Annotated in this window: 52 protein-coding genes and 2 pseudogenes (2 of these 54 only partly in view); 24 read left to right on the top strand and 30 right to left on the bottom strand. The window is 56.1% G+C overall.

The annotated features are described in order from the left end of the window. Positions 1-445, bottom strand: a pseudogene (locus D5066_RS07505) (polysaccharide biosynthesis/export family protein) (it extends 554 nt beyond the left edge of the window). A gap of 486 nt (positions 446-931) precedes the next feature. Here D5066_RS07505 and D5066_RS07500 point away from each other — a divergent pair. Further along, positions 932-1,264 (top strand): RcnB family protein, encoded by a 333-nt coding sequence (locus D5066_RS07500; protein ID WP_008500887.1) that lies wholly within the window; start codon positions 932-934, stop codon positions 1,262-1,264. Beyond that, complete coding sequence (locus D5066_RS07495; protein WP_119915508.1) at positions 1,215-1,694, top strand: GNAT family N-acetyltransferase; 480 nt, start codon at positions 1,215-1,217, stop codon at positions 1,692-1,694. Before D5066_RS07500 ends, D5066_RS07495 begins: the two co-directional genes overlap by 50 nt. A 97-nt stretch (positions 1,695-1,791) precedes the next feature. Here the strand turns inward: D5066_RS07495 and apbC are convergent, their stop codons facing one another. Then, positions 1,792-2,901: an iron-sulfur cluster carrier protein ApbC gene (apbC, locus tag D5066_RS07490; RefSeq protein WP_080328635.1), complete on the bottom strand. Its 1,110-nt coding sequence runs from the start codon at positions 2,899-2,901 to the stop codon at positions 1,792-1,794. A gap of 137 nt (positions 2,902-3,038) precedes the next feature. Here apbC and metG point away from each other — a divergent pair, with 137 nt between their 5' ends. Then, positions 3,039-5,072, top strand: coding sequence for a methionine--tRNA ligase (metG, locus tag D5066_RS07485; RefSeq protein ID WP_119915507.1), 2,034 nt, complete (start codon positions 3,039-3,041; stop codon positions 5,070-5,072). Positions 5,073-5,166: 94 nt separating this feature from the next. On the opposite strand, the gene D5066_RS07480 is transcribed toward metG, so the two are convergent. Genes D5066_RS07480 through D5066_RS07470 form a run of 3 tightly spaced genes read right to left on the bottom strand, consistent with a single transcriptional unit; the run spans position 5,167 to position 8,082 of the window. Next, the gene (locus tag D5066_RS07480) at positions 5,167-5,637 is read right to left on the bottom strand and encodes a YehS family protein (protein ID WP_119915506.1); all 471 of its coding nucleotides are present in this window, start codon (positions 5,635-5,637) and stop codon (positions 5,167-5,169) included. A gap of 46 nt (positions 5,638-5,683) precedes the next feature. Continuing rightward, entirely contained in the window at positions 5,684-6,403 is a 720-nt protein-coding gene (gene btsR / locus D5066_RS07475) for a two-component system response regulator BtsR (protein ID WP_024908144.1), read from the bottom strand. After that, positions 6,397-8,082, bottom strand: a complete 1,686-nt coding sequence (locus D5066_RS07470; protein WP_119915505.1) for a sensor histidine kinase — start codon at positions 8,080-8,082, stop codon at positions 6,397-6,399. The genes btsR and D5066_RS07470 overlap by 7 nt, the downstream gene beginning before the upstream one ends. 217 nt (positions 8,083-8,299) lie before the next feature. Between D5066_RS07470 and mlrA the strand changes: the two are divergent. Both mlrA and D5066_RS07460 read left to right on the top strand, forming a co-directional pair. Next, positions 8,300-9,040, top strand: a pseudogene (gene mlrA, locus D5066_RS07465) (HTH-type transcriptional regulator MlrA). A gap of 69 nt (positions 9,041-9,109) precedes the next feature. Next, the gene (locus tag D5066_RS07460; RefSeq protein ID WP_008500895.1) at positions 9,110-9,223 is read left to right on the top strand and encodes a protein YohO; all 114 of its coding nucleotides are present in this window, start codon (positions 9,110-9,112) and stop codon (positions 9,221-9,223) included. Here the strand turns inward: D5066_RS07460 and D5066_RS07455 are convergent. The 5 genes from D5066_RS07455 to bglX form a co-directional block, all read right to left on the bottom strand. Next, positions 9,198-9,935, bottom strand: coding sequence for an ABC transporter permease (locus D5066_RS07455; RefSeq protein ID WP_119915504.1), 738 nt, complete (start codon positions 9,933-9,935; stop codon positions 9,198-9,200). The two genes, D5066_RS07460 and D5066_RS07455, sit on opposite strands and share 26 nt — an antisense overlap. Beyond that, entirely contained in the window at positions 9,919-10,869 is a 951-nt protein-coding gene (locus D5066_RS07450; protein ID WP_119915503.1) for an ABC transporter ATP-binding protein, read from the bottom strand. Before D5066_RS07450 ends, D5066_RS07455 begins: the two co-directional genes overlap by 17 nt. After that, positions 10,862-12,019: an ABC transporter permease gene (locus D5066_RS07445; RefSeq protein ID WP_119915502.1), complete on the bottom strand. Its 1,158-nt coding sequence runs from the start codon at positions 12,017-12,019 to the stop codon at positions 10,862-10,864. The genes D5066_RS07450 and D5066_RS07445 overlap by 8 nt, the downstream gene beginning before the upstream one ends. 12 nt (positions 12,020-12,031) lie before the next feature. Then, the gene (osmF, locus tag D5066_RS07440) at positions 12,032-12,949 is read right to left on the bottom strand and encodes a glycine betaine ABC transporter substrate-binding protein OsmF (RefSeq protein WP_119915501.1); all 918 of its coding nucleotides are present in this window, start codon (positions 12,947-12,949) and stop codon (positions 12,032-12,034) included. A 146-nt stretch (positions 12,950-13,095) separates the two neighbouring features. Further along, positions 13,096-15,393, bottom strand: a complete 2,298-nt coding sequence (bglX, locus tag D5066_RS07435) for a beta-glucosidase BglX (protein ID WP_119915500.1) — start codon at positions 15,391-15,393, stop codon at positions 13,096-13,098. Positions 15,394-15,582: 189 nt separating this feature from the next. On the opposite strand from bglX, the gene dld reads away from it, so the two are divergent. Both dld and D5066_RS07425 read left to right on the top strand, forming a co-directional pair. Further along, positions 15,583-17,331, top strand: coding sequence for a D-lactate dehydrogenase (gene dld / locus D5066_RS07430; RefSeq protein WP_119915499.1), 1,749 nt, complete (start codon positions 15,583-15,585; stop codon positions 17,329-17,331). 112 nt (positions 17,332-17,443) lie between these two features. Continuing rightward, the gene (locus D5066_RS07425; RefSeq protein ID WP_119915498.1) at positions 17,444-17,998 is read left to right on the top strand and encodes a GNAT family N-acetyltransferase; all 555 of its coding nucleotides are present in this window, start codon (positions 17,444-17,446) and stop codon (positions 17,996-17,998) included. A gap of 93 nt (positions 17,999-18,091) precedes the next feature. On the opposite strand, the gene pbpG is transcribed toward D5066_RS07425, so the two are convergent. After that, positions 18,092-19,015, bottom strand: coding sequence for a D-alanyl-D-alanine endopeptidase (gene pbpG / locus D5066_RS07420; protein WP_080328623.1), 924 nt, complete (start codon positions 19,013-19,015; stop codon positions 18,092-18,094). 167 nt (positions 19,016-19,182) lie between these two features. Then, positions 19,183-19,770: a Yip1 family protein gene (locus tag D5066_RS07415; protein ID WP_119915497.1), complete on the bottom strand. Its 588-nt coding sequence runs from the start codon at positions 19,768-19,770 to the stop codon at positions 19,183-19,185. 157 nt (positions 19,771-19,927) lie between these two features. Between D5066_RS07415 and D5066_RS07410 the strand changes: the two genes are divergently transcribed. Next, a complete protein-coding gene (locus D5066_RS07410) occupies positions 19,928-20,500 on the top strand; it encodes a DedA family protein (protein ID WP_119915496.1) in 573 nt (190 codons plus the stop codon). A gap of 54 nt (positions 20,501-20,554) precedes the next feature. Here D5066_RS07410 and D5066_RS07405 read toward each other — a convergent pair whose 3' ends face one another. From D5066_RS07405 to D5066_RS07390, 4 genes are all read right to left on the bottom strand, one after another. Then, entirely contained in the window at positions 20,555-21,319 is a 765-nt protein-coding gene (locus D5066_RS07405; protein WP_119915495.1) for an SDR family oxidoreductase, read from the bottom strand. Between the two features lie 50 nt (positions 21,320-21,369). Next, positions 21,370-22,788, bottom strand: a complete 1,419-nt coding sequence (mdtQ, locus tag D5066_RS07400) for a multidrug resistance outer membrane protein MdtQ (RefSeq protein WP_119915494.1) — start codon at positions 22,786-22,788, stop codon at positions 21,370-21,372. 152 nt (positions 22,789-22,940) lie between these two features. After that, positions 22,941-23,873 carry a tRNA dihydrouridine(16) synthase DusC gene (dusC, locus tag D5066_RS07395; RefSeq protein WP_119915493.1) on the bottom strand — a complete coding sequence of 311 codons (933 nt, stop codon included), beginning with the start codon at positions 23,871-23,873 and terminating at the stop codon, positions 22,941-22,943. 42 nt (positions 23,874-23,915) lie between these two features. Beyond that, positions 23,916-24,713, bottom strand: coding sequence for an AraC family transcriptional regulator (locus D5066_RS07390; RefSeq protein ID WP_119915492.1), 798 nt, complete (start codon positions 24,711-24,713; stop codon positions 23,916-23,918). 59 nt (positions 24,714-24,772) lie between these two features. On the opposite strand from D5066_RS07390, the gene D5066_RS07385 reads away from it, so the two are divergent. The 5 genes from D5066_RS07385 to sanA all read left to right on the top strand — a co-directional run bounded on the left by D5066_RS07385 (position 24,773) and on the right by sanA (position 28,617). Next, positions 24,773-25,489, top strand: a complete 717-nt coding sequence (locus D5066_RS07385; RefSeq protein ID WP_119915491.1) for a type 1 glutamine amidotransferase — start codon at positions 24,773-24,775, stop codon at positions 25,487-25,489. Positions 25,490-25,678: 189 nt separating this feature from the next. Then, positions 25,679-26,074: a CidA/LrgA family protein gene (locus D5066_RS07380; protein WP_049008205.1), complete on the top strand. Its 396-nt coding sequence runs from the start codon at positions 25,679-25,681 to the stop codon at positions 26,072-26,074. Beyond that, the gene (locus D5066_RS07375; protein WP_041909023.1) at positions 26,071-26,766 is read left to right on the top strand and encodes a CidB/LrgB family autolysis modulator; all 696 of its coding nucleotides are present in this window, start codon (positions 26,071-26,073) and stop codon (positions 26,764-26,766) included. The genes D5066_RS07380 and D5066_RS07375 overlap by 4 nt, the downstream gene beginning before the upstream one ends. A gap of 129 nt (positions 26,767-26,895) precedes the next feature. After that, positions 26,896-27,780, top strand: coding sequence for a cytidine deaminase (cdd, locus tag D5066_RS07370; RefSeq protein WP_119915490.1), 885 nt, complete (start codon positions 26,896-26,898; stop codon positions 27,778-27,780). Positions 27,781-27,906: 126 nt separating this feature from the next. After that, positions 27,907-28,617: an outer membrane permeability protein SanA gene (gene sanA, locus D5066_RS07365; RefSeq protein WP_080328614.1), complete on the top strand. Its 711-nt coding sequence runs from the start codon at positions 27,907-27,909 to the stop codon at positions 28,615-28,617. A gap of 123 nt (positions 28,618-28,740) precedes the next feature. Here the strand turns inward: sanA and mglC are convergent, their stop codons facing one another. The 7 genes from mglC to D5066_RS07325 all read right to left on the bottom strand — a co-directional run bounded on the left by mglC (position 28,741) and on the right by D5066_RS07325 (position 36,933). After that, the gene (gene mglC / locus D5066_RS07360) at positions 28,741-29,751 is read right to left on the bottom strand and encodes a galactose/methyl galactoside ABC transporter permease MglC (protein WP_013097952.1); all 1,011 of its coding nucleotides are present in this window, start codon (positions 29,749-29,751) and stop codon (positions 28,741-28,743) included. Positions 29,752-29,766: 15 nt separating this feature from the next. Then, the gene (gene mglA, locus D5066_RS07355) at positions 29,767-31,287 is read right to left on the bottom strand and encodes a galactose/methyl galactoside ABC transporter ATP-binding protein MglA (RefSeq protein ID WP_119915489.1); all 1,521 of its coding nucleotides are present in this window, start codon (positions 31,285-31,287) and stop codon (positions 29,767-29,769) included. A 79-nt stretch (positions 31,288-31,366) separates the two neighbouring features. Next, the gene (gene mglB, locus D5066_RS07350; RefSeq protein ID WP_008500923.1) at positions 31,367-32,365 is read right to left on the bottom strand and encodes a galactose/glucose ABC transporter substrate-binding protein MglB; all 999 of its coding nucleotides are present in this window, start codon (positions 32,363-32,365) and stop codon (positions 31,367-31,369) included. Positions 32,366-32,659: 294 nt separating this feature from the next. Beyond that, a complete protein-coding gene (galS, locus tag D5066_RS07345) occupies positions 32,660-33,682 on the bottom strand; it encodes an HTH-type transcriptional regulator GalS (protein ID WP_080328612.1) in 1,023 nt (340 codons plus the stop codon). Positions 33,683-33,837: 155 nt separating this feature from the next. Further along, positions 33,838-34,995, bottom strand: coding sequence for a DUF418 domain-containing protein YeiB (gene yeiB / locus D5066_RS07340; RefSeq protein WP_119915488.1), 1,158 nt, complete (start codon positions 34,993-34,995; stop codon positions 33,838-33,840). A gap of 18 nt (positions 34,996-35,013) precedes the next feature. Continuing rightward, positions 35,014-35,682, bottom strand: a complete 669-nt coding sequence (gene folE / locus D5066_RS07335; RefSeq protein WP_023330924.1) for a GTP cyclohydrolase I FolE — start codon at positions 35,680-35,682, stop codon at positions 35,014-35,016. A gap of 102 nt (positions 35,683-35,784) precedes the next feature. Continuing rightward, positions 35,785-36,933 (bottom strand): YbfB/YjiJ family MFS transporter, encoded by a 1,149-nt coding sequence (locus D5066_RS07325; protein WP_119915486.1) that lies wholly within the window; start codon positions 36,931-36,933, stop codon positions 35,785-35,787. Between the two features lie 138 nt (positions 36,934-37,071). Here D5066_RS07325 and fghA point away from each other — a divergent pair, with 138 nt between their 5' ends. Further along, positions 37,072-37,899 carry an S-formylglutathione hydrolase gene (fghA, locus tag D5066_RS07320; RefSeq protein WP_119915485.1) on the top strand — a complete coding sequence of 276 codons (828 nt, stop codon included), beginning with the start codon at positions 37,072-37,074 and terminating at the stop codon, positions 37,897-37,899. Positions 37,900-38,168: 269 nt separating this feature from the next. Beyond that, positions 38,169-40,154 (top strand): ligand-gated channel protein, encoded by a 1,986-nt coding sequence (locus tag D5066_RS07315; protein WP_080328608.1) that lies wholly within the window; start codon positions 38,169-38,171, stop codon positions 40,152-40,154. Between the two features lie 54 nt (positions 40,155-40,208). On the opposite strand, the gene D5066_RS07310 is transcribed toward D5066_RS07315, so the two are convergent. Together D5066_RS07310 and yieE are read right to left on the bottom strand one after the other, a co-directional pair. Continuing rightward, positions 40,209-41,678 carry an amino acid permease gene (locus D5066_RS07310; protein ID WP_061097614.1) on the bottom strand — a complete coding sequence of 490 codons (1,470 nt, stop codon included), beginning with the start codon at positions 41,676-41,678 and terminating at the stop codon, positions 40,209-40,211. Positions 41,679-41,862: 184 nt separating this feature from the next. Beyond that, on the bottom strand, positions 41,863-42,729 hold the full coding sequence (gene yieE, locus D5066_RS07305) for a DNA-binding transcriptional regulator YeiE (RefSeq protein ID WP_080328607.1): 867 nt from the start codon (positions 42,727-42,729) through the stop codon (positions 41,863-41,865). A 97-nt stretch (positions 42,730-42,826) separates the two neighbouring features. On the opposite strand from yieE, the gene D5066_RS07300 reads away from it, so the two are divergent. Further along, positions 42,827-43,873, top strand: coding sequence for a YeiH family protein (locus tag D5066_RS07300; protein WP_119915484.1), 1,047 nt, complete (start codon positions 42,827-42,829; stop codon positions 43,871-43,873). 64 nt (positions 43,874-43,937) lie between these two features. Then, complete coding sequence (gene nfo / locus D5066_RS07295; protein ID WP_080328605.1) at positions 43,938-44,795, top strand: deoxyribonuclease IV; 858 nt, start codon at positions 43,938-43,940, stop codon at positions 44,793-44,795. 44 nt (positions 44,796-44,839) lie between these two features. Here nfo and fruA read toward each other — a convergent pair whose 3' ends face one another. From fruA to fruB, 3 genes are read right to left on the bottom strand one after another with little or no spacing between them, the layout of a single operon-like run. Further along, entirely contained in the window at positions 44,840-46,525 is a 1,686-nt protein-coding gene (gene fruA, locus D5066_RS07290; protein ID WP_119915483.1) for a PTS fructose transporter subunit IIBC, read from the bottom strand. Positions 46,526-46,541: 16 nt separating this feature from the next. Then, positions 46,542-47,480: a 1-phosphofructokinase gene (gene fruK / locus D5066_RS07285; RefSeq protein WP_010433510.1), complete on the bottom strand. Its 939-nt coding sequence runs from the start codon at positions 47,478-47,480 to the stop codon at positions 46,542-46,544. Beyond that, complete coding sequence (gene fruB / locus D5066_RS07280; RefSeq protein ID WP_119915482.1) at positions 47,480-48,610, bottom strand: fused PTS fructose transporter subunit IIA/HPr protein; 1,131 nt, start codon at positions 48,608-48,610, stop codon at positions 47,480-47,482. Before fruB ends, fruK begins: the two co-directional genes overlap by 1 nt. Positions 48,611-48,971: 361 nt before the next feature. Between fruB and setB the strand changes: the two genes are divergently transcribed. Next, a complete protein-coding gene (setB, locus tag D5066_RS07275) occupies positions 48,972-50,153 on the top strand; it encodes a sugar efflux transporter SetB (protein WP_119915481.1) in 1,182 nt (393 codons plus the stop codon). Here setB and D5066_RS07270 read toward each other — a convergent pair. Next, complete coding sequence (locus D5066_RS07270; RefSeq protein WP_119915480.1) at positions 50,150-50,404, bottom strand: YkgJ family cysteine cluster protein; 255 nt, start codon at positions 50,402-50,404, stop codon at positions 50,150-50,152. The genes setB and D5066_RS07270 overlap by 4 nt on opposite strands. A 162-nt stretch (positions 50,405-50,566) precedes the next feature. Here D5066_RS07270 and yeiP point away from each other — a divergent pair, with 162 nt between their 5' ends. Beyond that, entirely contained in the window at positions 50,567-51,139 is a 573-nt protein-coding gene (gene yeiP / locus D5066_RS07265; RefSeq protein ID WP_008500940.1) for an elongation factor P-like protein YeiP, read from the top strand. A 116-nt stretch (positions 51,140-51,255) separates the two neighbouring features. On the opposite strand, the gene uxuA is transcribed toward yeiP, so the two are convergent. Continuing rightward, entirely contained in the window at positions 51,256-52,446 is a 1,191-nt protein-coding gene (gene uxuA, locus D5066_RS07260; RefSeq protein ID WP_119915479.1) for a mannonate dehydratase, read from the bottom strand. A 205-nt stretch (positions 52,447-52,651) separates the two neighbouring features. On the opposite strand from uxuA, the gene D5066_RS07255 reads away from it, so the two are divergent. The 5 genes from D5066_RS07255 to pdeN form a co-directional block, all read left to right on the top strand. Continuing rightward, positions 52,652-54,118 carry a mannitol dehydrogenase family protein gene (locus D5066_RS07255; protein WP_119915478.1) on the top strand — a complete coding sequence of 489 codons (1,467 nt, stop codon included), beginning with the start codon at positions 52,652-52,654 and terminating at the stop codon, positions 54,116-54,118. A gap of 123 nt (positions 54,119-54,241) precedes the next feature. Beyond that, positions 54,242-55,228 carry a CobW family GTP-binding protein gene (locus D5066_RS07250; RefSeq protein WP_119915477.1) on the top strand — a complete coding sequence of 329 codons (987 nt, stop codon included), beginning with the start codon at positions 54,242-54,244 and terminating at the stop codon, positions 55,226-55,228. A gap of 33 nt (positions 55,229-55,261) precedes the next feature. Further along, positions 55,262-55,975, top strand: a complete 714-nt coding sequence (locus tag D5066_RS07245) for a phosphatase PAP2 family protein (protein ID WP_119915521.1) — start codon at positions 55,262-55,264, stop codon at positions 55,973-55,975. A 415-nt stretch (positions 55,976-56,390) separates the two neighbouring features. Continuing rightward, positions 56,391-56,960, top strand: coding sequence for a bifunctional murein DD-endopeptidase/murein LD-carboxypeptidase (gene mepS / locus D5066_RS07240; RefSeq protein ID WP_028013877.1), 570 nt, complete (start codon positions 56,391-56,393; stop codon positions 56,958-56,960). A gap of 127 nt (positions 56,961-57,087) precedes the next feature. Then, positions 57,088-57,671: the 5' end (the start) of a cyclic di-3',5'-guanosine monophosphate phosphodiesterase PdeN gene (pdeN, locus tag D5066_RS07235; protein ID WP_119915476.1), read on the top strand. It continues 973 nt past the right edge of the window; only the first 584 of its 1,557 coding nucleotides appear in the window; the start codon lies at positions 57,088-57,090; its stop codon lies off the right edge, out of view.

The following is a 57,671-nucleotide window of genomic DNA, read 5'->3' as shown; positions in this document are numbered from 1 at the left end:
CGGTGATCTCCTGGCGCACCTGCGTCACCGTTTTTCCTGCCACGTGCAGCTTTCCAACGTAGGGATAAAAGAGCGTACCATCGGCATTGACCCAGTTGCCGGCGTCGCTCGCGCTGCGGTATTGCCCCGCGGGCGTCGTTAATTCAGGGTGATCCCAGACGGTCGCCGTCAGAATGTCCCCCGGACCAATACGGTATTCCCAGTTTTTGAGCTGCTCATCCAGATTAGGATTTGCCTGAGATTTAGACATGGGTGGACGCAATTTTTCAATCAAAGCCGGGGTCAAAGGAAAAATCTCCACGCGTTTGTCCAGCTGATAATTAACGTCTTCAGCTGGCGTAACCTTTTTCCCGGACAGACTTAAATTTTGACCCGGTGAAAATACACACCCTGTTAACTGGCTGACCGTGAAAAATAAGAGTGAAAGTGCAATTGTATTTTTCATTTATATTAAATGTTGATTAATCGTTGCGCCTGGCGTTAAGCTCGCAAAAGAATTCCAGCTAACACCATGAAATATAATTATATTAATAATTTCGTGACATCTAAAAACCATAAAGCGCAAGCCCGCTGATTTATAAAAAAGTTAACGTCAGCGCACAATTGCGCAAGAAAACAGAAACGAATATCACTTTATACGGTGGCGCATATTAAATGTTATCCCTCGTGAAAGCATTCGCTTAACAGTCCAATTTTGACGGCGAGAGTTATTTTCAGAATAGATTAATAAAATAATAAAAATAATAAATAACTAACACAGCGAGCATTCACTGTAATGATGAACATCGCCGTAATCGACTACCCAAAACCCTCCACTTTTGTTACATTTTTTATCAAACACACCATGCTTTGATACTTAAAATGGACTGTCTGCCTCGTCATGTACGCCCCGCAGACAAAAAGCATCTGTAACGATATCACTGGAGAAAAAATGGCTAAGCGTAAACTGCTGCTTCTGGGTGTATTACTGTCTCTGGCGGGCTCCGCGTTCTCTGCCCCGCAAACCGCCGCTGCGCCATCGGGCATTAAGGCCTACGAAGAACAAGAATTCATCGCGGATTTCACAAAGTTCAAAATCGGCGACACCGCACCCGCGCAGTATCAAACGCCGGAGTACACCATCAAACAGTACCAGTTGCGTAACCTTCCGGCGCCGGATGCCGGTACCCACTGGACCTACATGGGTGAAAACTACGTTCTGATTGGCGATGCCGATGGCAAAATCTACAAAGCCTACAATGGAGATATCTTCTATCATCGCTGATACGATCGTAATCCGTCCGTGGCAGGAGAGCGATCGCCCTTTCCTGCGCACGCTCTTCCTCCACGCCCGGCGTGAAGCCTGGCCGTGGCTGGACAGTTCTGCGTGGCAGCTTGAAGATTTTGACGCGGCAACCCTGGACGAAGAGATTTGGGTGGCGGAACAGGATGGGCACCGACTTGGCTTCGCCTCAGTCTGGACGAACGATAATTTTCTGCACAACCTGTTTGTCGATCCGCAGTATCAGAGCCTGGGCGTCGGACATGTGTTGCTTGAACACGTACAGAAGACGTTTACCAGCACGGGGTCACTCAAGTGTCTGGTGAAGAATGCGCGGGCTATTGCGTTTTACCAGCGGCACGGCTGGCACATTGAGGCGACGGGGAATTCTCCTGAGGGAGAGTACTATCTGATGCATTACCGATTGCGTTAAAGTCGGGTGGCGGCTTCGCCTTACCCGACCTACGTGATAGTGCCATTCGTTGGCCGGGCAAGGCGAAGCCGCCACCCGGCACTAAAGCGCAGAGGAATTACACCGCGCGGAAGGCGATTTCACCCGGGATCACTTCTCCCTGCCAGTAAAGTTGCGCCGCAACGCGCCCTGCCAGCTGGCGATACATCTGGGCAAATTCGCTGTCCGGGCGGCTGACCACCGTTGGTTTACCGCTGTCCAGATCTTCACGCAGGGAAATATGCAGCGGCATCTGCCCCAGTAGCTGGGTGTGATACTGCGCCGCCAGCTTCTCCGCACCGCCGGTACCGAAGATAGGTTCATGGTGTCCACAGTTGCTGCAGATGTGCATGCTCATGTTCTCGACGATACCCAGCACCGGCACTTCCACTTTCTCGAACATCACGATGCCTTTTTTGGCGTCGATCAGCGCGATATCCTGCGGCGTGGTGACCACAACGGCACCCGTTACCGGAATGTTTTGCGCCAGCGTCAGCTGAATGTCACCGGTGCCTGGCGGCATATCCAGCACCAGATAATCCAGATCCGGCCACATTGTCTCCTGCAGCATCTGCAGCAGCGCCTTGCTGGCCATCGGGCCGCGCCAGACCATAGCGTTATCGTCGGTCACCAGGTAACCGATAGAGTTAGTCGCCAGGCCGTGCGCCACGATCGGCGCCATATGCGTGCCGTCCGGCGAGGTTGGACGCTGGTTTTCCGCGCCCAGCATGTTTGGAATGGACGGACCGTAGATATCGGCATCCAGAATACCGACCTTTGCCCCTTCCGCCGCCAGCGCCAGCGCCAGGTTAACGGCAGTAGAGGATTTCCCCACCCCGCCCTTGCCCGAACTGACGGCAATGATGTTTTTCACCCCGTTGACGCCAGGCTGGTTTTTCACGCGCTTCAGCGTGGCGATGCTGTGGCTCAGCTTCCAGTCAATCGCTTTTGCGCCGGTAATGCGCAGCAGCTCAGCGCTGGTCTGCTCTTTCAGCGCGTCAAAGGCGCTGGTCCAGACGAACGGCATCTGCAGCTCAATGTGCAGCGTGTCGTCCAGCCATGCGACATGGTGTAACGCTTTCAGCGTAGTGAGATTGTGCTTCAGGGTTGGATGCTGAAAGTTAGCCAGCGTCCCGGCGACCATTGCTCGTAAGGCTTCCGGTGATTTGGCCTGGGATTGAGAACTCATCCCGACTCCTTTGTTCTTGTGAATAAGACCTTAGACAAACAAGTTTACCTGAAAGGCCGTGGTTTGTGCTTACTTAATAATGCCCCTTTTGGTAATATCAAAAACCCTTTTCACAGTTAAAAGAAGTAATGCCTACTATGACTCAAGTCGCGAAAAAAATTCTGGTAACGTGCGCCCTGCCGTACGCCAACGGCTCAATCCACCTCGGCCACATGCTGGAGCATATCCAGGCTGATGTCTGGGTCCGTTACCAGCGAATGCGCGGCCACGAGGTTAACTTCATCTGTGCGGACGATGCCCACGGCACCCCGATCATGCTGAAAGCGCAGCAGCTGGGGATTTCCCCGGAGCAGATGATTGCCGAAATGAGTCAGGAGCATCAGACCGATTTTGCTGGCTTTGACATCAGCTATGACAACTATCACTCCACGCACAGCGACGAAAACCGCGAGCTGTCGGAGCTGATCTACACCCGTCTGAAAGAGAACGGTTTTATCAAAAACCGCACCATCTCTCAGCTGTACGATCCGGAAAAAGGCATGTTCCTGCCGGACCGTTTTGTCAAAGGCACCTGTCCAAAATGTAAATCCCCGGATCAGTACGGCGATAACTGCGAAGTCTGCGGCGCGACCTACAGCCCGACCGAACTGATTGAGCCGAAATCCGTGGTATCCGGCGCCACGCCTGTGATGCGTGATTCCGAGCACTTCTTCTTCGACCTGCCATCCTTCAGCGAAATGCTGCAGGCGTGGACCCGCAGCGGCGCGCTGCAGGAGCAGGTGGCGAACAAGATGCAGGAGTGGTTCGAATCCGGCCTGCAGCAGTGGGATATCTCCCGCGATGCGCCGTACTTCGGCTTCGAAATCCCGAACGCGCCGGGCAAATATTTCTACGTCTGGCTGGACGCGCCAATCGGCTACATGGGCTCCTTCAAGAACCTGTGTGACAAGCGTGGCGACACCACCAGCTTCGACGAATACTGGAAGAAAGACTCTACCGCCGAGCTGTACCACTTCATCGGTAAAGACATCGTTTACTTCCACAGCCTGTTCTGGCCGGCCATGCTGGAAGGCAGCAACTTCCGCAAGCCGACCAACCTGTTCGTTCACGGCTACGTGACGGTAAACGGCGCGAAGATGTCCAAATCTCGCGGCACATTTATCAAGGCCAGCACCTGGCTGAACCACTTCGACGCGGACAGCCTGCGCTACTACTACACCGCGAAGCTCTCTTCCCGCATCGACGATATCGACCTGAACCTGGAAGATTTCGTGCAGCGCGTGAACGCGGACATCGTGAACAAGGTGGTGAACCTGGCCTCCCGTAACGCGGGCTTTATCGCCAAACGCTTTGACGGCGTAATGGCCGCTGAACTGGCGGACCCTGCCCTGTACCAAACCTTCACCGACGCGGCGGCGACCATTGGCGAGGCCTGGGAAACGCGCGAGTTCGGTAAAGCGGTGCGTGAAATCATGGCGCTGGCTGACCTGGCTAACCGCTATGTGGACGAGCAGGCGCCGTGGGTTGTCGCTAAACAGGAAGGTCGCGATGCCGATCTGCAGGCCATCTGCTCCATGGGCATCAACCTGTTCCGCGTGCTGATGACCTATCTGAAGCCGGTTCTGCCACAGCTGGCAGCCCGCGCTGAAGCGTTCCTGAACACTGAACTGACCTGGGATGCAATGGCGCAGCCGCTGCTCGGCCACAAGGTGAACACCTTCAAGGCGCTGTACAACCGCATCGAGATGAAGCAGGTTGAAGCCCTGGTGGAAGCATCCAAAGAAGAAGTGAAGGCAGCTGCGGCACCGGTGACCGGCCCGCTGGCGGACGATCCGATTCAGGAAACCATCACCTTTGATGATTTCGCCAAAGTCGACCTGCGCGTGGCGCTGATTGAGAACGCTGAATTTGTGGAAGGCTCTGACAAGCTGCTGCGCCTGACGCTGGATCTCGGCGGCGAGAAGCGTAACGTCTTCTCCGGCATCCGTTCAGCCTACCCGGACCCGCAGGTACTGATCGGTCGTCAGACCGTGATGGTCGCTAACCTGGCGCCGCGCAAAATGCGCTTCGGCATCTCCGAGGGGATGGTGATGGCCGCTGGCCCTGGCGGGAAAGATATTTTCCTGTTAAGCCCTGACGAAGGCGCGAAGCCGGGTCAGCAGGTGAAATAACAAAAAAGCCGGAGATAATCTCCGGCTTTTTTGTTCTCCCTCTCCCAAAGGGAGAGGGCCGGGGTGAGGGTATCATGCCGCACCCATGCCGCATTTACGCCTTCGGGTGATGCACCCGGTGGGTCAGCCCGCGCAGGAAATTACGCAGAAACTGGTCGCCGCACTCGCGGTAGTTTTTATGGTCCTGCGCGCGCATCATGGCGGTCACTTCCGGCACGGACACGCGGTATTTTTGCTCGGTCATGATCGCCACAATATCGTCCGTTTTCAGCGAGAATACGATGCGCAGCTTTTTCAGCACCGTGTTGTTATTCACCCGACGCTCCAGCGCCAGCTCTGGCGCGGCCGGATCTTTGCCACGCTTGTCGTAAATCAGGCCGTTCAGGAAACCCGAAAGAATGATGTCCGGGCAACGAACGAAGCCCTCTTCATCTTCTTTGGTCATCCAGGTGTCGAAACCTGCCGACGTGGCTTCCATATCGGCCAGCGCAAGAATGCGCACCATGTCGTTGTTATTTGCTTTCAGGGTGTAGCGCAGGCTACGAAGAATATCGTTACTTAGCATAGAGCCTTCGAATGTCGATGATGCAATGGCGCGCAGTGTACCAGTTTTACAGGCCAATCGCCTCTTTCAAACTCTTCAGGTAGCGGCGGCTAACCGGGACGGTTTGCCCGGCGCGCAGCACCAGCTCGGCCTGGCCGTTATCTTCCAGACGGATCTCTTTCAGGTGCGCCATGTTCACCAGATACTGGCGGTGGCAGCGAATCAGCGGCGTGCGGCTCTCCAGCGTGCGCAGGGTCAGTTCGGTAAACCCTTCGTTCCCTTCCGCGCTGGTGACAAACACCCCGCTCAGGCGGCTGCTGACAAACGCTACATCGTCCATCTGCAGAAGATAGATCCGGCTGTGCCCGGTGCAGGGGATAAACTTCAGCGGCTGCTGGTTCTCCGGCAGCAACGTAACGTCCTGGACGGTTCGCTCCTGGCGTAAACGGGTGAGCGTTTTTTCCAGCCGCTTCTCTTCAATCGGCTTGAGTAAATAATCAAACGCGTGCTCCTCAAAAGCCTTAACGGCATATTCATCAAATGCCGTCAGAAACACGATGTAGGGGCGATGCTCCGGGTCAAGCATGCCGACCATCTCCAGTCCGCTGATGCGCGGCATTTGAATGTCGAGGAACAGCACGTCCGGGCGCAGCTTGTGCACCGCACCGATGGCCTCAATGGCGTTGGCGCACTCCCCCACAATTTCAATATCAGGCTGCTCCTGCAGCAGAACGCGCAGGTTTTCCCGTGCCAGCGGCTCGTCATCCACAATCAGCACTCTTAACATGCGTTTTCCTCCAGCGGCAGTCGAACGGTAATACGGGTAAAGCGGTCAGGCTCGCAGGCGACGGTAATGCCACAGTCGTCGCCAAAATGGGCGCGCAGGCGTTTATCCACCAGGCTCATGCCTAATCCGCCTGAGGTGGAAGGCTGGTAAAGCCCCGCGTTATCTTCGATATCCAGCACCAGATGATGGTTAAAACGGCTGGCGGCGATGGTTATCTCCCCTGTCCCCAGAAGCTGCGAAGTACCATGTTTGATGGCGTTCTCCACAATAGGCTGCAGGGTAAAGGCCGGAAGATGCTGATACGCCAGCTCATCCGGAACGGAGAGCGACACCTGCAGGCGCGACTGAAAACGCGCCTGCTCAATCTGCAGATAGGCATTCACGTGCTCAATCTCGTCGGCCAAAGTCACGATCTCTGACGGCCGTTTCAGGTTTTTACGGAAAAAGGTCGACAGAAACTGCACCAGCTGCGCGGCCTGATCGCTGTCGCGGCGGATCACCGCCTTCAACGTATTAAGCGCATTAAACAGGAAATGCGGATTAACCTGGGCGTGCAGCAGCTTAATTTCAGACTGCGTCAGCAGCGCTTTCTGCCGCTCATATTGCCCCGCCAGAATCTGCGCAGAAAGCAGCTGGGCGATGCCCTCCCCCAGCGTGCGGTTGATAGAGCTAAACAGACGGTTTTTCGCCTCATACAGTTTGATGGTGCCCATCACCCGCTGATTTTCCCCGCGCAGCGGAATCACCAGCGTGGAACCCAGCTTGCACTGCGGGTGCAGCGAACAGCGATATGGCACTTCGTTACCGTCGGCATAGACCACTTCGCCGGTTTCAATGGCGCGTAGCGTGTAGGTCGACGAGATCGGTTTGCCTGGCAGATGGTGATCGTCCCCGGTGCCGGTAAAGGCCAGCAGCTTTTCGCGATCGGTAATGGCCACAGCACCGATATCCAGCTCTTTATACAGCACCTGAGCCACCTTCATGCTGTTCTCTTCGTTAAACCCCTGGCGCAGGATCCCTTCGGTCGAGGCGGCGACCTTCAGCGCCGTGGCGGAAAAGGCCGAGGTGTACTTCTCAAACATGGCGCGCTTGTCGAGCAGAATACGCATAAACAGCGCCGCGCCGACGGTGTTGGTCACCATCATCGGGGCGGCAATATTGCTGACCAGGTGCAGCGCATCCTCAAACGGGCGGGCGATCAGCAGAATGATCGCCATCTGCGCCATTTCGGCCACAAAAGTAATGGCCCCGGCGGTAAGCGGGCTAAACACCTTGTCCGGGCGACCGCGCTTAATCATGTAGCTGTGTACCAGCCCGCCGAGAAGCCCTTCGACGATAGTCGAGATCATGCAGCTGAGCGCCGTCATCCCGCCCATGGAATAGCGGTGCAGCCCCCCGGTTAAACCTACAAGGCCACCGACGACCGGACCACCCAGCAGCCCGCCCATCACCGCACCGATGGCGCGCGTATTGGCAATAGAGTCTTCGATGTGGAGGCCGAAGTAGGTCCCCATGATGCAAAAAATAGAGAAGGTGACGTAGCAGAGCAGCTTGTGCGGCAGGCGTACGGTAACTTGCATCAGCGGGATGAAAAGACGCGTTTTACTCATCAGCCAGGCAATGACAAGAAACACGCACATCTGCTGAAGCAACAGCAGCACCAGATTAAACTCGTACATACTCAAAACCGCACACGCTAAAAACGCGTAACATACACGGATGTTGGTTAACTTTCTTTGAAGCACCCCAAAAAAGCGCAAAATCGTGTCCGTTATCACACCTTTTTCTGCACATCGCGCAGACTTCGCATTATTTGTTTAAAAATTAATCAGCTCTTCCTGGTTCGGCAAAGTGGGTCTACAGTTAAGCTGGGGACGCGTAAGCCAGGGGGCAAATATGGCGCTTTACACAATCGGTGAAGTGGCACTCCTTTGTGATATCAATCCCGTTACCCTACGGGCGTGGCAGCGGCGGTATGGATTGCTCAAACCGCAGAGAACGGACGGCGGGCATCGTCTGTTCAACGATGCCGATATCGACCGGATCCGCGAAATCAAAAGCTGGATCGACAACGGGGTGCAGGTCGGCAAAGTGTAGTCCCTGCTGAGCCACGACGATGCCGACACGCAACACCTCTGGCGTGAACAGCAGGAAACTCTGCTGCGGCTTCTACAGGCCGGTAACCTGCAGCGCGTGCGCGCCTGGATCAAAGAGCAGGGGCGCGATCACCCGGCACAATCGCTCATCACCCACCTTTTCATTCCGCTCCGTCGACGCCTGCAGTGCCAGCAGTCCACCCTGCAGGCGCTGCTCAGTATGCTCGACGGCGTGCTGATCAACTACATTGCCGTCTGCCTTGCCTCTGCGAAGAACAAAGCCGGAAAAGATGCGCTGGTGGTCGGCTGGAACGTGCACGATACCACCCGCCTGTGGCTGGAAGCGTGGATTGCCACCCAAAAAGGCTGGCGCGTGGATGTCCTGGCGCACTCGCTGGCCCAGCTTAAGCCTGAATTTTTCGACGGTCAGACCCTGCTGGTCTGGTGTGGCGAAGTGCCCACCGCCACGCAGCAACAGCTGCTGACGCAATGGCGTGAAAATGGTTACCCGGTTTACTCCCTTGGCCCCGATGAGCCATAACGGCATTTAATGGTTCATTAACAGCTGCGCTTCACCGTATAATTGTTCCGTTAACAACAGGAGCACATGATGAAGGCAACCAAACTGGCCATTATTACCCTTTTTGTCCTGATGGCCGTGAGCGGTATCGGCGGCGTGATGCTGGCCGGATATTCGTTTATTGTTCGTGGCGGTGTCGGCTGAGGTACAGCGCCAGCCGCTCAAAAAGGCGATCGACGACGATGGCCGCCAGCGCGACCAGCACCGCCCCCTGCACGATATAAGCCGTATTAAAACCGCTTAAGCCGATGATGATCGGCGTTCCCAGCGTACTGGCGCCGACCGTAGACGCAATGGTCGCCGTTCCGATGTTAATAATCACCGACGTGCGGATCCCGGCAATAATAACCGGTGCCGCAAGCGGCAACTCGACTTTGCGCAGCCGCTGCCAGCGACTCATCCCCATCCCTTCTGCCACGCTTAAAACAGACGCCGGTACCGCCGCAATACCCGCCAGCGTGCCCTGCAGAACGGGCAATACGCCGTATAAAATCAGCGCAATAATCGCGGGCTGCTGACCAAACCCCATCACCGGCACCGCTATCGCCAGCACCGCAACCGGCGGAAACGTCTGCCCGATGGCCGCAACCGTCTCCACCAGCGGACGAAACTCCTTGCCCGCAGGCCGCGTGACCGCGATGCCTGCCCCTACCCCCAACACAACCGCGATGACGCTTGAGAGCGCCACCAGCCAGAGATGCGCCAGGGCGAGATTGATAAAGCTCTCCTGCTGATACACTGGCCGCGGCAGCCCGGGAAAAAGGGTATGAAACAGCGCCGCGCTGTGGGGCATCAGATACAGTAAGCCGACAAAGAGCGCTACCAGCCAGAGGAGCGGATCACGCAGTGCCTTCACGCGTCACCTCCCCGGCCAGCAGATCGCGAAAATGTAAGGTCCCGCACGGCGTCCCCCGGTCATCCGAAACGGGCAGTACCTCACACTGCCGCGCGACAAACGCGGAGAGGGCATCCCGCAGACTCATCTGCGCCTGGAGCGGCTCCCCGGCGAGCGACGTATCCTGTCGGCGCATATAGTCGCCGACCGTCCGCAGGGAGAGCAGCCTGACGCCCAGCTCGCTGCGGCCAAAAAATTCGCGCACAAAGTCGTTCTTCGGACGCGTCAGCAACGCGAGTGGCGAACCCTGCTGCACCACTTCGCCATGATCCATTAGCACCAGATGGTCGGCCAGGCGCAGGGCTTCATCAATATCGTGCGTCACGAGGACGATGGTTCGGCCAAGAATGCGGTGAATGCGGGTCATCTCCGTTTGCAGCGCCCCGCGCGTAACCGGATCCAGCGCGCCGAAAGGTTCATCCATCAGCAGCACCTGCGGGTTAGCCGCCAGCGCGCGCGCCACGCCCACACGTTGCTGCTGCCCCCCGGAGAGCTGGTGCGGATAGCGGTCGCGCAGCGCGGGCTCCAGCCCCAGCAGAGACATCAGTTCATCAACGCGGTCAGCGATTTTAGCCCGCGACCATTTCTCCAGCTGCAGCACGGTGGCGATGTTCTGCGCCACCGTCCAGTGCGGAAACAGGCCGATAGACTGAATGGCATAGCCCATCCGACGGCGCAGCTCCAGCACCGGCAGGCTGCGGATCTCTTCCCCGGCAAAGCGGATCAGCCCGCTGTCATGCTCCACCAGCCGGTTGATCATCTTCAGGGTGGTGGATTTTCCCGAGCCCGAGGTGCCAATCAGCACGGAAAACGCGCCCTCGGCAAAGTTCAGGTTCAGGTGGCTCGCCGCCGGGCGGCCGGCAAAGGTTTTACTGACATCGTGAAATTCAATCATTGGCTCTTCTCCTGAGCAGCGCGAGCCATAAGGCAAACAGCGCGTCGACGACGACCGCCAGCGCAATGGTGGGAACAACGCCCAACAACACCAGATCGAGGGCGCTGCTCAGCAGCCCCTGGAATACCAGCGCGCCAAAGCCGCCCGCGCCAATCAACGCCGCAATCACCGCCATGCCGACGGTCTGGACCGCCACCACCCGCAGGCTACGCAGCAGCAGAGGCAGCGCCAGCGGGAGCTGTATCTTCCAGAAACACTGTCGCGCGCTCATCCCCATCGCATGGGCGCTTTCCAGCACATCCGGCGCGACCTGGCTTAACCCCGCGACCACGCCGCGCACCAGCGGCAGCAGCGCGTACAGCACCAGCGCAATCAGCGCGGGCGTTAATCCCGTTCCGGCGATACCCACCGAGCCCAGCGCGGGAAACGACTTCACCAGCCCGGCCAGGGGGGCAATCAGCAGGCCAAACAGCGCAACGGAGGGAATGGTCTGGATAACGTTGAGCACGGCAAAAATACCGCCCTGACGTGAAGGATGACGATAACACCACATACCGAGAGGTATCCCGATCAGCAGCGCCGGGATCAGCGTGCCAAAAAGGATCGTCAGATGTTGCGCCAGCGCATCATCAAACACCTCCTGACGGTTGGCATACTCTTTTAACAGCGAGAGGTTGTTCAGTTCGCCGCTGAACAGCAGGAGCAATGGAATACACCATATCTGCGCATTGAGCACCCAGCGCCAGACGGCGCTGGTCATGAGGCGACGAATGGCATCGCTGCTGGCCAGCAAGCACAGCGCCAGCCACAGCCACAGGCCGCTGCCAATCGTGGTTCGCGCCAGCGGGCTTTCCGCCGAGGCCATGTGCGTTGCCGCCAGCCCCGCACTCCAGAACAGCACGATGAAGAGCCCTTCTGAGAGCAGCAGCGTCAGCCACTGCGCCGTGCGCCCTTGCCAGAGCGACAGTGCAACCCACGCGGCCAGCGCAGCCGCCAGCCACCACGGCATGAACGGCCAGATTTGCCACAGCGCGCGCCCTTCCCCCGACATCAGGCGGTTAGGCGCGACGTTCACAAACGGTAACGCGACCGCCGCAATGGCCACGCAGGCCAACAGCAGCAGTACGCGGTTATGACATTTTATTGGCACAGCCCTTTCCCGTTACTTCACAAGCCCTTGTTGTTTCAGGAAGTCGGCGGCCACTTTTTTGGCATCCAGCCCCTCGACGGCAATGCTGGCATTCAACTGTTGCAGCGTTTTTTCATCCAGCTTTTCGAAGACTGGTTTGAGCCATTCCGCAATATCCGGATAGGCTTTCAGCACTGCCTCACGCACGACCGGGGTCGGGGCGTAAATCGGCTGTACACCTTTAGGATCGGTCAGGGTTTGCAGGCCCAGCGCCGCGACCGGGCCGTCGGTGCCGTAGGCCATCGCCGCATTAACGCCGGAGGTTTGCTGCGCCGCCGCCTTGATGGTGACCGCCGTATCCCCGCCCGCCAGCGAGAGCAGCTGCGCCTGGTCGAGTTTGAAATCGTACGCTTTTTCGAATGCCGGAAGCGCATCAGGACGCTCGATAAACTCAGCAGACGCCGCAAGCTTGAAGTCGCCCTTCTCTTTCAGATAGCGGCTGAGATCCGCAAGCGTAGTCAGCTTACCTTTCTCCGCCACATCCTTACGCACGGCGATAGTCCAGGTATTATTGGCCGGGGCCGGGGTCAGCCAGACCAGCTTGTTCTGTTCCGCGTCGAGTTTTTTGACTTTTTCATAGCCAGCTTTGGCGTTTTTCCATGCCGGATCGTTCTCTTCTTTAGAGAAGAACGCGCCGTTGCCGGTGTATTCGGGGTAGATATCCAGCTCGCCGGAGGTAATCGCCCCACGCACGACGGGCGTGGTGCCCAGCTGAACTTTATTGACGGTTTTCACGCCGTGGCTTTCCAGCACCTGCAAAATAATATTGCCGAGCAGTGCGCCTTCGGTATCGATCTTCGAGCCCACTTTTACCGGCTCCGCCGCCTGTAGCGGCAGGCTTAGCGCCGCGAGTAGCGCCGCAGAAACTGCCATCCCCGTTTTAATCGTCATTCCGCTGTCCTCATTTTTTTATCGCCTTTTTCAGAGGCTTGAGAGAAAAGCGTAGCTTAAAACGACGGATTTACCCGGCAAAATGCCTTTTTAGCATAAGGTAAGACGCATCCCCCGGAAATCGGGGGATGCAAAGGAAGGAAACGTTACAGCAGCTCGAACTCACCCTTATTCACGCGGGCGGAATCTACCCCGATAAAGACGTTAAACTTGCCCGGTTCCGCATCATATTTCATCTGCTGGTTCCAGAACTTCAGCGCGTCCACGTCAATCGGGAAGCTGATGGTTTGGGTTTCGCCAGGCTTCAGGTTGACCTTCTCGAAGCCGCGCAGCTGCTTCACAGGGCGGCTCATCGAGGCGGTGACATCCTGAACGTACATCTGAATCACCGTTGCCCCTTCGCGCTTGCCAGTGTTGGTCACCTCCACGCTGGCGGTAACTTTGCCGTCACGCTTCAGGCTCGGCGCCGACATTTTCACGTCAGACACCTTGAAGGTGGTGTAGCTCAGGCCGTAACCAAACGGATACAGCGGGCCGTTAGCTTCGTCGAAGTAACGAGACGTGTACTTGTTCGGCTTGTCGGCATTGTACGGACGACCGGTGTTCAGGTGGCTGTAGTAGACCGGGATCTGCCCGACGGAGCGCGGGAAGGACATCGGCAGCTTGCCCGACGGGTTGTAATCACCAAACAGCACGTCGGCGATGGCGTTACCGCCTTCGGTACCGGCGAACCAGGTTTCCAGAATGGCGTCAGCCTGCTGGTCTTCTTTCACCAGCGCCAGCGGACGACCGTTCATCAGCACCAGCACCAGCGGCTTGCCGGTCGCTTTCAGGGCGGCGATCAGATCGCGCTGGCTCTGCGGGATGGTGATATCGGTACGGCTGGAGGCTTCGTGCGCCATACCCTGCGCCTCCCCCACGACCGCAACAACGACGTCAGACTGCTTCGCCGCGTTGACCGCTTCGTCGATCATCTCCTTCGGCGTGCGCGGATCGACCTTCACCGCTTCCTCGTACTGGTTGAGGAAGGTGACGATGTCTTTATCGTCGGTGACGTTCGCCCCTTTGGCGTACACCACTTTGGCGTTTTCACCGACGGCGCTCTTGATGCCGGTCAGGACGGTAACGGACTGATCGGCCACGCCCGCAGCAGACCAGCTGCCCATCACGTCGCGCTTGCTGTCGGCCAGCGGGCCCACCACAGCGATGGTGCCGGATTTTTTCAGCGGCAGCGTGTCGAGGCGGTTCTTCAGCAACACCAGGCTTTCGCGCGCCACGTCACGCGCTTCTTTACGGTGCAGGCGGCTTTCGGCGTTGGTGTCTGCCGGGTCTGAATCTTTCGGCCCCAGGTGGCTGTACGGATCGTTAAACAGACCCATGTCATATTTGACGTTCAGCACGTGGCGCGCGGCATCGTCCAGCTCCGCCATCGTTACCTTGCCGCTCTTCACCAGCCCCGGCAGGTATTTGCTGTAGTACTCGTCGCTCATGCTCATGTTGATGCCGGACTTGAGCGCCACGCGCACCGCGTCTTCCGGGTCGGAGGCGGTGCCGTGTTTGATCAGCTCTTTAATCGCGCCGTGGTCGGAAACGGTGATGCCCTTAAAGCCCCACTGGTCGCGCAGCACGTCTTTCAGCAGCCAGGAATCGGAGGTCGCAGGCGTACCGTTCAGCGAGTTCAGCGCCACCATCACCGCGCCGCTGCCCGCGTCCAGACCTGCCTTGTACGGCGGCATGTAATCGTTAAACAGGCGCTGCGGGCTCATGTCGACGGTGTTGTACTCTTTACCGCCTTCCACCGCGCCGTAGGCCGCGAAGTGTTTGACGCTGGTCATCACCGAGTAGCGGTCCGCCGGGCTTTTGCCCTGCATCGCTTCCACCATGGTTTTACCCATCGTGGCCGTTAAAAAGGTATCTTCACCGAAGCCTTCCGAGGCGCGGCCCCAGCGCGGGTCGCGCGAAACGTCAACCATCGGCGCCCAGGTCATGTTCAGGCCGTCATCCGCCGCTTCATAGGCGGACACGCGCCCGACGGTTTTCACCGCGTCGAGGTTAAACGAGGAGGCTAAGCCGAGGCTAATCGGGAAGACGGTACGCTGGCCGTGCACCACGTCATAGGCGAAGAACAGTGGGATTTTCAGGCGGCTAAGTTCCATCACCTGATCCTGCATTTTGCGGATATCCTGGCGGGTAACGGTATTAAAGATGGCCCCGACCTGCCCGTCTTTGATCATCTCGCGGATGGCCTCTTTCGGGTTATCCGGACCGACGCTGATAAGACGCAGCTGGCCAATTTTCTCATCAACCGTCATTTTCTTGAGCAACGCCGTGACAAACGCGTCGCGGGCTTCAGGCGTGAGCGGGTGATTACCAAACAAATCCTCTGCCAGCGCAGGTTGCAGCGCCAGGCTGACGGCAACACCTACAGAACATAGCCATTTCATGTTGTTATTCTCTCTCATCAATAACCGTGGGAAGCACCCGGCCAGACCGTGCGAAAAGCGCAGTGTGCCACAAACCCTCTGAACGTTGCAGGGTTATTCTCTGATTTTTCTCATGAATACCCGACCGCTGAACAGTTAATCGCGCTATGCTTTACAGCGAGAAATTTGCCCCACCACAAGGAGTGGAAGATGACTTCTGTTCGAACTGACGATAACAATACTTTTATTAACGAACTGTCGCGCCTGGTTGGCTCCTCTCACCTGCTTACCGACCCGGCCAAAACCGCCCGCTACCGTAAGGGCTTCCGCTCCGGTCAGGGCGAGGCGCTGGCGGTGGTGTTCCCCGGCACGCTTCTGGAGCTGTGGCGCGTGCTGAGCGCCTGCGTCGCCGCCGACAAGATTATTTTAATGCAGGCCGCCAACACCGGCCTGACCGAAGGCTCCACGCCGAACGGCAACGATTACGATCGCGACATCGTGATTATCAGCACCCTGCGTCTCGACAAGCTGCACCTGCTGGACAAAGGCGAGCAGGTGCTCGCGTTCCCGGGCACCACGCTCTACTCGCTGGAAAAAGCGCTGAAGCCGCTGGGCCGCGAGCCGCACTCGGTGATCGGCTCCTCCTGCATTGGCGCCTCAGTGGTCGGTGGGATCTGCAATAACTCCGGCGGCTCGCTGGTGCAGCGCGGCCCGGCCTACACCGAGATGTCGCTGTTTGCCCGTATTGACGAGAACGGCAAGCTGACGCTGGTTAACCATCTGGGTATCGATCTCGGCGTCACGCCGGAACAGATCCTCAGCAAGCTTGATGACGATCACGTGAGGGACGAAGACGTTCAGCACGATGGGCGTCACGCGCACGATCACGATTACGTCACCCGCGTGCGGGATATCGACGCTGACACCCCGGCGCGCTATAACGCCGACCCGGACCGCCTGTTTGAATCCTCCGGCTGCGCGGGCAAGCTGGCCGTGTTTGCCGTGCGCCTCGACACCTTCCCGGCAGAAAAAAAACAGCAGGTATTTTACATCGGCACCAATCAGCCCGAGGTTTTGACCGAAATTCGTCGCCATATTCTGGGCGAATTCACCCACCTGCCGGTGGCTGGCGAGTATATGCACCGGGATATTTACGACATCGCCGAGCGCTACGGGAAAGATACCTTCCTGATGATCGACAAGCTCGGCACCGACAAAATGCCGTTCTTCTTCACCATGAAGGGGCGCACCGACGCGATGCTGGAAAAAGTATCACTGTTTAAGCCCCACTTTACCGACCGCTTTATGCAGAAGCTGGGCAACGTTTTCCCGGCGCACCTGCCGGAGCGAATGAAAACCTGGCGCGATAAGTACGAACATCACCTGCTGCTGAAAATGGCCGGGGACGGGATTGCCGAAGCGCAGAGCTGGCTTACCGGGTTCTTCAAAACCGCCGAAGGCGATTTCTTTGCCTGTACACCGGAAGAAGGCAGCAAAGCGTTCCTGCACCGCTTCGCCGCGGCGGGCGCCGCTATCCGTTACCAGGCGGTACATTCCGAAGAGGTGGAGGATATTCTGGCGCTGGATATCGCCCTGCGACGCAACGATACCGAGTGGTTTGAGCATCTGCCGCCGGAGATCGACAGCAAGCTGGTGCACAAGCTCTATTACGGTCACTTTATGTGCTACGTCTTCCATCAGGACTACATCGTCAAAAAAGGCGTTGATGCGCACGAGCTGAAGGAGCAGATGCTCGCCCTGCTGCGCGAGCGTGGCGCACAATATCCTGCGGAACACAACGTCGGGCATCTTTATAAAGCTCCTGAGGCACTTAAGCAGTTTTATCGCGAGAATGACCCTACAAACAGCATGAACCCCGGCATCGGCAAAACAACGCGGAAGAAATACTGGAAAGAGAGCGCAGACGCGGAGCAGCCCATAGCGCAAACGTCTGATTAAACCCTACAGCCAAATTTGAGAGATTGTTAACCGCTCCTGAATCGTACTAGAGTAGCGACCTGTCGCCGGAGAAACGTTTCTCCGGCATGTTACGATGAGGAGCAGACACATCATGTCGGCTGTTGATGTTTTATCCGAAACCGAGCTGGAAGTGCGCGACGCCCTTCCCGATGATGTGCATGCCATCGCCGCCATCTATGCCTGGCATGTGCTTCATGGCCGCGCGTCATTCGAAGAAGTTCCCCCTACCGTAGACGAAATGCGTAAGCGTCTGAAAAACGTTACCGACGGCGGTTTGCCGTGGCTGGTCGCGCTGTATCGCGGTATCGTCGTGGGCTATTGCTATGCCACCCCGTATCGTCCGCGACAGGCTTATCGCTACACGCTCGAAGAATCAATCTATGTGGATGCCAGCACCACGGGCCGTGGATTTGGCTCAACGTTGCTAAGCGCGCTGATCGCACGCTGCGAGCAGGGCCCGTGGCGGCAGATGATCGCCGTTGTGGGTGACGGGAATAACAACTCGGGTTCGCTGCGCTTACATAAAAAGCACGGTTTTGATGTCGTGGGTCAATTGCGAAGCGTTGGGTATAAGAAAGGCGACTGGCGGGATACGTTGATAATGCAACGCCCGCTCAACGACGGTGACTGGACGCTGCCGGAATAAACGTAAAACGGTAACCTGGGTTACCGTTTTTAGTGTTTTCTCCCTCTCCCGTGGGAGAGGGTCGGGGTGAGGGCACCAACGCGCAGAGGGGAATTAGTCGTTCTGCGCCGTCGCCATCTGTTCCGCTTTCTGCTTTTTATACGTCAATGCGGCGGCCGGAACGGGCTGCACTTTCCCGGTCTCAATCCATGTCCGCAGGCGGCTCGCATCCGCAAAGTGGGTATATTTGCCGAAGGCATCCATCACCACCAGCGCCACCGGCTTACCGTTGAATACGGTACGCATCACCAGACAGTGGCCTGCTGCATTGGTAAACCCGGTTTTGGTTAACTGAATATTCCAGTTCTCGCGATATACCAGATGGTTAGTGTTGCGGAACGGCAGCGTGTAAGACGGATTCGAGAATGTCGCCATGTCCTCGCGCGTGGTGCTGAGCTGGCCGAGCAGCGGGTATTGCTTCGTGGCAATCAGCATCTTCGTCAGGTCACGCGCCGTTGAGACGTTATGAATTGACAGCCCGGTCGGCTCCACATAGCGGGTATTGGTCATCCCCAGCGCTTTGGCTTTGGCATTCATCGCGCGGATAAACGCGTCATAACCGCCAGGATAGTGGTGCGCCAGGCTGGCCGCCGCACGGTTCTCGGACGACATCAGCGCCAGCAGCAGCATATCTTTACGGCTGATTTCACTGTTCAGGCGCACGCGAGAGTAAATCCCTTTCATTTCCGGCGTGTGGCTGATATCGACTTTCAGTTTTTCGTCCAGCGGCAGATGTGCATCAAGCACGACCATCGCGGTCATTAATTTGGTTATGGAAGCAATCGGGCGCACCAGATCCGGGTGGCTGGCGTAAATCACCTTATTGGTGTTGAGATCAACAATCATCGCGCTACCGGACGCAATTTGCGGCTGGGCAGCAGCGGTGGTCACCGCAGGCGTTTTGGCGACGGCTGGCACGGCAGCGGACGCGCCCAGCAACAGCGCCAGGCTAAGTAATGAGACTCGGAATTTCAGCATGGTGAGACTTCTGATAATTATTCACGCACGTTATGACGTACGCCGCCTGCGTCGACGGATAAACACAGGCTGGCTTCGGCATCATAGCGGTCACCGTGCTTTGTCGCCAGTGGATAATCGTGAAGAAATGCTGCATTGCTGGCATTTACGCCAGCAATGCAGCGAACTTAGAAGAGACGGTATCCATAACCCCAAAGAATAACCGTCAGCGCCAGTAACGCCTCCAGTACCAGCACCCCAATGGCAAGCGTGGAGCTGGAGAAGCTCAGGCCCTCTTCTTTATTGATGTTCAGGAAGGTAGGAACGCCCAGATACAGCAGATAACCGGTGTAAAAGAGCGCAACAGTACCGATCAGCGCGCACAGCCAGACCAGTGGATAGAGCGCGACAATACCGCTTAAGAACAGCGGGGTCGCGACGTATCCGGCAAAGACCATACAGTGTGCCAGCGATGGGCGCTGCGGGTAGTTACGCGCCATCCAGTGAATGACGCGCCCCATGACCGCCCCCCCCGCCAGCATCAGACCATAAAAAAGAATGGCCATATAAAGCCCGGTAAACCAGGAGAGCTGAACCACGGTACCGTCACCGAAGTTCCAGCCGATTTGTGTTGTGCCAATAAACGCGCATATTACCGGCACCGCGGCCATCAGCAGCACGTGGTGCGTGTAATGATGCGAGACCGTTTCGTTCTCACTTTTGATGACATGCATCTCACGATCGGGATGGGAGAAAAGTCCCCAGACATGGTTCATAGCGCCCCCTTATTGTCGGCCCGTCAGCGATACCTTAAGTATAATGCAGGCTTTAGATTATTTTATGTACAGTGGGAAATTTCCGTTGATTGCCGCACGGTTGATGCAGGGGGTATATGATTAAACGAGGTACGCAGAGGGAGAAAACCGTTACGTAATGGATATTAACGCACTCATTGAACACTATGGATATGCCGCACTGGTCATCGGCAGCGTGGCTGAAGGTGAAACCATCACGCTGTTAGGCGGCGTTGCCGCGCATCAGGGCTTATTGAAATTCCCGCTGGTTGTCGCTGCGGTCGCGCTGGGCGGTATGATTGGCGATCAACTACTCTACTTCCTGGGGCTGCGCTTTGGCCCGACGCTGCTCAAGCGATTCGCTAAACACAAAAAGAAAATCAACCGCGCACAGCGCCTGATCCAGCGTCACCCTTACCTTTTCGTGATTGGCACCCGCTTTATGTACGGCTTCAGGATTATCGGGCCGATACTGATTGGCGCCAGCCGCCTGCCGCCCAAAATTTTCCTGCCGCTGAATATTGTTGGCGCGATAGCCTGGGCGCTGATCTTCACGACGCTTGGTTACGTTGGCGGTGAGGTGATTGGCCCGTGGCTGCATAATCTTGACCAACACCTGAAGCACTGGGCGTGGTTGATTCTGGTGGTTGTGGCGGTGATTGGGGTCAGGCTGTGGATGCGGCAACGGGAAAAGAGGCGAGATGAAGAGTGAGTGCGGTCTACTCCCCCTCACCCCAAAGGGGAGAGGGGTAGGGTGAGGGGAAACTTACCCCTCCGGCTTAAACTGCGGGTTCGCCAGCATAAAGCCCCCGTCGACGATAAACGATTGTCCTGTCGTATAGCTGGCGTCGCTGTCGCACAGCCATGCCACCAGGCTGGCGATTTCTTTGGTGTGGCCCGGCCTTGCCAGTGGGATTTCCGGCATTGACCCTTCCCTCACTTCGCTGTCGTCCATATCGTTCATCGGCGTGGCAATGGCACCCGGCGCGACGGCGTTTACCAGAATCTTATGCTTCACCAGCTCCATCGCCATCGATTTGGTTAAGCCGCCGAGCGCATGTTTCGCGGCGGTATAGGCGCTGGCTTCCGGCAGCGGCGTGTGCTCATGCACCGAGGTGATGTTCACAATCCGCCCCCCTTCCCCCTGCTTCACCATCTGCCGGGCGGCAATCTGCGAGCAGAGAAACGCGCCGTCAACGTCGACGGTGAAAATGTTCCGCCAGTCGTCAAAAGGCATCTCAAGGAAGGGCGCTTTGATCATCGCTCCGGCATTGTTAACCAGAACGTCCAGCCGGCCGAAACGCGCAATCAGCGTTTCAATAGCGTCGGCACCTTCCGGGAGCGTGCTTAAATCAAGATGGATAGCCTCTGCGCGCTGCCCATGGGCTTCGACTTCCCGACAGGTTTCCAGCGCCCCTTTTTCATCGGAATGCCAGGTGACGCCAATATCAAACCCGCGCTCTGCCAGCATCAGCGCCGTGGTTTTACCAATCCCGGAATCCGATGCGGTTACAATTGCTACTCTGGTCATACTCACCTCCTGAAAAACTGCAAAGAGGTAAGTATAGATAATGACCCTTTTTAGCCATGATGATAGCCGCCGCCCAGCGCCGACGTGAGTTGCAGCGTGGCGTCGATATACTGGCCTTTCAGCATCACGCCTTCGAGATGTTCTTCAAGCGCCGGGATTCTGGCTTCGCTGACCCGCGAGCCGGCAATAATACCTGCGCTAAAACGCGCCTGCGCCAGCGCGACCACGCGCGCCGCGTCTTTTTCAACCTGCTGCTGGTGAAGATTTTTTGCCGTCAGGGTTTCAACTTCACTTGCCGTACGCGCCACCTGATTGACCGCCTCCACCACCGCTTTGTTGTAATTGGCGACCGAGAGATTATTCTGCGCCTGGGCAATATCCAGGTTGGCATTCAGCCTGCCGCTGTCGAAAATTGGCAACGTCAGCCCGGCGGTAACGCCCATCTGCTGCGCGGAAGAGCGGAACAGATCGCTCAGGTGAAGGGCGTCCTGCTGTAAAAATGCCATCAGGTTCACATCAGGGTAGAACGCCGCTCTGGCGGCTTCCACCTCGCTCATGGAGGCTTCAATATACCAGTGCGCTTCCTGTAGATCCGGACGGCGAGCCAGCAGTTCATATCCCAGCGTTGACGGTAGCGAGGCTTCGGTTGCAGGTAACGCATGGCGCGTAAGCTGAATTGCAGATGTACCGGTCAGCGCATCCAGACGCGCTTCAATGGCCTTCATTTTTCCCTTCACGTCAGCTAACTGCTCGTCAGTCTTACTGGCATGAATATCGGTTTCGACGCCTTCCACCGAGGAGGTAATACCGTGCTGATACAGTTCACGATCGGCGTCGATAATATTTTCCTGCTCCTGTTTGATCCGGACAAGTACATCCCCTGCTTCGGCCTGGGTCTGCCACGCCCAGTAAAGACGCGCAACGCTGGTTGAAAGCAGCTGGCGGGTCTGCTCCAGCTCCGCTTTTTGCGCATTCACCTTACCGATACGCGCTGCAATCCGGGCGCGGTTTTTTCCCCAAAGATCGAGATCCCAGCCCGCCGTCAGGCCAAAGGTGCCGTTGGTGTACCAGGGTCCGGTGGTGCCCGCCGCCGGGTCGGTCAGGGCAAATGGCCCCATCAGCCCTTCCGCCGACATTTTTTGCCGTTCAACATCCGCAGAAAAATCCATCTGTGGGCCATCGGCTGCGATAGCGGCTCTGGCCTGCGCTTCGGCAAGCGTAATGCGCTGCCGGGCAATTTGCATATCGGGCGCATCCGCTATCGCTTTGGCAATAAGCGAATTTAACTGCGGGTCGTTATATTCTTTCCACCATTCGTTTTTCGGCCAGTCTGCATGGCTCAGTCGGGTATTAACGGACGCGGCTGTCGTTTGCGTTTGAATTGGCGACACCGTGGAATGTTCCGGTGCGCAGCCAGCCAGCATAAAAACAAGGGGAGCACTCAGAGATAAAATAAGAAAACGTTTCATTACGCCATGCACTCAAAAAAATAAAGGCGCAACTTACGCTTGATGACGCGCTATTTTTTAGTAACGCGTGGCAATCCGCAAATTGTCATACATTTACATACTCGGCAAAGTATTCACTGAATGAATTATTAAAATTCAAATATTTTTGCGGGTTATTTTGACTGGATGACCCGGGCAATATCAGCAGAAGTTTGTAGCGTACGGATCTCCTGAAACAGCCCCAGCGCTTCGCTGTACTCTTTGCGTAAATAACTCAGCCACTGCTTAATACGCGCGACGTGATACAAACCGGTGTCGCCCTGCTTTTCCAGGCGGCTGTATTTTTGCAGCAGCGTAACAACTTCTGCCCACGGCATCCGCGGCGCGTTATATTTCACCACCCGGCTGAGGTTCGGCACGTTCAGCGCGCCGCGACCGATCATCACCGCATCACAGCCGGTGGCTTTCAGGCACGCCTGCGCGCTCTCATAATCCCAGATTTCACCGTTGGCGATCACCGGAATGGTGAGTCGCTTGCGGATCTCACCAATCGCCTGCCAGTTAATGCGCTCGGCTTTGTAGCCATCTTCTTTGGTGCGGCCATGCACCACCAGCTCGGTAGCGCCCGCCTGCTGCACCGCATCGGCAATTTCAAACTGTCGGGCGTCGCTGTCCCAGCCCAGGCGGACCTTTACCGTTACCGGCAGGTGCGAGGGCACGGCCTCACGCATGGCTTTTGCGCCGCGGTAAATCAGCTCAGGATCTTTCAGCAACGTCGCTCCGCCGCCGCTGCCGTTGACCAGCTTTGACGGACAGCCGCAGTTGAGATCGACGCCGTAAGAACCCAGCTCAACCGCGCGGGCGGCGTTTTCCGCCAGCCATTCAGGATACTGGCCGAGCAGCTGAACACGGACCAGCGTGCCGGAAGGGGTCCGGCTCTGACGATGCAGTTCAGGGCAGAGACGATAGAATGACTTTTCTGGCAGCAACATATCGACCACGCGCAAAAACTCCGTCACGCAGAGATCGTAATCGTTCACCTCGGTAAGCAGCTCGCGCACGAGAGAGTCGAGCACGCCTTCCATCGGAGCCAGTAAAACACGCATTCTGAGTACCTGTGAAAAAAGACGCGCTATAGTAGCTGCTCTCTATATCGCTGGGAAGCGCTTCTGTTCAGGGAGAAAGTCAGCCGGTGTTGCCCCGACAATGGCGCGAAACGCCGCCGCAAATGCCGCCGGACCGGAAAAACCCAGCATCCAGGCCACCTGTTTAACCGGGTATCCATTTGCGAGCAAGTCCAGTGAGGCACAAATCCTTGCTCGCTGTCGCCAGGTCCGGAAGCTAAAGCCTGTATCTTTGATAAAGGCGCGTGAAAACGTGCGTTCGGACATCGCTGCCCGTTCTGCCAGCCTTTCCATAGAAACATCCCAGAGATTGTTGGCAATGATGTCACAGGCAACGCGATGTAACCGCTCATCATCGGGCATCGGCAATTCGGCTGAGATCTGTTGCGTCTCACTGAGGATTTCGAGCAGCAAAACGGCCATGCTTCGCTGACTTGCAGGCCGATATTCCGCGCTGAACAGTCCGGCAATCAGCTCTTTGAACAACGCTGTCGCCTTAATCACGTGAACCTCTTCTTTACGCTTAAACGGTTCGCATTGCGATATCAATGCGGGGCTAAACCAGACCGCGCGGAGTTCTGTTGCGGATAACACGCTGTAGGTGTGCTCCTGAAAGGGAGGGATCCACAGCGCGCGCTGTGGCGGTATGACCCAGCGTTTATTGCCGGTTTCGACCAGCATGACCCCTTTGAAGGCAAACAAAAGTTGCCCCTGCGGATGCTGGTGAGGCGGATCTACTTCGCCGCGCGCATAGCTTATTGCCCCTCTGGACCATCCGATGGCATCGTCGTGAATTGGCGTTTTATCGATAACGGTTGGCATTTCACATTCCTCCCTTCCTCTTATGATGCTGCTTGTACACGTAATCAGAGAGAGACACAATGCACATCCATTTTATCATTCATGAACATTTCGAAGCGCCGGGCGCATATGAAACCTGGGGGAAAAATCGCGGCTGTAGCCTGAGCTACACCCGGGTTTATCAGTATGACCCTTTACCTGATGATCTGGAAAGCACCGACTTGCTTATCATTATGGGGGGCCCGCAGTCACCAGCCACCACGCTTCAGGAATGCCCCTGGTTTGATGCACAGGCAGAAATAGCGCTCATTAGCCGCGCTATAGAGGCGGGGAAAATGGTGATTGGCGTTTGTCTGGGTTCACAGCTTATTGGTGAAGCGATGGGCGCAGCGTTTTGTCACAGCCCGGAAAAAGAGATCGGTAAATTTCCCATCAGGCTCACAGATGCAGGCAAGGCGAACCCATTGTTTGAGGATTTTGGCAGTTGGCTGGACGTCGGTCACTGGCATAACGACATGCCAGGATTGACATCACAGGCAAAGGTTCTGGCTTATAGCGAGGGCTGCCCTCGTCAGATCGTGCAATACAGCGAATGGGTTTATGGTTTTCAGTGTCATATGGAGTTGACGCCGGAGGTGGTTGAGCTGCTTATCGCACATTCGCAGAACGATCTCCACCGTGCGGGAGAATTCCGTTTTGTCGAAACGGCGGAAAAACTCCGCTCGCATGATTATCGTGAAATGAATCAAGTGCTATTTTCTTTCCTGGATAAACTTACCGCACAACGCGATGCCTGACTCAGAGGCATTTCTCTGACTCGTCACTTCGCCACTGAAATTCCTCCTCTAAACTGTAGCCTGTCCCTGTACTGTGATACCAGACGTTCCATTTCGGAATGTCTGGTATGCTCAAAATTCATGATGTGATCCGTGGCACATTTTCGGGTTTAATTGTATGATGAATGCGTTTCATCAAGGACTATTACCATGAGCAAATCATTGAACATTATCTGGCAATATCTGCGCGCATTCGTCCTGATTTATGCCTGCCTGTATGCCGGCATTTTCATCGCTTCGCTGCTGCCTATCACCATCCCCGGCAGCATTATCGGTATGCTAATCCTCTTTGTTTTACTGGCGCTGCAAATTCTGCCTGCAAAGTGGGTCAACCCTGGCTGCTTCGTCCTTATCCGCTACATGGCGCTGCTGTTCGTGCCTATCGGCGTGGGCGTCATGCAGTATTTTGATTTGCTCAAGGCGCAGTTCGGCCCGATTGTGGTCTCATGCGCGGTCAGTACGCTGGTGGTTTTTCTGGTGGTGAGCTGGAGTTCGCATCTGGTACACGGCGAACGTAAAGTGGTCGGGGAGAAAACAAAAAAATGATGGCTAATATCTGGTGGTCACTGCCGTTAACCCTGCTGGTATTCTTCGCCGCGCGCAAACTTGCCGCACGATTTAAAATGCCCTTGCTGAACCCGCTGCTGGTGGCGATGGTGGTAATTATTCCTTTCCTGTTGCTCACCGGCATTCCTTATGAGCGCTACTTTGCCGGGAGCAAGATTTTAAACGACCTGTTGCAGCCCGCCGTTGTCGCGCTTGCCTTTCCTTTATATGAGCAGTTGCATCAGATCCGCGCCCGCTGGAAGTCCATCATTACTATCTGTTTTGTGGGAAGCCTGGTGGCGATGATCACCGGCACGTCGGTGGCGCTGTTGATGGGGGCCTCCCCGCAAATTGCCGCCTCTATCCTGCCTAAATCGGTGACCACGCCTATCGCGATGGCGGTAGGCGGCAGCCTCGGTGGGATCCCGGCCATCAGCGCAATGTGCGTCATTTTCGTCGGTATTCTCGGCGCGGTGTTTGGCCACACCCTGCTGAACGGGATGCGTATTCACACCAAAGCGGCGCGCGGGCTGTCGATGGGCACCGCCTCGCACGCGCTGGGCACAGCACGCTGCGCGGAGCTGGACTATCAGGAAGGGGCGTTTAGCTCGCTGGCGCTGGTCATCTGCGGGATTATCACCTCCCTGCTCGCCCCGTTCATTTTCCCGCTGATTCTGGCGGTGATGGGCTAAAATTTGCGATGCGTCGCGCAAATTTCATTTTGTTTTCATAAGTTGCATACATAATGAGAAGTGGATCACATATAAAGCCCTGACGGCTCCGTAAACTACCGATCCATTAACCTTTATGAGGCAAACGCCATGCACCCACGTTTTCAAGCTGCCTTCGCTCAGCTTGCAGAGAATTTGCAGTCAGCCCTGGCTCCCGTTCTGGCAGATGCACATTTCCCCGCCCTGCTGACGGCGGAGCAGGTCACGGTGCTGAAACAGGCAACGGGGCTGGATGAAGACGCGCTGGCTTTCGCACTGCTGCCCCTGGCAGCCGCCTGCGCCCGGGCCGATCTTTCCCACTTCAACGTCGGCGCCATTGCGCGCGGCGTCAGCGGAACCTGGTACTTCGGCGGGAATATGGAGTTCCTCGGGGCAACCATGCAGCAGACCGTTCACGCCGAGCAGAGCGCCATCAGCCACGCCTGGCTGCGCGGTGAGAAAGCCCTGAACGCTATCACCGTTAACTACACTCCGTGCGGCCACTGCCGTCAGTTTATGAATGAGCTGAACAGCGGGCTGCAGCTGCGCATCAACCTGCCAGGTCGCGCGCCGCACACGCTGGGGGATTACCTGCCGGACGCCTTCGGCCCGAAAGATCTGGAAATTAAAACGCTGCTAATGGACGAGCAGGATCACGGTTACGCCCTGTCCGGCGATGACCTGAGCCAGGCGGCCATTCGCGCGGCGAACAAGAGCCACACCCCGTACAGCAAATCCCCAAGCGGCGTGGCGCTGCAGTGCCGCGATGGCCGGTTCTTCACCGGCAGCTATGCGGAAAACGCCGCGTTTAACCCAACGCTGCCGCCGCTGCAGGGCGCGCTTAACCTGCTGAGCCTGAACGGCTACGATTATCCGGACATTCAGCGCGCCATTCTGGCAGAAAAAGCCGATGCGCCGCTGATTCAGTGGGACGCCACCGCCGCAACGCTCAAGGCGTTAGGCTGCACGACGATCGACCGCGTCCTGCTGGCATAAACCTTCCGGCGGACAGAAATGTCCGCCACGTTGCTGAAAAACCCCTCAGTTGAGTCGCTGTTTCTTGCGCTAACCAGGCGGGTAAAGTAGCCTGAGTTAAATTTCATCCACGAACGAGCCATCTCCATGTTAAAGCGCGTTTTTTACAGCCTGTCTGTCCTGGTCGGCATACTGCTGTTTATCGTGCTGGGTCTCGACCGCTGGATGAGCTGGAAAACCGCCCCCTACATCTTTGATGACCTGCAGGACCTGCCCTATCGCCAGGTGGGCGTGGTGCTTGGCACCGCCAAATATTACCGCACTGGGGTGATCAACCAGTATTATCGCTACCGCATTCAGGGCGCGCTGAACGCCTATAACAGTGGCAAGGTGAACTACCTGCTGCTGAGTGGCGATAACGCCCTGCAAAGCTATAACGAACCGGTGACGATGCGGAAGGATTTGATTGCCGCAGGCGTCGATCCGGCCGACATCGTGCTCGACTACGCGGGCTTCCGCACCCTGGATTCCATCGTGCGCACGCGTAAAGTCTTCGACACCAACGATTTCATCATCATCACCCAGCGCTTCCACTGCGAACGCGCGCTGTTTATTGCACTCCATATGGGCATTCAGGCGCAGTGCTATGCCGTGCCGTCACCTAAGGATATGCTGAGCGTGCGCGTGCGCGAGTTTGGTGCGCGTTTTGGCGCCCTGGCAGACCTCTACATTTTCAAACGTGAACCGCGCTTCTTAGGCCCGCTGGTCCCGATTCCGGCGATGCATGAAGTGCCGGAAGACGCGCAGGGTTACCCGGCAGTGACGCCGGAGCAGCTACTTGAGATACAGAAGAAGTAATAACGTTTGTCGGGTGGCGGCTTCGCCCGACCTACGATCGCGATTTTGTAGGCCCGGTAAGCGTCGCGCCACCGGGCAAAAAAAGGCCCGCTACGTGAGCGGGCCTTTTCATTGTGAATGAACTTACTTCTTACGCGCGTACTTCAGTGAATCCAGCGCCACCGCGAAGATAATGATCGCGCCCTTGATGATGTACTGCCAGTACGGGTTCACGCCGATGTAGGTCAAACCATAGTTGATCACGGTAAAGATGATCACACCGGTGACCACGCCCAGCACGGTCCCTACCCCGCCGCTGAAGGAGACGCCGCCGACCACGCAGGCCGCAATCGCATCCAGCTCGTACATGAAGCCAAGGTTGTTGGTTGCTGAGCCGATACGGCCTGCTTCCAGCATCCCGCCGAAGGCGTAGAACACACCGGACAGCGCGTAAATCATCAGCAGGTTAAGGGCAACGTTTACCCCGGACACTTTCGCCGCTTCCGGGTTACCGCCGATAGCGAAGATGTTTTTACCGAAGCGCGTTTTGTTCCACAGGATCCAGACAAAAGCCACCGCAATCAGCGCATAGAAGGTGATGTACGACAGGCGGAAGCTGCCCAACGCGATAAACCCTTGCGTAAAGGTGGAGAAGCCGCTGTCAAAGCCCGAAATCGGCGACGCGCCCACGAAGTCGTAATACAGGGAGTTGATACCGTAAACGATGATCATCGTACCCAGCGTGGTGATAAACGGCGTCACGTTGAGGTAAGCGATGATAATACCGTTGATCAGGCCAATCACCGCCCCGATGGCGCAGACAATCAAGATCACCACGAAAATCGGCATGGTGGCCATTTCCGGGAACACCTTGTTGGCGTTTTCCATCGACTGCAGCAGGGTCGCCGCGATAACCGCCGCCAGGCCGACCTGTCGACCGGCAGAAAGGTCTGTCCCCTGGGTTACGATGAGCCCCGCCACGCCCAGCGCAATGATAATACGCACGGAGGACTGGGTCAGAATGTTACTCAGGTTCAGCAGGCTTAAGAACGTAGGGTCCTGGAAAATAATGATGGCCAGCAGGACTAAAAGAACAACGTAAATACCGCCTTCTTTCAGGTAAGTGAGAAAACTTTTTTTATTTAACGCACTCATGAGGAGCCCCTGATCTTAAAGGTGCAAAGACGCAAGACGCAAAATTTCGTTTTGCGTTGTCGTTTTGGTGTCAACAATACCGGCAACGAGACCATTGCTCATAACCAGAATACGGTCCGTGATCCCTAACAGTTCCGGCATTTCGGAAGAAATAATAATGATCCCTTTATTCTTTTTCGCCAGCTCGGCAATCAGCTGATAAATTTCAAACTTCGCACCGACGTCAATACCGCGGGTGGGTTCATCCAGCATCAGAATTTCAGGCTGGGTTAACAACCAACGGCCGATAATCACTTTCTGCTGGTTACCACCGGAAAGCGAACCAATTTGCGTGCGGTGGCCAGGCGTTTTCACGCGCATGGAGTCAATTACCCATTGGGTATCGCTCTTCATGCGGGAGTTATCCAGCAGTCCGACTTTGTTTTTGTAATTACGAATATTCGAAATTAACGAGTTAAAGTTAATATCCAGATAAGCATAAATACCGGTCGAACGACGCTCTTCCGTCACCAGCGCAAAACCGTTATTAATGGCTTCGTTGGCGTTGTGGTTATTAATTTTCTTCCCGTGCAGAGTAATAGTGCCTTCGGCCTTCTCGCGGATGCCAAACAGGGTTTCCACGATATCGGTGCGCTTAGCGCCCACCAGCCCTGCGATGCCAAGAATTTCGCCTTTGTGAAGGTCGAAAGAAACATCACGGATGGACGGCTGACGCAGCGAGGTCAGATTGCGCACCTCAAGGATCACTTCACCCGGCTTGTTCTCTTTGTCCGGGAAGCGCTGGTTCAGGGAACGACCGACCATCATAGCGATGATCTTGTCCATGTCCAGCCCTTCCAGCGGCTGCGTGGCAATCCACTGCCCGTCGCGCAGGATGGTAATTTCATCGCACAGCTGGAAGATCTCTTCCATTTTGTGCGAGATATAGACGATGCCGCAGCCGCGATCTTTCAGCTTACGAATAATGGTAAAAAGGTGATTAACCTCTTTTTCCGTTAATGACGAGGTGGGCTCGTCCATGATGACGATTTTCGCGTCATAGGAGAACGCTTTGGCAATTTCGATCATCTGCATCTGGGAAACGGATAATGTCCCCACGCGGGCGCGCGGGTCGATATCAATATCCAGCTCATCGAAAATCGCCTTGGTGTCGCGATACATTTTATCCTGATCGACAAACACACCTTTGGTTGGGTAACGTCCCAACCACATGTTATCCATTACCGAGCGTTGCAGTACCAGGTTTAATTCCTGGTGAACCATTGAGATACCGTTTTCCAGTGCTTCTTTCGCTGAATGGAAATCGATCTCTTTCCCCTGAAAAAGAATGCTGCCAGAATCTTTTTGATAGATCCCAAAAAGACATTTTAATAATGTTGATTTACCCGCACCGTTCTCCCCCATTAATGCATGAATAGAGTGAGGACGAACTTTTAAATTAACATTATCGAGTGCCTTAACACCGGGGAAGGACTTGTTGACGCCTGTCATTTCCAACAAGTATTCACCGGACGACTGAGTAGTTGTGCTGACCATAATTATACCTTGTTGGCCTCGCATATCGCGTTATAAAAGGGCGCAACGAATTGCGCCCAGTGAAGACAAAACAAAGATCTTATTTACCGATAAACTCAGCCAGGTTGGACTGGTCTACGCCCACGTAAGGTACGCGAACGATTTTGTTGTCAATTTTCCAGTTGGTGCCATCTGCCGCGCCTTTACCGTCGGCGAGGTTTTTCGCCAGATCAAAGGTCGCTTTCGCCTGGTTGTTGGCATCGTTCAGAACGGTACCGGCCATCGCGCCAGATTTAACCAGCGCCAGCGCTTCTGGCAGGGCATCCACACCAAATACCGGGATGGACGATTTATTGTGGGCTTTCAGCGCTTCAACCGCACCCATTGCCATCGCATCGTTGTTGGCAATGACCACTTCGATTTTGTTCGCGTTCGGGCCAGACAGCCACGCGTCCATCTTATCTTTCGCCTGAGCGGTGTCCCACATCGCCGTATCTAACGCCAGCTGCTGGGTTTTCAGACCTTTATCGTTCAGCTCTTTGATAACATAGGTGGTACGCGCTTCAGCATCCGGATGGCCTGGTTCGCCTTTCAGCAGCACGAACTGGATCTGGCCGTCTTTGTTCAGATCCCAGTTCGGGTTAGCCGCCCAGTGTTTCGCGATCAGATCGCCCTGAATAATGCCGGACTCTTTGGAGTCAGTACCGACGTAATACGCTTTGTCATAGCTGTCCAGCGCCTTACGGGAAGGTTCTTTGTTGAAGAAGACGATTGGCACGTTCTGGCCACGCGCTTTCTCGATAACCGTGCCTGCTGCAGCCGGGTCAACCAGGTTGATTGCCAGGGCTTTCACGCCTTTCGCCAGCAGAACGTCGATCTGGTCGTTCTGTTTGGACTGGTCGTTCTGGGAGTCATTCATCAGCAGCTGTACGTCTGGCGCTGCTTTCGCATCTTTCTCAATGGCTTTACGCACAACAGACATGAAGTTGTCGTCGTATTTATAGATGGTCACACCAATACGGGTATCCGCAGCATGCGCTGCTGCACCAAAAAGCATGCTTGCCATTACAGCAGACAGGGTCAACACCTTCTTATTCATGGTATCTCCGGTTTTTTTATGCAGGGTAGTTCTTGTGAATAACGATCGGCAGGCAGGTGTTAATAAAACGTTACTGATAGCCGACGTTCACTTATAAAATTTCTATCTTCCGTGGTCGGTAACGCTCCAGAAATGCGTTTTATTCGTTGTTTGCGGCACATTGGCTATGGTGAAAGTGAATAATCACTGTTACATAGCGTTTCAGCCCCTAAAACGCTGACATCATAGTCAGCGCCTTGTTAAGATACTGTGAATTTACTCACAGATTGAAAACGGTTACATCACCTGATGTAATCAGTTAGTGATCGGAACCACAATTTGCCGGGCGGCGACGGAATGACGACGAACCAGCGTCGGCATGAAGCAGTGCGTGGCCCCTGGATCCAACAGCCCTGCCGCTCCCTGTAGCGCCAGCTCGGTCGCCAGTTTTGCCATAGAAGCAATGGGATAGCGCACCGTGGTCAGCTGCGGGTCGGTGTAACGGGCAATCGGAATATCATCGAAACCAATCAATGACAAATGCTGTGGCACCGCAATGCCGTTATCCTTCAACGCAGTCAGTGCGCCCGCCGCCATGCTGTCGTTGTACGCAAACACCGCAGAAAGCTGCAGGTTGCGACCCAGCAGTTCCACCATTGCCGCCTCACCGCCCTGCATATCCGGCGTGCCGGTGCCAATCCAGCTTTCTGATGGCGTAATACCGTGCTCTTTCAGGGCGTTTTGCCATCCCTCACGCCGCAGCTCGTCATCTTCAATGTGATGGCTGGAGGCCAGATAGCCGATCCGCTGATGGCCGTTATTGATGAGCATTTTGGTCGCCATCATCGCGCCGCTGACGTTATCCAGCCCGACACAGCGGTGGGCATAGCCCGGGACGATGCGGTTGATCAGCACCATGCCCGGGATCTGCTCCATAAACCCGGCCAGCTCTTCATCGCTTAAGGCTTTTGAGTGGACAATCAGCGCGTTGCAGCGCTGGCGAATCAGCACTTCAATGGCATGACGCTCTTTCTCCGCCTCGTGATAGCTGTTGCCAATCAGCACGTATTTCTGGTGCTGCTGGGCGACCACATCGACCGCTTTCACCAGCGCACCGAAAAAGGCGTCCGAGACATCCATGACCACCACGCCGATGGTATCGCTGACCTGCGTTGCAAGCGCCTGCGCGTTGGCATTTGGCCGGTACCCCAGCTGGGTCACGGCTTTCATTACGGTTTCACGGGTTTCAGGGCTGACCAGCGCGCTGTTGTTCAGCACGCGAGAGACGGTGGCCACAGAAACGCCCGCCAGACGGGCGACGTCACGAATGGTGATCATATTCACCATCCTTCAAAGAATTGCAGCAACTCACAGACACCCCCTGTGTTTAGCAAGGTGGCTATTTTGGCAGCGAGAGAAAGGTGACTACGTGAAGAAGCTCACACTCATGAAAACGCTTACATCCGTTTTGTTAATGATTGTGATCCAGATCGTTATCTGGATGTATTTTTCAATGATATCCCTGAAGCATGTGCGGTTAACTGACGCCACACCCACTCCAGTGGTCCCTGGCGGAAATAGCGCAGCCAGATAACAGAAAACGCCAGGTTTACCCCCCAGACCGGGATAACAAACGCCAGCAGTCCGAGGCGGTCGAATTTCATAAACAGGCCAAAGCGATAGAAAAGCGTGGTGCAGAGAAGCGTTTGCAGAAGGTAATTGCTTAACGCCATGCGGCCCACACAGGCCACGGCGCTGACGATCCACAGACGAGATAGCTGCGGCCAGAAGCCATAAATGAGCGCCGCATAGCCGATAGTCTGGAACGGTGCGCTGAGCTCGCGCGGCACCTGGAGCAGGAACGCGCACCAGCGGTAATCCCAGTGAAGGTGCCACTGCGCAATCACCGACGGGAGGTTAATCAGCACGCCGAGCAGAACCAGTCCTGCCCCGGTGCGGCGGTAGTGGCGCAGGTTGAACTCCCCTTTCAGCCAGCCGGTGCGCATCAGTGACGCGCCCATCAGCATCATGCCCGCCAGCTGCCAGCCGTACTGCGCGCCCAGAGCAAGGAGGTTATCCCCCAGCATATCCGCACGGTTGCTTATCGCCTCCGTACCGCCCTTCAGCTTCCAGTACTGTTCGTACTGCAGGTTAGCAGCATCCGGGATCCATGAACGGTTTGTCGCGTCGCCGGAGATCAGCCCCAGCAAAAGCAGCACGCCGAGCCCCATGACATAGAGCATCACGCCGGTGTTAAACAGGCTTTTCACGCTGTGGGCATCGCGAATCAGCCGCCAGCAGATTAGCCCGACTAACCCATAAGCGAGAAGAATATCACCGTCCCAGAAGAACAGGCCGTGGATAAACCCGAGGATGACCAGCAGCGTTAAGCGCGACTGGATCCAGCGCGTGCCGCGTTTGAGCAGAAGCTGCAGGCCCGCGCCGAACAGCAGCGCAAACAGCGTGAGAAATTTAACCTGGGCAAACAGGTCGAGGATCGCCCACGTCCAGGCATCGCTTCGGGTGATGTCGCCGTACCAGGCGGGATTAAGATAAGCGGCCTTCGGCAGACCGAAGGCGCTGATATTCAGCAGCAGGATACCCAGTATGGCGACGCCGCGAACAAAATCGAGCGTGACGTTTCGCTCCATGGTCCCTGCCCTGTCTGATTAGTTGTGGTGACGCACGGCGCGCAGGAACTCCTGGCGAGTGTTCTGGCTCGATTTAAACAGGCCGCCCAGCGAGGTGGTGGTGGTCGCACTGGTCGCATCACGCACGCCGCGCGCTTTCACACAGTAGTGCACCGCATCGATGGAGACCGCCACGTTATTGGTGCCCAGCAGCGTTTGCAGCGCGATCAGGATCTGCTGCGTCAGACGCTCCTGCACCTGAGGGCGCTGCGCGAAGAACTGCACAATACGGTTGATCTTCGACAGACCAATCACCGTGTCTTTCGGGATATACGCCACGGTCGCTTTACCGTCGATGGTCACGAAATGGTGCTCGCAGGTGCTGGTCAACGTAATGTCACGGACCGTCACCATCTCATCCACCTTCATCTTGTTTTCGATAACAGTAATTTTCGGGAAGTTGGCGTAATCCAGGCCGGAGAAAATCTCGTCGACGTACATTTTTGCGATGCGCTTGGGCGTCTCCATCAGGCTGTCATCGCTCAGATCGAGATTCAGCAGTTGCATGATCTCGGTCATATGCCCGGAAATCAAACTTTTACGGGTTTCATTGTCCATATCCTGAACGGGCGGACGCAGTGGCGTTTCAAGACCGCGCGCGAGCAGGGCTTCGTGGACCAGGGCAGCTTCTTTACTGAGTGATGACATTTTGTTCTCCTGCAGGTGTGGCGTCTTTTGCCCTCGTTGTGGCAAAAGTATGCGCTCATTGTGCGTGAGGCGACGCACATAATCCAGTATTCACGACGATAATTATTGCAATTGCTGTTGCCTTTCAGCGTGACGGTTCCAGACCAGGGCACCCGCAACAAACAGCGCAACGCCAGCCAGCCCCAGCGCAGGCTCCAGCCGGTGGGTTAGCCAGGTTGATAACGCGGAGGTCACCGGCCCAATCAGCTGCCCGATGGCATACCCGGTCGTGAGCAGCCCCGCCATATAGCGCGTGTGGTTCGGTGCCAGCTCGCGACCGTATAAAAGCGAGAGCTGCACGGCGCAGAGGAACCCGCCGCCGACCAGCAGCCCACCCGTCAGAAAGCCGCCAATGCCCGGCAACAGCCAGGCCGCCAGCACGCCTGCTCCCTGTAACCAGAGCACGATAGCCAGCCTGCGGTTAGCCGTTGAGGTGTGGCGCAAAAGAATACTGAGCGCAATGCCCACCACGGCGGCGGCACCAAAAATGGGCCAGACAAACTGGGCAAACAGGCTGCCGGGGAAACGCACCGCCGCCATTTGTGACAGGAAAGTCGCCGGGAGGATATAGCCAAATCCCGCCAGGCTGTAGCTCCACACCAGGCGCTTGAGATCCGACGTCAGCAGCAGCGGCTCAGGCGCCGTACCGGGGCGATGAAGCTGTCCGGAACGCGGCAGATAGCGCGCCACCAGCGCAACCAATACCAGCGCCAGCACGCCGTAGATCTGCCACGCCGCACCGGCCGAAAGGGATTTCGCCTGAATATAGACCGCGAGCAGGCCGCTCAGGGCGATACCTGCCCCTGGCCCGGCAAACACAGCGGCACTGAGCCCTGGTTTACCCAGCTGCCCCAGCCGTTCGTTGGTCCAGGCGGCAATCAGCACCATTGACCAGCCGCTCATGCAGCCAATCACAAAGCGCAGCAGGCCGTGCACAACGGCGTTATCCGCGGCGGCAGAGAGCAGGGTCAGTGCTACCGCGCCAGTGATGCCAAGCCAGAGCCGCGTTTCAACAAAGCGGTGCGCACGCATGGCATCCCACGCCCCCACCAGATAGCCCAGATAATTCATCGCCGCCACCAGACCTGCGCTGGTAAGCGTGAGTTGCCCGGCGGCAATCATCAGCGGCACCTGAGGCGTAAAAGCAAAGCGCCCTATCCCCATCGCCACCACCAGAACGACAAACCCACTGAGCGCAATACGCAACGCCATGACCGCTCCAATTGTTAAAAAAAAGTAAATTTATGATGCAGCATCTTGCGGTTCCGCGAAAGTGAAAGTTGCTCACAGGTAAATGAAAACGCTGTATTATGGGTCTAATGAATAGCTATTCTCATTAAGGAGCCCTGCATGGAACTGCTCGAAGAGCACCGTTGTTTTGAAGGTCGACAGCAGCGCTGGCGGCACGACTCCACCACGCTGAACTGCGCCATGACGTTCAGCATTTTCCTGCCACCGACAGAGAATCCGCCGGTTCTGTTCTGGCTTTCAGGCCTGACCTGCAACGACGAAAACTTCACTACCAAAGCGGGCGCCCAGCGTATTGCGGCCGAACTGGGCATTGCGCTGGTTATGCCTGACACCAGCCCGCGCGGGGATGATGTGGCGGACGATGCCGGGTACGATTTAGGTAAAGGCGCCGGATTTTATCTCAACGCCAACGAGCAGCCGTGGGCGAGCCATTACCGCATGTATGACTACATTCGCGACGAGCTGCCAGCGCTGATCCAGGCTGAATTCGCAGTGAACGATCGCTGCGCCATCAGCGGGCACTCCATGGGTGGGCATGGGGCGTTAATCATGGCGCTGAAAAACCCGGGGAAATACACCAGCGTCTCTGCGTTCGCGCCGATTGTGAACCCAACGCAGGTGCCGTGGGGGCAAAAAGCTTTCACAAACTATCTGGGTAAAGACGCAGAGAAATGGCAGGAATGGGACAGCTGCGCGCTGATGCTGGCAAGCGATTCGGCGAATGCGATCCCGATGCTTATCGATCAGGGCGATGCGGATCAGTTCCTCGCCGGACAGCTACAGCCTGCGGTGTTTGCTGAGGCGGCACGCCAGAAGAACTGGCCGCTGACGCTGCGCATTCAGCCGGGTTACGATCACAGCTATTACTTTATTGCGTCCTTTATTGAGGATCATCTCCGCTTCCATGCGGAGCATTTGTTCAGGTAAGTTCCGCCTTTTGCCCGGTAGCGCCTCCTGCCTACCGGGTCTTTCCCCTCCCCCGCTCTTTACATACTTCTATCCGCTTGAATCCAGCCTGTTTTCTGTCGCCTCACTCAAACACAAATGATTTCAATTATCATTTGTGTTTACAATTCTACATTCTTTTGTACAATTCCAGGCTCTTCTCCATCTCAAAGAGTTCTTACAAGACAAAAACATACAGTTCTCAGGGTTATCCCGATGGAGTTTTATTCATTTTTATACGGAATGTACAAATGACAATACCACGTATTAAGCTCCTGGCCGTCGCCATTGGCGCTGCCACATGTTCCCCCTTCGTTCACGCAGCCGATCAGGACACCGTTGTCGTCACCGCGACGGGTTTTGAACAAAAAATCCAGAATGCCCCCGCCTCCATCTCAGTGATTTCAAAACAGCAGATTGAAGATAAAGCCTACCGTGATGTTACCGATGCCCTGAGAGATGTCCCGGGCGTTGTCGTCACTGGCGGCGGGAGCAGCAGTGATATCAGTATTCGTGGCATGGCCTCTCAGTACACCCTGTTCCTGGTGAACGGCAAACGCGTCAGTACGCGAAGCACCCGCCCCAACAGCGACAACTCGGGTATTGAACAAGGTTGGCTGCCGCCGCTGGAGTCCATTGAGCGCATCGAGGTCATCCGCGGCCCGATGTCCTCACTTTACGGCTCCGATGCTATGGGTGGCGTAATTAACGTCATTACCAAAAAAGTCTCGAACACCAAAGCCTGGACCGGTTCGTTGCATGGCGATGCAACCTTCCAGGAAAACCATGATTCCGGCGATATCTTCCAGACCAACGCCTACGCTTCTGGTCCCCTGATCGACGGACTGCTGGGCGCAAAAGTGACGGGGCTGTTGTCACGCCGCGCAGAAGATAAAATCGTGAACGGCTATAACGAGCAGAAAATGCGTAACGGTGGCATTACGCTGAACTTCACGCCGGACGAGAAGAACGATTTCGACCTCGACTTTGCTCGCGAGCTTCAGGACAGAAACAGCACCCCGGGGATGTCGAAAGCGGCTGAAACCTGCCGGGGAACAACCTGTACGCCAAATACCAAAAGCGACTCGCGCTATGAGCACACGACCTACTCGTTAACCCACAGCGGTTATTACGACGACTTCAATACCACCAGCTATATCCAGCAGGAAGAGACCAATAATCCAGGTCGCGAAATGCGCTCCTATAACACCACCTTCAACAACCAGAACCAGATTTTCCTCGGCGATCATACGTTGACCCTCGGCGGGCAGTATCGCTATGAGAAACTGCGCGACAACGGTAATCAGCTGGAGGCTGCTGACGGCCTGAACAAACTGACGCGCTGGAGCTGGGCCCTGTTTGCCGAAGATGAATGGTCAATGACCGAAAGCTTTACGTTGACCGGCGGCCTGCGTATGGACAAAGACCAAAACTACGGTACTAACTGGACGCCGCGCGGTTACGGCGTATGGCACCTGGCCGATCAGTGGACGTTAAAAGGCGGGGTTTCTGCTGGCTATCGTGCGCCAGATCTGCGTCAGTCGTCTGCCAGCTGGGGCCAGGTGACAGGTGGCGGCCGTCTTGACGGTATCATCGTCGGCAATCCGGATCTGAAACCAGAGAAGAGCCTGAGCGAAGAACTCGCCCTGCTCTGGGATAATAACGATAACCTTAATGCCGGTGTGACGCTGTTTAATACCGACTTCAAGGACAAGATTACGGAAGTTCGCCGCTGTAACAGCAGCGCCGATCCCGCCTGTACGATTGGCGATCACAGCTATGATTTCGTCAGCGATCGCGTCAACGTGGACAAAGCCAACATGCGCGGTGTGGAGTCCTCCTTTGGGTGGAAGATCACGCGTGATGTGAACTGGACTGCAAACTACACCTATACAGAGTCCGAGCAGAAGAGCGGCCAGTTCTCCGGCAAGCCACTGAATAAAATGCCAAAACACATGTTCAACACCACCCTGGACTGGCAGGCGACGCCCGACGTCGGATTCTGGAGCCGTCTGAACCTGCGCGGTAAAACGTCTGAGTACCTGAGCCGCACGTCAATGTCCCAGGGTACGCCGTCCTACACTCAGGTTGATGTCGGTATGCGCTACAACGCCAACAAAAACCTGCTGGTTACTGCCGGTGTGTATAACGTGCTCGATAAGCAGATTGATTACGATACGTATGACACCGTGCTGGATGGCCGTCGCTATACCGTCGGCATGACCTACAGCTTCTGATCTGCTCATAAAAAAGCCCGCTCAACTGAGCGGGCTGAAAGAGAGGAAGTGCGGTTATTGTTTGAATCGTTCCGGGAAATCCATTTCACTGTAGCGAACGAAGCGGGTTCCTTTCGTCAGTTTGTAGCCAAACCAGATGACCAGGAACAGCGGAATACCAATGTAGGTGGCCGTAACGGCACCCCAGTCAATGGTGTCCGCAAGGAAGGCTTCATAGTTCTGTCCCAGAGTAATAATCAGGCACAGAATGAAGGCAAAAATCGGCCCCAGCGGGAAGAAGCCAGAACGGTACGGCAGGTTATTGAGATCGTGACCCTGCATAACGTAGCCGCGACGGAAACGGTAGTGGCTGATGGCGATGCCCAGCCAGGCGATAAAGCCCGTCATCCCGGAGGTGTTCAGCAGCCACAGGTAGACCGTCTGGTTGCCGAACATGGAGGTCAGGAAGCACAGGCCCGCAATGACCGTGGTCGCATACAGCGCGTTGCGCGGTACGCCGCCGCGGGACAGTTTCGAGAAAATGCGCGGCGCTTTGCCATCGCAGGCCAGGGTGTAGAGCATACGGGTGGACGCGTACATCCCGGAGTTACCCGCAGACAGTACCGCCGTCAGGATCACCGCGTTCATCACCGCCGCCGCAGAGAGCAGCCCCGCGTGCTGGAAGACCAGGGTGAACGGGCTGACGCTGATGTCTTTCACGTCATTACGCAGCAGGCTTGGATCGGTATACGGAATGATCAGGCTGATAATCAGGATCGCGAACACATAGAACAGCAGGATACGCCAGAAGACCTGACGCACCGCGCGCGGAATGTTCTTCTCCGGGTTTTCGGATTCACCGGCCGCGATACCAATCAGCTCGGTGCCCTGGAAGGAGAAGCCGACAATCATCGCCACGCCAATCATCGCTGAGAAGCCCCCGGCAAACGGCGCATCGCCTATCGTCCAGTTGCTCCAGCCCGCAGGTTCAGCGCCTTTGAAAATACCAACGATCATCGCCACACCGACGACGATAAAGATGATGACGGTTGCCACTTTGATCAAAGAGAACCAGTATTCCGCTTCGCCGAAACCGCGCACAGAGATGTAGTTCAGCAGGAAGATGACAGCGAGGAACAGGGCGCTCCAGATCCAGCCCGGCGTGTCCGGGAACCACCAGGTCATCACCAGCTGTGCGGCAACGAGGTCAACAGCGATGGTCACCGCCCAGTTGTACCAGTAGTTCCAGCCCAGCGCGAAGCCAAAGCCTTCCTCAACGTATTTTTGTCCGTAGGTCGAAAACGAGCCTGAGACCGGCATGTATGCCGCCAGTTCGCCCAGACTGGTCATCAGGAAGTAAACCATCAGGCCAATCAGGATATAAGAGAAGAGTGCCCCACCCGGGCCGGCTGCCGAAATCGTTGCGCCAGAGGCAACGAAAAGACCTGTACCGATTGAGCCGCCAATGGCGATCATTGTCAGGTGACGCGCCTTGAGTTCACGACGTAGCGTGGGCGCTTCTGTGGTTTTAGTTTCTGAAACCATGTGAAAATGCTGTCCATTCAATAAATGAGGCGCGATTGTAGCAGACGATCTGCGTTCCTTCCGGCAGAAATAGTCAGTTATAAGAGAGCTTCATGACTCGGCCAGGATTATAAGTAAAGCATAATTTTTTCCCCTCACCCTGACCCTCTCCCCAAAGGGGAGAGGGTCAGGGTGAGGGGCGCTTTTAGATTTCGCAGTAGCGCAGAAAACGCTGCAGCGAGCTGGAAAGGTGTTTCTGGCGGTGATGAATGCACCATAGCGTGCGCACCAGTTTTGGCAGCGGAACGGGGATTTCCACCAGCGATCCGGTCTCCAGCTGTTCGGCAATCACCCGCCGGGAAAGACAGCTGATGCCCAGGCCATGACGAACCGCGTGCTTAATCGCCTCTGAGTTCCCCAGCTCCATTCCCAGCTGAAAATGCGGCAGATGCGAGAGCAGCAGGTAGTCGACAATCTCACGCGTGCCGGAACCCTGCTCGCGGAGGATCCACTGCGCCTGCGCCAGCCGCTCCAGCGTCACCTCGCCCTGCAATAACGACGAGGCCGGAGACGCAAACACCACCAGCTCATCCTCCAGCCAGGGCTCGGCAATGATATCGACGTTGTGGCAAGGCCCTTCGATAAGACCGATATCCACGCGGAAATCGATCACCGCGTTGATCACGTCCTGGCTGTTGCCCACGCTCATCTCCAGCGGCAGGGTCGGGAAATCCCGGCGGTAGCGGGCAATGACTTCCGGCAGGATGTAGTTACCGATGGTGCTGCTGGCAAACACGCGGATCGCGCCGTTGTCCTCGCGGAACAGCTGTTCTATTTCAACGGCCTGCTCCAGCAGCGCCAGCGCGCGCGGGTACAGCAGGCGGCCATGTTCGTTGACCACCAGCCGCTTCCCTACCCTGTCGAAAAGCTGAACGCCCAGCTGGCCTTCGAGATCGGTCAACGCCGCGCTGACGGCGGACTGCGAGAGCGCCAGCATTTGTGACGCCTGGGTCGTCGAGCCGCTTTTCAGCACCTCGGCGAACACTTCCAGCTGACGCAATGTAATGTGCATGGTTGCTTACCACTTATATAGATTAATTATAAGTATATAATCAATTTTATTTTTAAGCCAGAGCGCCGTAACCTTTAGCCAGACAAAGGAGAAGGTTATGTCAGAAATCACCTTACAACATCATCGTACAGTGTGGCACTTCGTGCCGGGTCTCGCGCTCAGCGCCGTGGTCACCGGCGTGGCCTTATGGGGTGGCAGCATCCCGGCTATCGCAGGCGCAGGTTTTAGCGCATTAACCCTGGCCATTTTGCTGGGCATGGTCGTGGGAAATACCGTTTACCCACATATCTGGAAATCCTGCGACGGCGGGATAATCTTTGCTAAACAGCATTTGCTGCGCCTCGGGATTATTCTTTACGGTTTCCGTCTCACCTTTTCGCAGATTGCTGACGTGGGCGTGAGCGGAATTGCCATCGACGTCCTGACCCTGACCAGCACCTTTTTACTGGCCTGTTTTATCGGCCAGAAAGTGTTTGGTCTGGACAAGCAAACCAGCTGGTTAATCGGCGCAGGCAGCAGCATCTGCGGCGCGGCTGCGGTGCTGGCAACTGAACCCGTCGTTAAAGCCGAAGCCAGTAAAGTGACGGTAGCGGTCGCGACGGTAGTCATTTTCGGTACGCTGGCGATCTTCCTCTATCCGGCCATGTATCCGCTGGTGGCGCACTGGTTTAGCCCTGAAACCTACGGCATCTATATTGGCTCGACTATGCATGAAGTGGCGCAGGTGGTGGCGGCAGGTCACGCCATTAACCCGGAAGCCGAAAACGCGGCGGTCATTGCCAAAATGCTGCGCGTGATGATGCTGGCACCGTTCCTGATTTTCCTTGCGGCCCGCGTTAAACAGCTGGCTCCGGCTGGCGGCAGCGAGAAGAGCAAAATCACCATTCCATGGTTTGCGATCCTGTTCATCGTGGTCGCTATCTTTAACTCCTTCCACCTGCTGCCGAAAGCGGTAGTGGATATGCTGGTGACGCTGGATACCATACTGCTGGCGATGGCGATGGCGGCGCTGGGGGTGACCACGCACGTCAGCGCGCTGAAAAAAGCCGGTGCGAAGCCGCTGCTGATGGCGCTGGTGCTCTTCATCTGGCTGATTGTCGGCGGTGGCGCGATTAACCTCGCCGTACATAGCCTGATGGCATAAACCATCTCGTCCTTCTCCTGTTAACCCGCTATGATAAGCGTTTCGGGTTAACAGGAGTTTTTTTATGAAATACGTTGGAGCGCACGTCAGCGCTGCCGGTGGCCTTGCGAATGCCGCCATTCGCGCCGCCGAAATCGAGGCGACCGCTTTCGCCCTGTTCACCAAGAACCAGCGCCAGTGGCGCGCCGCCCCGCTCACCACCGACGTGATTGACGATTTCAAAGCCGCCTGTGAAAAATACCATTACGGGCCGGGCCAAATCCTTCCCCACGACAGCTATCTGATTAACCTGGGGCATCCGGTTCAGGAAGCGCTGGAGAAATCCCGCGAGGCGTTTCTTGATGAAGTGCAGCGCTGCGAACAGCTCGGGCTGACGCTGCTGAACTTCCATCCGGGTAGTCATCTGATGCAGATTGACGAAGATGCCTGTCTGGGGCGCATTGCCGAATCCATCAACATGACGCTGGATAAGACCAAAGGCGTCACCGCGGTGATTGAAAACACCGCCGGTCAGGGCAGCAACCTCGGCTTTAAGTTCGAACATCTGGCGGCAATTATTGACGGCGTAGAAGATAAGTCTCGCGTGGGCGTGTGCATTGATACCTGCCACGCGTTTGCGGCCGGGTACGATCTGCGCACCACCGAGGCGACGAAAAACACGTTTGATGAGTTTGAGCGAATTGTCGGCTTTAAGTATCTGCGCGGCATGCACCTGAACGATGCGAAAAGCGCGTTCGGCAGCCGCGTTGACCGCCACCATAGCCTGGGCGAAGGCAATATCGGTCACGATGCCTTCCGCTTTATTATGCAGGACGCCCGCTTCGATGGTATTCCGATGGTGCTTGAAACCATCAATCCGGATATCTGGGCAGAAGAAATTGCCTGGCTGAAGGCACAGCAAACCGCTGAACAGGCGGCATAAAAAAAGCCGGGCTGCATTAGCACCCGGCTTTTTTATTGCTTCGCTTACGCTGCTTTCGCCACAACTTCCGCTTCCGGACGTTTCAGCACCGCGTAAGACAGGCCTGCCACCAGCGTACCGGCAACAATCGCCAGCAGATAACCCAGTACCGGGGTGATGGCGCCAGGGATCAGCAGGACGAACAGACCGCCGTGCGGCGCCATCAGCTTCGCGCCAATCGCCATGGAGATGGCGCCCGTTACCGCGCCGCCGACAATACAGCACGGCAGAACACGCATTGGGTCACGCGCCGCGAACGGAATCGCACCTTCGGTAATGAAGCACAGGCCCAGCACCAGCGCCGCTTTACCGCCTTCCTGCTGCGCTTTGTCGAACTTACGACGGGCAATAATCGTCGCCAGGCCGAGCGCCAGCGGTGGCACCATACCGGCCGCCATGATCGCCGCCATCGGCGCATAAGTCTGGGTACTCAGCAGGCCAACGCCAAACGCGTATGCCGCTTTGTTAACCGGCCCCCCCATGTCGGTACACATCATACCGCCGAGGATTGCGCCGAGCAGCACCGCGTTCGCCGTGCCCATGGTTTGCAGCCAGTGGGTCAGGCCCGCCAGGATGCCCGCAACAGGCTTACCAATCAGGTAAATCATCGCCAGACCGACCACCAGGCTGGAGATCAGCGGAATGATCAGGATTGGCTTCAGCGCTTCCATACTCTGCGGCAGCTTCAGCTTCGAGCTAATCAGCTTCGCGACGTAACCCGCGAGGAAACCGGCGATGATACCGCCGATAAAGCCTGAGCCGGTGCTCACCGCCAGCATACCGCCGATGAGGCCCGGGGTCAGACCCGGACGGTCAGCGATGGAGAAGGCGATAAAGCCCGCCAGCACCGGCACCATCAGCGCGAACGCTGAACCGCCGCCGATCTGCATCAGCGCAGCCGCAAGTGTTCCTTCTTCTTTAAATGCCGTAATACCAAACGCGAACGACAGTGCGATACACAGACCGCCCGCTACCACCATCGGCAGCATGTAGGACACGCCGGTCAGCAGGTGACGGTATGCGCCCGCAGACTCTTTTTTCCCTTCGGTCGGGGTTTTCGCTGCGCCGGTGGCCTGATACGGTTTGGCTTCTGCCAGGGCCTTATCAAACTCCTGCGCGGTTTTTTTCAGCGCCAGGCCGGTAGAGGTGCGGTACATCGGTTTGCCGGCAAATTTCGCCAGATCCACTTCGATATCTGCCGCCACAATCACCAGATCGGCCTCAGCGACCTCTTCCGGCGTAATGGCATTGCCCGCACCCACGGAGCCACGGGTTTCAACTTTCACCCACCAGCCGCGTTTTTTCGCTTCGGTTTCAATGGCTTCAGCCGCCATAAAGGTGTGCGCCACGCCCGTCGGGCAGGCCGTGACCGCAACAACGCGTTTCGGACCCGAGGTCGCAGCCGGAGCCGCCGCGACAGGCGCGTTGTAGACGGTCGCGTGACCTTTCGCTTCGCTCAGGAACAGTTCCGGATGTGCCACCGCGCGATTGATATCGCCCAGCCACACTTTTTTGCCGTTCAGCGCGCTGTCAGCGGGGATTTTATCGCCCAGGACAATCGCCAGTTCGGCATCACCTGGGTTATCAATAATGTCCAGGTGTGCTTTTTGTGCCGCCGCGCCCAGCAGGGTCTTCGCCATGTAGGCGCGAGCCTGTCCGAGACCGGAGTCAATGATCAGCAGCGTTTTCATTATTCCTCTCCTGCTGTTAGTTAAAAGGTTTTAAGTCAACGCGCGCCATCATCGCGGCTAACTGGGTACGATCGGTAATACCGACATTGCTCTGGCTCACGGCCAGGGCAGCAACGGCGGTGGCAAGACGTAACGTATGTTCACTGGATTCACGCATCAGCAGGCCGTAAATCAGGCCGCCAACCATAGAATCCCCCGCGCCAACGGTGCTCACCACTTCCATTGACGGCGGTTTGGCAATCCATTCACCTGAAGCGTTAACCCACAACGCCCCTTCAGCACCCAGCGAAATCACCACGTGAGCAATCCCCTGCTCGCGCAGCGCATGGGCAGCCTCAATCACATCTTTTAATTCTGGCAGCTTACGGCCTGCCCAGATCTCCAGCTCGCGACGGTTTGGTTTCACCAGCCACGGAGAGGCTTTCAGTCCCGCCACCAGCGCATCGCGGCTGCTGTCAAAAATGATGCAAGGGCACTGGCTGCGCAGGCGCGTCATCCAGTCGGTGAAGGCTTCCGGGCTCACGCCGGACGGCAGGCTGCCGCTGACGCACACCATATCGAACTGGCCCAGCCAGGTCAGGGAGTCGGTCACAAAGCGTTCCCAGTCAGCAGGCGTCACTTCGAAACCGGAGAAGTTAAGATCGGTCACTTCGCCGTCTTTCTCGGTCAGCTTAACGTTGATGCGGGTACGGCCCTGCACAACCTGAAAACGGTTGGCAATGCCCAGCTCGCTGAACAGCTGCTGGAATCCATCCTGGTTATCTTTACCGAGGAAACCGCCCACAGTGACGTCGATGCCGAGATCCTTGAGCACTTTCGCGACGTTAATCCCTTTGCCCGCAGCATGCAGGCCAGTGGTACGCACGAGGTTGACTTCGCCGCGCTCAATTTCCGGGCAAAATCCCACCAGGTCATAAGCCGGGTTCAGCGTAATAGTGGCAACACGTCTGCTCATTATGCGCCCTCCCCCAGACCCGCCGCGATGGCATCGCCTATCGCTTTCAGCGCCTGCTCAGCATCTGCGCCCTGCGCGGTGAAGCGCAGACGATGGCCTTTCTTCACGCCCAGCGCGACGACTTTCATCAGGCTACGGCCGTTGGCCGGTTTGCCCGAACCATCCAGGTTGGTCACGGTAATCTCGCTTTCAAATTGTTTAATGGTGTTGACCAGCATGGTGCCCGGACGGGCATGCAGGCCGTGTTCGTTACGCACCACGAATTCAGCGTTAAGCACATCATCCGTCAGCGCGTCGTCGCTGGTCAGCAGCGCCAGCACGGTCGCCGCATCGGCATTCAGCAGTTTTTCAGCTTTATTGTTCAGCAGCAGATCGCCCAGACGCTTCAGCACCGAAACCGGCTGCTCATCGTTCATCGCCACGGTTACCAGCATCGCTGCACGCTCGCCGTCTACGTCGAAGGCGGTTGCTGAACGGCTCACGGCAATTGCGCTACGCAGGTTGCCTTCAGCGCTGTCGTTCAGCCAGATACCCTGACCGAGATTCAGCGGTTTATCGTTGATCACACGCGTCACAAAGGTGGCATCAGCAGCGCCCGCTTCTTTCAGGCGACCCGCGTTCAGCGCCTGCAGGGTCACGAGATCGGTTGCGACAACATCCAGCGTCAGGGTTTCGTTATCCAGTTTCAGCGCTTCGTTCTGTTTTTCACCCATCAGCAACGCACGCAGCTCTTCAGCAGTGGTTGCAGACTTAAGCTGTTCCGCTACGGAGTCATCGCTCAGAACGTGCGTCAACTGACGCAGCAGGCCTAAATGTTCGTCGCTGCTGGCCGCAATACCGATAGCCACATAGGCTACCTGACCGTCGCCCCAGAGCACGCCCTGCGGGAACTGATAAACCTTCACGCCGGTCTTCAGCACCTGGTCGCGGGTGTCGGTTGTGCCGTGTGGAATGGCAATGCCATTGCCGAGGAAGGTGGAGGTCTGCTGCTCGCGCGCCAGCATACCGTTTACGTAACCGTCCGCGACGTTACCCGCCTGCACAAGGGCAGCGGCAACCTGACGAATGGCCTCTTCTTTATCCCCGGCCTGAGCGCCCGGGTGAATATCCTGAACAGATAACTGGAACATGGTTCTCCTCTCCTGCTGAAATTGAATCGTTTCAGCTTACATGAGAAAAAATACGCTAGCCTGCTCCGTTTGTTAAAACAAGATAGCGCTGAAACGTTTCAAAAAGTCTTGCGCTTTCTGCAATGGCTTGCAAGAAAAGTCGTATTTCCGATATCAGAATTTAGAGATACTGCACATTTCTTCCGCGTTCAGCTGAATTTTGCTGAAGTTCAGCAAACCAGTTTCAGCTAAGTTCAGCCATGAGGATTACAAGTTGAAATGCCATTTTGATTTTTCGTGGCGTAATTGATTTTACCCACTGTTTATTTTTTAGCTGACGGCGTAAACTCCGCCCCTCTCTGTTACTCGCTAATTATAAAACATGCATAACACCCCTGCGGCCACCTCGCCGAAGCCCTTTGATTTGACGTCAACGGCGTTCCTGATTGTTGCTTTCTTCACGGGCATCGCCGGTGCGTTACAAACCCCGACGCTGAGCCTGTTCCTGACCAATGAGGTTCACGTCCGTCCGGCGATGGTCGGCTTCTTTTTTACCGGGAGCGCCATCATCGGAATTCTCGTCAGCCAGTTTCTGGCCGGTCGATCCGACCGAAAAGGCGATCGTAAAAGCCTGATCGTATTCTGCTGTCTGCTGGGGGTGTTGGCCTGCGTCCTGTTTGCGTGGAACCGTAACTATTTCGTTCTGCTGTTCATCGGGGTATTTCTGAGCAGCTTTGGCTCAACCGCCAACCCACAGCTGTTTGCCCTCGCCCGCGAGCACGCCGACCATACCGGGCGGGAAGCGGTGATGTTCAGCTCGATATTGCGCGCTCAGGTGTCGCTGGCATGGGTGATTGGCCCGCCGCTGGCCTACGCGCTGGCGATGGGATTTGGCTTTACGGTGATGTACCTGAGCGCGGCGGTGGCGTTTGTGGCGTGCGGCGCGCTGGTGTGGTGCTTTCTGCCATCCATGCGCAAAGAGCCCAAAGTGGCGACAGGCGTGCTGGAAGCCCCGCGCCGTAACCGCCGCGACGCCCTGCTGCTGTTTGTTATCTGCACGCTGATGTGGGGTACCAACAGCCTGTATATCATCAATATGCCGCTATTTATTATTGATGAACTGCATCTGCCGGAGAAGCTGGCGGGGATCATGATGGGGACGGCTGCGGGCCTTGAGATCCCGACCATGCTAATCGCGGGCTATTACGCGAAGCGTTTCGGCAAGCGTTTCTTAATGCGCATCGCAGCCGTCGCCGGGCTGCTGTTCTACGTTGGCATGCTGACGGTCCATACGCCAGCCCTGCTTCTTGCTTTACAGCTGCTGAACGCCGTATATATCGGCATCCTGGCGGGGATTGGCATGCTCTACTTCCAGGATCTGATGCCGGGCCAGGCAGGCTCTGCAACCACCCTTTATACTAATACCACCCGCGTGGGCTGGATTATCGCGGGCTCAATGGCCGGTGTCGTTGCTGAAATCTGGAACTATCACACGGTGTTCTGGATTGCGCTGGTGATGTGTACGCTGACGATTGGCTGCCTGGCGAGGATCAAAGACGTTTAAGGCGCGGTGATCGCTTCCAGCTCAAGCAACCAGGTTATCGCCTGTGCGCGCGTGCTGCCGCACATTTCAGCCGAGGGCTGAAGCCCTGAGCAGACCTTCGGGCGCAGGGGAGACTCAAAGATCATACACAGGTTGGATTCAGAGAGCTGAACGCAGCGGGTATTGGCGGGCTTGCCCTCCGGCATACCTGGAATGGGGCTTGAAATGGACGGAGCGGTACAGCACGCGCCGCAATCTGGACGACAATCCATACATGCTCTCTCGGTGGCGAATGCCCGTACAGTCGGGCATCGCGCGCACAGTAACACCTTTTGCGTATTGATAGCAAAAGCCACGAATTCCTCTTGCCTGAAAGGCCGCGCGCGAGTAATTTGGCGCGATATTTTTTACCTCCCGTAGACAGGATTACTGCAATGCCAAGAGCGAACGAAATTAAGAAAGGTATGGTACTGAATTACAACGGCAAACTGCTGATTGTGAAAGATATCGACATTCAGGCACCAAGCGCCCGTGGTGCAGCAACGCTGTACAAAATGCGTTTCGCCGATGTGCGTACCGGCCTGAAGGTGGAAGAACGTTTTAAAGGTGACGATATCGTTGATACCGTGACCCTGACCCGTCGCTATGTTGATTTCTCTTACATCGACGGCAACGAGTACGTGTTCATGGATAAAGAAGATTACACGCCGTACATCTTTACCAAAGATCAGATTGAAGAAGAGCTGCTGTTCATTCCTGAAGGCGGAATGCCAGACATGCAGGTGCTGACCTGGGACGGCGTGCTGCTGGCGCTGGAACTGCCGCAGACTGTGGATCTGGAAATCGTGGAAACCGCGCCGGGCATCAAAGGCGCGTCGGCGAGTGCACGCAACAAACCAGCGACCCTGACCACCGGTCTGGTTGTGCAGGTACCGGAATATCTCTCCGCTGGCGAGAAGATCCGCATCCATATCGAAGAAAAACGCTATATGGGTCGTGCTGACTGAGTATGACATTTGTCGGGTGGCGGCTTCGCCTTACCCGACCTACAAAAACACAAAAACCGGCGCTCAGGCCGGTTTTTTGTAGGCCCGGTAAGCGCAGCGCCACCGGGCAACAGAGCTTACAGAAGCTCCGGATACTTCATCATCTTCAGCGCCAGCTCAACGCCGCGCACTTCCGCCATTCCCTTCAGGCGGCCAATCGCCGAATAGCCCGGGTTGGTTTTTTTACGCAGATCGTCCAGCATCTGATGTCCGTGATCCGGACGGAACGGAATAGGACGCACATCGCCCGCCTGCTTACGACGCGCCTCTTCCGCCAGAATGGCGTCTACGACCGCCACCATGTTTACGTCGCCACCCAGGTGCGCCGCCTCGTGGAAGGTTTTCGGGTTCTCTTCACGACAGGTCGCGCGCAGATGCGTGAAGTGAATGCGATCGCCAAAGGTTTCAATCATCCGCACCAGGTCGTTATCCGCGCGCACGCCGTAGGAGCCGGTACACATGGTAAAGCCGTTATAGATGCTGTTTACCGTCTCTTTCAGCCACTGCATATCTTCAAGGGTGGAAACAATACGCGGCAGGCCGAGAATAGGACGCGGTGGATCGTCCGGGTGCACCGCCAGACGCACGCCAGCTTCTTCCGCAACCGGCACAATAGCGCGCAGGAAATACGCCATGTTCTCACGCAGCTGGTTCTTATCAATATTGCCGTATTCCGCCAGACGCGCGCGGAACTGATCCAGCGTGTAGCCCTCTTCCGCACCCGGCAGGCCAGCAATGATATTGCGGGTCAGCTTTTCAATGTCCGCTTCACTGGCGGCATTAAACCATTCAAGCGCCTGATGCTGCTCTTCGGCGGTATAATCCGCTTCGGCACCCGGGCGTTTCAGAATGTGCAGCTCAAACGCCGCAAAGGCAATCTGGTCAAAACGCAGCGCTTTCGAGCCGTCCGGCATCTGATATTCCAGGTCGGTACGCGTCCAGTCCAGAATCGGCATGAAGTTATAGCAGACCGTATCAATACCGCAGGCCGCCAGGTTGCGAATGCTCTGCTGGTAGTTTGCAATCCAGGTCTGGTATTCACCGGTGTGGGTTTTGATATCTTCGTGAACCGGAATGCTTTCCACGACAGACCAGGTTAATCCCTTCTCCGCCAGCAGCGCCTGACGCTGTTGAATTTCCTCAACCGGCCAGACCTGGCCGTTAGGAATGTGATGCAGCGCCGTGACGACACCCGTTGCGCCAGCCTGACGCACATCATCAAGAGAAACCGGATCGTTCGGCCCATACCAACGCCAGGTTTGTTCCATTGCCTCATCCTCTCAAGTTGTTATACCAATATAGGTAACTGCAATGACGACTACCATACATGTTTACCGCGAAGGGTCAACACACCGCCACACATTGATTGATCAAACTCACAGAACGGGGATATTTACGGCTCACCAATTTTATTTGCTGTCATATAACTTTACACTGGCATTGTTAATTAATGGTTAATCAGGTGTGTATTTCATGAAGACAATTGCCTCCACCTCGCTTCCTGCTCATGTTCAGCTCCCTCGTTACGATCGCAAGCAACTGCGCTCCCGCATCGTCCATTTTGGCTTCGGTGCGTTTCACCGCGCGCACCAGGCATTGTTAACAAACCGGGTGCTGAATGAAAAAGGCGGCGACTGGGGGATCTGTGAAATAAGCCTGTTCAGCGGCGACGTGCTGATGAGCCAGCTGCGCGCGCAGGATCATCTGTTCACCGTGCTGGAGAAAGGGGCTGAAGGACATCAGCCGATTATTGTTGGCGCCGTACATGAATGCCTGAATGCAAAGCTGGACTCGCTGCCCGCCATAATTGAGAAGTTTTGCGAACCGCAGGTGGCGATCGTATCGCTCACCATTACGGAGAAAGGCTACTGCATCGATCCCGCCACCGGTAAGCTGGATCTGCAAAACGCCCGGATCCTTCACGACCTCGAAAATCCTTCTGAACCGCACTCCGCCCCGGGGATCCTGGTCGAAGCGCTCAATCGCCGCCGCGAGCGCGGCTTGCCTGCGTTTACCGTGCTTTCCTGTGACAATATCCCGGACAACGGCCACGTGGTGAAAAATGCGGTGCTCGGCATGGCTCACAAGCGCTCCCCGGCGCTGGCGGAGTGGATCGAAGGTCACGTGAGTTTCCCGGGAACGATGGTCGACAGAATTGTTCCCGCCGCGACGGAGGCCTCGCTTGTAGAAATCGCCGACGCACTCGGCGTTGACGATCCGTGCGCCATCAGCTGCGAGCCGTTTATTCAGTGGGTAGTGGAAGATAATTTCGTCGCCGGGCGTCCGGAGTGGGAAGTGGCGGGCGTTCAGATGGTGCAGGACGTTCTGCCGTGGGAGCAGATGAAATTACGCATGCTCAACGGCAGTCACTCTTTCCTGGCGTATCTGGGGTATCTCGCCGGATACGCGCATATTAATGAATGCATGGAGGATACCACCTTCCGCGAAGCCGCCCGGCGGTTAATGCTGGATGAGCAGGCACCCACGCTGCGCATAAAGAATGTCGACCTGACGGCTTACGCCGACAGCCTGATAGAGCGTTTTGCTAACCCGGCGCTGCAGCACCGTACCTGGCAAATCGCGATGGACGGCAGCCAGAAACTGCCGCAGCGGATGCTGGATGGGATCCGCGTTCACCTTGAGCGCAAAACCGCATGGCCGCTACTGGCGCTGGGCGTCGCCGGCTGGATACGCTACGTCAGCGGATCCGACGAACGTGGCAATGCGATTGACGTTCGCGATCCCCTCAGCGAAAAAATCCGCACGATTGTCGACGCCAGCAGCGACGCCGACCGCGTTAGCGCGCTACTGGGGCTGAGCGAGGTCTTTGGTCACGATCTCGCGCAACATCGCGTTTTCGTTGAGGCTGTCAGCCAGGCATATCAGCGCATCACCCGCCATGGCGCACGTCAGGCTGTTATTGAAACGTTAAATCTTTAGCGATTATTGCGCTTAATGCGAACGGATATCGCCTCCGTTCGCCCTCCCCCTTCTCATTGCGCCCGTTTTTCGCCAGGATAAGAGCATAGTGTTATAGCATCACAATTCTCTTGCGGAGCGCACGTGACCAAAACCAACCTCATCACCGGTTTTCTCGGCAGCGGTAAAACCACCTCTATTCTTCATCTGCTGGCGAATAAAGACCCCGCCGAGAAATGGGCCGTGCTGGTCAATGAATTCGGCGAAGTGGGCATTGATGGCGCGTTGCTGTCATCCAGCGGCGCGATGATTAAAGAGATCCCCGGCGGATGCATGTGCTGCGTAAATGGCCTGCCGATGCAGGTTGGGCTGAATACGCTACTGCGTCAGGGCAAACCGGACCGCCTGCTGATTGAACCCACCGGTCTTGGTCACCCGAAGCAGATCCTCGATTTACTGACCGCGCCGGTTTACGAGCCGTGGATCGATCTGCGCGCCACGCTATGCCTGCTCGATCCGCGTCAGCTTCTGGATGAAAAAGCGGTGGCCAATGAGAACTTCCGCGATCAGCTCGCCGCAGCAGACGTGATCGTCGCCAATAAAGACGATCGCGCCACGGCGGAAAGCCGGGCCGCGCTGGACACGTGGTGGCAACATTTCGGCGGCAATCGGACGCGGGTGCAGGCCACTCAGGGGAATATTGATAGCGCCCTGCTCGATCTTCCCCGCCTGAATCTGGCGGAACTTCCAACCAGCGCGGAGCATGCGCATCACCATCCTGCAAAGCAGGGTCTGGCTGCGCTTAGCCTGCCGGAACACCAGCGCTGGCGTCGTAACCTGAACAGCGGTCAGGGGTATCAGGCCTGCGGCTGGATTTTCGATGCCGATACCGTTTTCGATACCATTGGCATCCTTGAGTGGGCCAGGCTTGCGCCGGTCGATCGCGTGAAAGGGATCATGCGCACGCCTGACGGGCTGGTGCGAATCAACCGCCAGGGCGACGATTTCTTTATCGAAACGCAAAACGTCGCGCCGCCTGACAGCCGAATAGAGTTAATTAGTGCGGTTAACGCCGACTGGAATGCCCTGCAGACCAGCCTGTTGAAGATTCGTTTAAGTTCGGGCGGCTAACGTTGCCCCAGTTTTCCTTCTATGCTGAACGTTATGACAACTCGATTTCCCCTGATACTACTGCTTAATGTCGCCGGTCTGGCGCTTTTCTTCTCCTGGTATATCCCGGTGAATCACGGTTTCTGGTTCCCGCTGGATTCAGCCCTGTTCCATTTCTTCAACCAGGGGCTGGTGAAGAGTGACGCCTTCCTGTGGCTGGTCGCGATCACCAATAACCGCGCCTTTGACGGTTTTTCCCTGCTGGCCATGGGCTGTCTGATGCTCTCTTTCTGGCTTAAAGAGGATGTCACGGGGCGCCGTCGCATCCTGATTATCGGGCTGGTGATGCTTCTGGCTGCGGTGATTATTAATCAGCTGGCGCAACATCTGATGCCGGTAAAACGCGCCAGCCCTTCGCTCTCTTTCCCGAATATTTATCGCGTGAGTGAACTGCTGCATATTCCAACAAAAGATGCCTCGAAAGACAGTTTCCCGGGCGATCACGGCATGATGCTGCTTATCTTCGCCGGTTTTATGCTCCGCTATTTCGGCAAGAAGGCCTTTGCTATCGCCCTTCTTATTGTGGTGATATTTGCATTCCCACGCGTGATGATTGGCGCGCACTGGCTGACGGATATTGTTGTGGGTTCGCTTTCCGCCGTGCTGATTGGTCTGCCGTGGGTTCTGATGACGCCTTTGAGCGATCGCCTGATTACCGTTTTCGATCGCTATCTTCCGCGTAGAAAGCAACAAAACTTGAACAAATAAATACCGTTTTTTAACGTAAACTATCGGGGATCATCACGATCCCTGATAATGCTCATCCTGCGATCTTTCTGCACTGTCATATTCTTGTCATCACATTCGTGATAAAAATGAAGCAATTGCGCGATTACGCGGCGGATCTGCCGCTATTTTGTGCAATGACAAATTTTTACTTCCTGTATCACAATTTCTTATAAAAAAAAGGTTCTTTTTACTCGCAATAGCCCTGGCAATCGGTTAATCTCGAACTCGTTTTGCCCCATGGAGATAATTATTTCGATGGTGAATAATTTTGTGCGCTGCACCACAAATGTCACCAGAAACAATTGTCTCAATGTGAACAGATAATTAGTCTCGTCACGTTTGGCATTTTTATAACGATATTTGTCGTTAAGGACTTCAAGGGAAAATAAACAAAATGGTCAAATCTCAACCGTTTCTGAGATATATCTTACGGGGGATCCCGGCGATAGCAGTCGCGGTACTGTTATCGGCATGTAGTACATCGAACACCGCAAAGAATATGCATCCTGAGACGCGTGTTGTGGGAATGGAAGATTCCTCGTCACTGCAAGCCTCTCAGGATGAATTTGAAAATATGGTACGTAATCTGGACGTGAAGTCCCGCATTATGGACCAGTATGCTGACTGGAAAGGCGTGCGTTACCGTCTTGGCGGCAGCACCAAAAAAGGCATTGATTGTTCCGGTTTTGTACAGCGTACGTTCCGTGAGCAATTTGGGTTAGATCTTCCGCGTTCGACTTACGAACAGCAGGAGATGGGCAAGTCGATTTCACGTACCAAACTGCGCACCGGTGATTTAGTGCTGTTCCGTGCAGGTTCGACGGGTCGACATGTGGGCATCTATATTGGTAATGACCAGTTTGTACATGCCTCCACCAGCAGCGGTGTGACCATTTCCAGCATGAATGAACCATACTGGAAGAAGCGCTACAACGAAGCGCGCCGCGTACTGACCCGCAGTTAATATGATAATTGTATCGTTGGTTATCCCTTGGCTGGCGATACAATAAAAAAAAGCACTGCTTCGGCGGTGTTTTTTTTTGCCCGTTACACTGAATACATCCAGCGGCATTTCAGGAATCACGACGTCTATGCTCACCCGCTACTTCTCCAGTCATCGCAAGATACTGATCCTCAGTATTATTACCGGCCTGGTCACTGCCCTGCTCCTGGGTTCATTGCAATTTTTCTGGAGCTACCACAAGCGTGAAGTCCGGTTCGATACGCTGATCATGGATGTGCGCATCTATATGGAGAGCTATTTTGACGAACTGAAAGCCTCTATCGACGTGCTCCAGCCGCTGACGCTCAATAATTGCGCGGATGTTAACGCGGAGCTGACCTCACGTGCGGCCTTCAGCCTCAACGTGCGCGCGTTTCTGCTGGTCAGGGATAAAATGGCTTTCTGCTCGTCAGCCACCGGGCCACTGAATGCTCCGATGGAGGAGCTCATACCCGGGCTGCACATCAACAAGCAGGTGGATATCGCCCTGCTGTCCGGCACGCCCATGCTGCCTAATAAGCCGGCGATTGCCATCTGGTATCGTAATCCGCTCGTGAAGGACGGTGGCGTATTCACCTCAGTGAATCTCAACCTGACGCCGTACCTGCTTTATACCGCGCGCCAGGACGAGTTTGCAGGCATCGCGATCGTCATCGGCGAAAATGCGTTATC

The organism is Enterobacter chuandaensis, from assembly GCF_003594915.1.
Classification (GTDB): Bacteria; Pseudomonadota; Gammaproteobacteria; order Enterobacterales; family Enterobacteriaceae; genus Enterobacter; species Enterobacter chuandaensis.
This window is presented reverse-complemented; position numbering and strand designations above follow the sequence as displayed.

Bases quoted from the DNA above. Each gene is read 5' to 3' on its own strand.
- D5066_RS07500 (WP_008500887.1), top strand. From the start codon at position 932: ATGGCTAAGCGTAAACTGCTGCTTCTGGGTGTATTACTGTCTCTGGCG.
- D5066_RS07495 (WP_119915508.1), top strand. From the start codon at position 1,215: ATGGCAAAATCTACAAAGCCTACAATGGAGATATCTTCTATCATCGCT.
- apbC (WP_080328635.1), bottom strand. From the start codon at position 2,901: ATGAGTTCTCAATCCCAGGCCAAATCACCGGAAGCCTTACGAGCAATG.
- metG (WP_119915507.1), top strand. From the start codon at position 3,039: ATGACTCAAGTCGCGAAAAAAATTCTGGTAACGTGCGCCCTGCCGTAC.
- D5066_RS07480 (WP_119915506.1), bottom strand. From the start codon at position 5,637: ATGCTAAGTAACGATATTCTTCGTAGCCTGCGCTACACCCTGAAAGCA.
- btsR (WP_024908144.1), bottom strand. From the start codon at position 6,403: ATGTTAAGAGTGCTGATTGTGGATGACGAGCCGCTGGCACGGGAAAAC.
- D5066_RS07470 (WP_119915505.1), bottom strand. From the start codon at position 8,082: ATGTACGAGTTTAATCTGGTGCTGCTGTTGCTTCAGCAGATGTGCGTG.
- D5066_RS07460 (WP_008500895.1), top strand. From the start codon at position 9,110: ATGAAGGCAACCAAACTGGCCATTATTACCCTTTTTGTCCTGATGGCC.
- D5066_RS07450 (WP_119915503.1), bottom strand. From the start codon at position 10,869: ATGATTGAATTTCACGATGTCAGTAAAACCTTTGCCGGCCGCCCGGCG.
- osmF (WP_119915501.1), bottom strand. From the start codon at position 12,949: ATGACGATTAAAACGGGGATGGCAGTTTCTGCGGCGCTACTCGCGGCG.
- bglX (WP_119915500.1), bottom strand. From the start codon at position 15,393: ATGAAATGGCTATGTTCTGTAGGTGTTGCCGTCAGCCTGGCGCTGCAA.
- dld (WP_119915499.1), top strand. From the start codon at position 15,583: ATGACTTCTGTTCGAACTGACGATAACAATACTTTTATTAACGAACTG.
- D5066_RS07425 (WP_119915498.1), top strand. From the start codon at position 17,444: ATGTCGGCTGTTGATGTTTTATCCGAAACCGAGCTGGAAGTGCGCGAC.
- pbpG (WP_080328623.1), bottom strand. From the start codon at position 19,015: ATGCTGAAATTCCGAGTCTCATTACTTAGCCTGGCGCTGTTGCTGGGC.
- D5066_RS07415 (WP_119915497.1), bottom strand. From the start codon at position 19,770: ATGAACCATGTCTGGGGACTTTTCTCCCATCCCGATCGTGAGATGCAT.
- D5066_RS07410 (WP_119915496.1), top strand. From the start codon at position 19,928: ATGGATATTAACGCACTCATTGAACACTATGGATATGCCGCACTGGTC.
- D5066_RS07405 (WP_119915495.1), bottom strand. From the start codon at position 21,319: ATGACCAGAGTAGCAATTGTAACCGCATCGGATTCCGGGATTGGTAAA.
- mdtQ (WP_119915494.1), bottom strand. From the start codon at position 22,788: ATGAAACGTTTTCTTATTTTATCTCTGAGTGCTCCCCTTGTTTTTATG.
- dusC (WP_119915493.1), bottom strand. From the start codon at position 23,873: ATGCGTGTTTTACTGGCTCCGATGGAAGGCGTGCTCGACTCTCTCGTG.
- D5066_RS07390 (WP_119915492.1), bottom strand. From the start codon at position 24,713: ATGCCAACCGTTATCGATAAAACGCCAATTCACGACGATGCCATCGGA.
- D5066_RS07385 (WP_119915491.1), top strand. From the start codon at position 24,773: ATGCACATCCATTTTATCATTCATGAACATTTCGAAGCGCCGGGCGCA.
- D5066_RS07380 (WP_049008205.1), top strand. From the start codon at position 25,679: ATGAGCAAATCATTGAACATTATCTGGCAATATCTGCGCGCATTCGTC.
- D5066_RS07375 (WP_041909023.1), top strand. From the start codon at position 26,071: ATGATGGCTAATATCTGGTGGTCACTGCCGTTAACCCTGCTGGTATTC.
- cdd (WP_119915490.1), top strand. From the start codon at position 26,896: ATGCACCCACGTTTTCAAGCTGCCTTCGCTCAGCTTGCAGAGAATTTG.
- sanA (WP_080328614.1), top strand. From the start codon at position 27,907: ATGTTAAAGCGCGTTTTTTACAGCCTGTCTGTCCTGGTCGGCATACTG.
- mglC (WP_013097952.1), bottom strand. From the start codon at position 29,751: ATGAGTGCGTTAAATAAAAAAAGTTTTCTCACTTACCTGAAAGAAGGC.
- mglA (WP_119915489.1), bottom strand. From the start codon at position 31,287: ATGGTCAGCACAACTACTCAGTCGTCCGGTGAATACTTGTTGGAAATG.
- mglB (WP_008500923.1), bottom strand. From the start codon at position 32,365: ATGAATAAGAAGGTGTTGACCCTGTCTGCTGTAATGGCAAGCATGCTT.
- galS (WP_080328612.1), bottom strand. From the start codon at position 33,682: ATGATCACCATTCGTGACGTCGCCCGTCTGGCGGGCGTTTCTGTGGCC.
- yeiB (WP_119915488.1), bottom strand. From the start codon at position 34,995: ATGGAGCGAAACGTCACGCTCGATTTTGTTCGCGGCGTCGCCATACTG.
- folE (WP_023330924.1), bottom strand. From the start codon at position 35,682: ATGTCATCACTCAGTAAAGAAGCTGCCCTGGTCCACGAAGCCCTGCTC.
- D5066_RS07325 (WP_119915486.1), bottom strand. From the start codon at position 36,933: ATGGCGTTGCGTATTGCGCTCAGTGGGTTTGTCGTTCTGGTGGTGGCG.
- fghA (WP_119915485.1), top strand. From the start codon at position 37,072: ATGGAACTGCTCGAAGAGCACCGTTGTTTTGAAGGTCGACAGCAGCGC.
- D5066_RS07315 (WP_080328608.1), top strand. From the start codon at position 38,169: ATGACAATACCACGTATTAAGCTCCTGGCCGTCGCCATTGGCGCTGCC.
- D5066_RS07310 (WP_061097614.1), bottom strand. From the start codon at position 41,678: ATGGTTTCAGAAACTAAAACCACAGAAGCGCCCACGCTACGTCGTGAA.
- yieE (WP_080328607.1), bottom strand. From the start codon at position 42,729: ATGCACATTACATTGCGTCAGCTGGAAGTGTTCGCCGAGGTGCTGAAA.
- D5066_RS07300 (WP_119915484.1), top strand. From the start codon at position 42,827: ATGTCAGAAATCACCTTACAACATCATCGTACAGTGTGGCACTTCGTG.
- nfo (WP_080328605.1), top strand. From the start codon at position 43,938: ATGAAATACGTTGGAGCGCACGTCAGCGCTGCCGGTGGCCTTGCGAAT.
- fruA (WP_119915483.1), bottom strand. From the start codon at position 46,525: ATGAAAACGCTGCTGATCATTGACTCCGGTCTCGGACAGGCTCGCGCC.
- fruK (WP_010433510.1), bottom strand. From the start codon at position 47,480: ATGAGCAGACGTGTTGCCACTATTACGCTGAACCCGGCTTATGACCTG.
- fruB (WP_119915482.1), bottom strand. From the start codon at position 48,610: ATGTTCCAGTTATCTGTTCAGGATATTCACCCGGGCGCTCAGGCCGGG.
- setB (WP_119915481.1), top strand. From the start codon at position 48,972: ATGCATAACACCCCTGCGGCCACCTCGCCGAAGCCCTTTGATTTGACG.
- D5066_RS07270 (WP_119915480.1), bottom strand. From the start codon at position 50,404: ATGGATTGTCGTCCAGATTGCGGCGCGTGCTGTACCGCTCCGTCCATT.
- yeiP (WP_008500940.1), top strand. From the start codon at position 50,567: ATGCCAAGAGCGAACGAAATTAAGAAAGGTATGGTACTGAATTACAAC.
- uxuA (WP_119915479.1), bottom strand. From the start codon at position 52,446: ATGGAACAAACCTGGCGTTGGTATGGGCCGAACGATCCGGTTTCTCTT.
- D5066_RS07255 (WP_119915478.1), top strand. From the start codon at position 52,652: ATGAAGACAATTGCCTCCACCTCGCTTCCTGCTCATGTTCAGCTCCCT.
- D5066_RS07245 (WP_119915521.1), top strand. From the start codon at position 55,262: ATGACAACTCGATTTCCCCTGATACTACTGCTTAATGTCGCCGGTCTG.
- mepS (WP_028013877.1), top strand. From the start codon at position 56,391: ATGGTCAAATCTCAACCGTTTCTGAGATATATCTTACGGGGGATCCCG.